Genomic DNA, 57584 nt, shown 5'->3' with positions numbered 1-57584 from the left:
TCGCGACGAGGCGTCGCTCCTACATAGCATTGCTGGCATGCAATTACCTAAAGGAGTTAGTAAAAAAGTGCCATCATCTACTCATGCCTTAACGCCTCAATCGGGTCCATTTGCGCAGCGCGCCTTGCTGGAAAGTAGCCAAACAGCACGCCAATACCAGCAGAAAATAAAAACGACATCATATTGGTGGTGACATCAAAAATAAACGGTATATTCATCACCATAGAAAGCACATAAGAGGCCATAGCAGCAATGATGATTCCTATGATGCCACCTAATGCTGACAGCACTACCGCCTCAATCAAAAACTGTAACAAAACCTCTCGCTCTAACGCGCCAATCGCAAGGCGCAGACCAATCTCTCTGGTACGTTCTGTAACGCTGACTAGCATGATATTCATAATGCCAATGCCGCCTACCAGTAAGCTAACCGCGGCCACTGCGCCGAGTAGCGTGGTCATTACTTTGGTCGTGCTCGCAAGTGTTTCGGCGAGTTGTTGCGTATCGAAAATATTAAAATTATCGTCATCGCTCTCGGCGAGTTTGCGGCGTTCACGCAGTAAATCTCGCAGACTGGCTTTTAATGGACCACTATCTCGGCCGTCTTCCATTGAAACCATCAGCGTACTTACTTTCAAACTACCCGTCACACGGCGTTGAAGCGTATGCAGTGGCAGAAGCACTAGATCATCTTGATCGCCCATTCCGCCTTGACCTTTAGCCGCCAGAATACCCACGACTGTGCATGAAAACTGCTTAATGCGTAATTGCTCACCAAGGCCTGTCAGCCCGATTGAGCCGGCATATAACTCTCGGCGTACCGTTTCACCAATCACGCAAACGGCTGCTCCAGCAGTTTGTTCATCAGGGTCAAAAACACGGCCGCTTGCTAACTTCCAATTGCCTGTAATAAACCATGCATTCGTGCTGCCGTAAACCGTGCTAGGCCAATTTCGGCCATTAGCGATCACATTGACGCTACTGCGACCTTGCGGAGCTACCGCAGCAACGCCACCAATTTCCGACTGTATGACAACAGCATCTGCCTCGGTGAACTGTGGCACGCCACCTCCGCCTCCACCACCGCCTGGTCCTCGTTGACCAGGGTTTACCATTAACAAATTAGTACCAAGGCTTGATATTTGCGTCTTAATGGCTTGGGTAGCGCCATTACCTAATGTCACCATGGTAATCACGGCGGCAACCCCAATCACAATGCCAAGTATGGTCAAAAACGACCTTAATAAATTGCGCCTGACTGAGCGCAAAGCTAACATGAATACACTTAATAACATTAAATAACCTCAGTCGAATTGACATCTAACATAGTTGAATCAGCCAATTTTGGCATTGTAGGATGCGCATTCACCTCATCTTTTGCAATTTTTCCATCGACAAAAGTCACTATTCGATGTGCATATGCCGCCATGTCTAACTCATGTGTCACCATTAACACGGTAATGCCTTGGTCTCTATTGAGTGCTACTAAAAGCGCCATAATTTCATGGCTACGTTGCGTGTCTAAATTCCCTGTGGGTTCATCGGCTAGTAATACCGCTGGTTCAGTCACAATGGCGCGTGCAATGGCAACCCGTTGCTGCTGACCGCCCGAAAGTTCTGCAGGTGTGTGATGCTCCCAACCAGTCAACCCCACTGCGGCCAATGCCTTGCTAGCGGCTATCTGCCGCTTTTTAGCATCATCACCACGATAAAGTAATGGCAGTTCTACATTCTCTTGAGCGGTGGTTCGCGCTAGTAAATTAAAACCTTGAAAAACAAAACCAAGAAAGCGTCTGCGGAGCCGCGCGTGCTGGTCGCGAGTTAAATCTTCTACATGCGCACCTTTAAATAAATACTGGCCATATTTTGGGCTATCTAAGCAGCCAAGAATATTCATGGCGGTAGATTTACCCGAACCACTTGGCCCCATAATGGCGACAAACTCACCTGCATAGATACTTAAATCAATGCCTTTTAAGGCAAGAAATTCCGTTGAGCCTGAGCCATAAGTTTTCTTAACATCTATGAGCTGTATCAGTGGCTGCTCTGCTAGAGGTTGCTTGGTTAAGGGCTCACTCACTGTGCAACCACCTTCTGATCAGTGATCACTTGCATGCCAACCTTTAAATCACCACCGACTATCTCTGTCATATGACCATCGCTAATGCCAGGTTTCACAGCAACGGCTATTGCCGCGCCGCCATCTTTAGGCAACACCCATACTTGCTTGGCTAAGGCTATATTAGCTCTTTCAGCCCCAGATTTACGGTTACTCTTATTGCGTGGCATACTTGGCATTAAGCTAGTAGCGAGTCCTTTTTTATTCGCTGATGCGGATTTGTCAGAATCATCAGAGGCTGGGGTAAAGCGCAACGCGGTGTTAGGTACTAGCAAGGCATCACTCACCTGTTTAGCTTTAATCGTGGCTGTCGCTGTCATACCAGGGCGTAGGCTAAGGTCAGTATTATCAACATCTAGATAAGTCAGGTAAGTCACTACGTTATCCGTAATGGTAGAACCAAAACCTACTCGCGTAATACGTGCTGGAAACTTACGAGTTGGATAAGCACTCACAGTAAAAGTAGCATCCTGGTCTAACTTAACCGAGCCAACATCCGCTTCATCCACATACACCCAAAGGCGTAATTTAGTCAAGTCTTCCGCCATCGTAAACAATGTGACTGCTTGCAAAGAAGCCGCCACAGCATTACCTGGATCAACTGCACGCGTTAAGATGATGCCATCTGAAGGCGCAACTATTGAGGCTTTAGTTAAGTTAATTTGGTCTGTTGATAATGCAGCACGTGCATCATTGACGCCCGCCTTCGCACTCATGTCATCCGCTACGGCTCTGTCATAGGTAGCACGACCCGTATCAAGCTCAGATTTAGACGGCACTTTACCACCTGATAAACGAGACACCTCTTCCAACCTTTGCAAGGAGGATGCGGATTCTTTTATTGTTGCTTCGGTCTGCGCAACTTTGGCAATCGCTGCTGCCAAAGACGCTTTTGAACGCAACACCTGATCACTTAATTTTGAAGTATCAAGCTCTACCAATACCTGACCTTTCTTAATCACATCATTCACATCAACGTTCACCTTGCGCACAGTACCTGAAAGTTCACTACCAATATTGATAGAACGTGTCGGCTGGATGGTGCCATTAGCAGTGACGCTTAAGGTTAAGTTGCCACGCGTGACTTCTTGCGTTGTATATTTGGGTAAGGCTTCCTTCGCACGCTCAGCCTGCCAATAAAAATAGCCTACAATAATGATTATAAGCAGCGCCAATCCACCCCACAAACTTGAACGGCGATACCAAGCCACTTTTGCTGGCTCATCTAACAAAGTCGCAATATCAACGATTGAGTTATCTTTAGAATTAGTAGATTCAGTGGAAGCATTATTTGTGGTCATAGGAGGTAAATTCATTTCGTTTTTTCAGTAAGTGATGTTGTTATTTCAGCCTCGCTTGCTTGCCAACCACCGCCTAAAGCCTTATAGAGGCGCACATGGTCTGAGCTTACATCGGCATTTGCACTCGCGACACTGTCTTGCGTACTTAATAAAGAGCGTTGCGTTTCAAGCACGGTCTGAAAATCAGCCAGCCCACTATCGTAACGTTGACGCGCCAAAAGTGCAGCATTGCCAGCAGATTCCGAAGCTAGTTTCAGGCGAGATACACGCTGAATATCGCCACGTAAGGCAACCAAGGCATCCTCCACTTCTTGCAGCGCAGTTAGCACGGTCGCTTTGTAACTTAAACGTGTTTGTTCCAATACGGCTTCTTGAGCGCGTACTTTAGCGCGCCTAGAACCTCCATCAAATAATGGCATCGCGACATTCGCCAGCAATGAACTGACTACAGAAGAACCGCTAGTCAAAGAACCTAAAGTGAGCGCACTTAAGCCTAAAGAACCACTCAACGAGAAGTTTGGTAAACGTGCCGCATCCGCTTGTGCCAGCTTTGCCAAATCAGCAGCCACTCTATACTCAGCAGCGCGCACATCGGCACGCTGACGTAAAGTTTCAGCGGGAAAATTTAAAGCCAAGTCATTCGCGGCCTGCGGTACTGGGCTGACTACAGATAATTGTTGTAATAAATTAGCAGGCGGCTGACCAGTGAGCACGGCAAGCGCATGGCTAAACTGCGCAACAGAGGTTTGCAATACGGGGATATTGGCGCGTGTTTGCTCTGCCGAAACCCTCGCCTGTTCTGCATCTAAAGAGGACACTAAGCCTGCTTGATTGCGCCACTCGGTAATTTGTAGCGTTTCTAACTGACTGCTTAAGTTACTATTTGCAATCGCTAATCGTGCCTGAGCATTGCGTAAGGAAATATAATTAAGCGCCACTTCAGCCGCGATTGACACCTGAATGTCTCCTAAACTCGCCTCACTCGCCTGAGCAGTTGCCTCACTAGCAGAAAGCCCGCTTCGATTTGCACCGAAAATATCCAACTCCCAACTGGCATCCAAGCCAGCAGAAAAATTATTCACTGCACTATTATTTCCAGATTTACTTCTTCCAGCAGATGCTGAGGTATCAAGCGTTGGCAACAAAGTAGCTGCTGCCACATCGCGCAAGGCACGTGCCTCTTGCAGTGCTGACTTTGCACTATTGACACTGGTATTGCTCTGCAAAGACTGCTGCACAAGGTTCACCAAAAGCGGATCATTAAACCGCTGCCACCAATGATTGAGCGAGGTTGAATTTGAAGCCGCCACTGCGTCATCCGCTGACCACTTCGCAGGCACTTCAGTTTTTGCGGACTCAGGATGGCTGGGGTGAAGCAGCGCACAGCCGTTGAGTGTCAGCAGCAGGCTGGCCAAACAGATTAAGCCGAACCTGTACTTACTTTGGTGATCGCCTAAGCGATTTATTTGGTAAGAATTTTTGTGATGATCTAATAAAACATTCATAGGGTTAAAACATTCATGGTTTTTCTTTAAGTTTTGTTAAAAATGTTGAATCTATTATGACCACATGCAGAAAAAATAGAATAGGCTAAATAGTAAATCCGTGTAAATCTGGGTAAAAGCATATTAACTAAGACAGATAGGCTAAATCACAGTAAGTTCGCAACTAAGTTCGCAATTAGGCTCACACCTTGATTATTCTTATGGATTACTCTAGCTTAACTTCTTACAATGATTAACTGTTTTACGTACCTATTTAAATTCAAAATATCATGACTATAAAAATTAGAATCGCTCACTTAGAAGACCTTGAACAGCTTGTTGAACTATTTAACGCGTACCGTGAATTTTATGAAGAGGCATCGGACATTGGCCTTGCAAGGCGCTTTCTACAAGACAGACTTAGCAAAAAAGATTCTGTTATTTTTGTTGCAGAAGATGCTGTAGCTGGAACCGCTGATAATAAAAACCATTCACAAAAGCTGATTGGCTTTTGTCAGCTATACCCAACATTTTGCTCGGTCATCGCTTCGCCTATCTGCGTACTTTATGATTTATTTGTAGATGCAGATATCAGAAAATCTGGCGCTGGAAAAGCGCTGATGCTTGCCGCACATGACTATGCTGCCAACAATGACTATGCTCGACTAGACTTAACCACCGCAAAAACCAACTTGAAAGCTCAGTCATTATATGAATCTTTAGGCTGGGTGCGCGATGATGTTTTTTATACTTACAACAAAACAATTACACCAGCTAAATAACACTTTCTACACTTTGAGTAAGCGCATTGCGTTATAGCAGCTTAATACCGCTTAGATTCTCTGCGCAGGTCTGCTTAATAATATTCACCAAGTCTAAGGTGTAAGGGCGTAACATCGTTTCTGCGGTACAAGTTGCATGCAACTCAGACCATAAACCATTTTTACCTATTGATTTAGCAAGCACATATTCGTGATCAACATAGCTTTTGATACCCCAACTTGGTAAGGCGGCTAGCCCTCTGCGGCTTGCTACAAGTTGCATAATAGCAACGGTTAATTCTGCGGTTCGTCTAGTAAATACAATATTAGCGGGCTTAAGCACATGGCGAATAATATCAATGCGCTCTTCAGGTACGGGGTAAGTAATCAAGGTTTCATTGCTAAAATCTTCTGCGGCTAATCGCGACTTATTACCTTTGCTACTATCCAGTGGCAACACCGCCATTATTTCAAACTTGAATAATGGTGCTTGGCGCAAGTCTCGCATTTTTTCTGGCAGCCCGCCTATTACGATGTCAGCTTTACCTTCACGCAATAACTGCCACGGGTCGCTATGAAATCCTGCGACTAAATCCAGCTCAACCTCTGGCCATGCACGCCTAAACGCGTCCATCACTGGCGTGAGCCAATCAAAGCAAGTGTGGCATTCCAACACTATGCGCAATTCGCCAGACTGGTCACTTTTTAACCGAATTAAATCACGCTCTGATTTTTCAATCAGCGGTAATAACTCGTTAGCTAAATCTAACAGGCGCTGACCTGCAGGCGTAAAGCGTAAACCTTGCGGACTACGCTGAAATAAGGTGATTTCATAATGCGTTTCTAATCCACGAATCTGATGCGAGAGCGCAGATTGCGTTAAAAATACACGCTCGGCCGCTAGCCCTAATTTGCCTGTTTCTGCGATAGCTTTAAGTGATTTTAGATGGCGAATTTCTATCATAATAAATTTTAGGTATGAATTTAATTCAAATTTATCACAAAAACTTTCGCTTTATTAAAATATTTGCAAGTTAGAAAATGCATGCCTTACATTGAATAAGGCTTAGCACATGACAAAAAATAATATTAAGGCGCATATCTTGGGCTACCCACGCGTAGGTGCAAAGCGTGAACTTAAATTTGCACTGGAATCATTTTGGCGTAAAGAAGTGCCGTCAAATACCCTACAAGAGACCGCTAAAACTTTACGTGCCGAGCATTGGCAGAAGCAACAAGACGCTGGCTTGACTTTTATCACCAGTAACGATTTTTCACTATATGACCACGTGTTGGATCATTCTGTGTTGTTTGGCGCACAACCTAAACGCTTCAATAAAAAACCTTTTGGTGAAGTGAACGCTTCTCCAGAAAACGCCTATTTTGCACTCGCTCGCGGTAACTTAGAGCAACCTGCAATGGAAATGACTAAGTGGTTTGATACGAACTATCACTATATTGTGCCAGAACTGGCCAATGACACGCAGTTTTCTATCAACGTACATGATTTCTTAAGCCAGTTAGATGAAGCACAAAAAATCAGCAAAAACGTGAAGCCCGTATTACTCGGGCCAGTGAGTTTCTTATATTTAAGTAAAGCCCGTGGCATTAATAAACTAGATTTATTAGATGGGCTAGCACAACAATATGTGTATTTATTACAAGAGTTACAGCTGCGTAAAATTGAATGGTTACAAATTGACGAGCCTATTTTCGCTTTAGATTTAGATGATGCTTGGCTGAAAGCCTTTGACCGTGCCTACGCTTGGTTTAGAACGTCTCGCCCGAAACTATTGCTCACCACTTACTTTGCCAATGTATCGCGCTATCAGGCATTTATTACTAGCTTACCTGTGGATGGTATCCATATTGACTTGGTGCGCGCACCAGAGCAATTAGGGCCTTGGGTTAATGCGATACCAAGTCACTGGGTATTATCTGCTGGCGTGATTGATGGCCGTAATATATGGCGTAACGATTTAGACAAAACACTCGCATTTTTAGACCCATGGGTGAATAGACTGGGCGACCGCTTATGGATTGCACCAAGCTGCTCATTACTGCATACCCCAGTGACACTCGCACATGAGACTAAGTTAGACGCTGAGATTAAATCATGGTTAGCTTTTGCCGATGAAAAAATTGTTGAGCTCAGCATTATTGCCAAAGCATTGAATAATGGTGTGGATTCAGTCGCAGAAGAATTAGCTATTTCACGTGCAGCAATTGCATCACGCAATCAGTCAAGCCGAGTACACGATGCCAATGTAAAAACACGGATTGCCGCACTTAATACACTCAATGAAAATCGTGAAAGTACTTTTGAGTTGCGTGCTAGAGCCCAAAAAGCGCGCTTGAATTTACCGCTTTTACCTACAACAACGATAGGCTCGTTTCCACAAACGCCTGATATTCGTGCAGCACGCGCGGCTTTTAAAAAGGGCGATATTAGTCAAGCTAACTATGATGCTGAGATGGAGTCGCATATTGCTTACGCCATTGCTCAGCAAGAAGCCATTGGCTTAGATGTGCTGGTGCATGGTGAGGCAGAACGAAATGACATGGTGGAATTTTTTGGCGAGCAACTAGCTGGTTATGCGTTTACACAAAATGGTTGGGTACAAAGTTACGGTTCACGCTGCGTAAAACCACCCGTCATTTATGGCGATGTGTATAGACCAAATCCTATGACAGTAAACTTGGCAATCTTTGCGCAATCACTATCAAGTCGCCCAGTTAAAGGCATGCTCACAGGCCCTATCACCATATTGCAATGGTCTTTTGTTCGCGATGATCAACCCAGAGAAACCACCGCGATGCAAATAGCACTTGCAATACGCGATGAAGTTGAAGACTTGCAAAAAGCTGGCATTGCGATTATTCAAATTGATGAACCTGCGTTGCGTGAAGGTTTGCCATTACAAAAAGCGGCATGGGCGCAATATTTAGCATGGGCGGTAAAAGCATTTAAGTTGTCCGCCAGTATTGCACGTGACGATACGCAAATTCATACGCATATGTGTTATGCAGAATTCAATGATATTTTGCCTGCAATCGCAGCGATGGATGCTGATGTGATTACCATTGAAACTTCGCGCTCAGCCATGGAATTATTAGATGCATTTGGTGAGTTTGCATACCCTAACGACATTGGTCCAGGTGTTTATGATATTCACTCACCTCGCGTGCCAACCGTTGAGGCGATGGAAAAACTCATGAAACGTGCATTTGAGGTGGTGCCCGTAGAACGCTTATGGATTAACCCTGATTGCGGCTTAAAAACCCGTGGCTGGCCAGAAACTAAAGCGGCACTAGAAAACATGGTAGCCGTGGCGAAAGGCTTACGTAAGCAATTGGCGTAACTTATTAATCTACATTTACTTCCCTACTTTAGTATTTAACCTAGACCGTCATTCCCGCGTAGGCGGGAATCTAGGCAAGCCATAATCTCAGGTGAGTTTGTTTATTTCGTTAATGCAACATACTTTTTAAATGGCTAGATAAAGATGAATATACACATTATTAGCACTAAAAATATCAAGCTAGACAGGCACACTACCTGGATTCCCGCCTAAGTGGGAATGACGTAAATAATGGAATAAAAATCCCATATAAAACAATCGCATAAAACAAAATTAAAAAATAATATCAATATATAGTGTTTTTATATTGAAAAAATCATCTATATTGCGCTATAGTGTTGTCACACGGTTCTTACGTTTTAGTCAAAACGTAAGATAAAAGGGAATACGGTGCGGTGTTTGAGTCTACTTTCAAATACTTATGCCATAGCTGCCCCCGCAACTGTAATCAGCGAGTTATTTGTTACGCTTGTTTAAAAAGCACTTGCCACTGAATTGGATATTGTCAATTTGGGAAGGCCAACAAAGAACGATGACCTGAGAGCCAGGAGACCTGCCGTGTGCGTTTTTGTGCCTTTTACGATGTTAATTTTAATCATCGCAAAAGCGCGTAAAAATATTTTTATAACGTTTGAGGCGGGGTGTCCTCGGCAGATGACTAGTGCATTCACTATTGATGCATTCACTATTCGCCATGCTGTTTTTAATATTTGTGCAGACTATATGTCAGCAAGTCGCGCCAATTTTAAAGCTACCTGCCCTTTTTGAAAAAGGGAATAACCAAATGGATGATGTCAGACCTTCTGTTAATACAGACTTATCTTTACCTACATTACAAGTCATTCGTCGCAATGGCGCTGCAGTTCAATTTACACTCGATAAAATCTCTATCGCTATCACTAAAGCATTTTTGGCGGTTGAAGGCAACCAAAGTGGCGCCTCGCAACGCGTGCGTGACCAAGTCGCTACATTAAGCCAATTAGTCAATAGCGCACTAATGCGTCGCTTACCTGCTGGCGGCTCAATTCACATTGAAGATATTCAAGACCAAGTAGAGTTGGCACTTATGCGCAACGGCAACCACGATGTAGCACGTGCTTATGTGCTTTACCGTGAAAAACGCAACGCTGAACGTGCGGCTGAAAAAGCGAGCCACCCATCTGCCGAACCTGTTCATATGCTGAGTGTGAATATTGATGGCAAATTAATTCCCCTCGACATTAATCAACTCAATGAAATGGTGAGTGAGGCTTGCTTAAATTTAAATGATGTTGAGCCTTCACTAGTGGTTGAGCAAGCGGTACGTGATTTATACAATGGCATACCCTTTACAGAAGTCTATAAGGCGTTAATTTTATCGACCCGGAGCCTGATTGAAACTGAGCCAGCTTACAATTATGTGACTGCACGTTTACAACTAGATTTAGTACGTGCAGAGGTCTTAGGCGAGCGTATTAGCCATGCTGAGATGGACACGCAATACGTAGAGTATTTTCCGCGCTACATCAAAATGGGCATAGCTGCAGAATTGCTAGACCAACGTTTAGCGCAGTTTGACTTAACTAAACTAGCGGCAGCTTTGGTAAAAGAGCGTGATTTTCAATTTGGTTATTTAGGCATACAAACCCTATATGACCGCTACTTTTTACATATTGAAGAGCGCCGCATCGAATTGCCACAGATTTTCTTCATGCGCGTAGCGATGGGTTTAGCGATTAATGAAATTGACCGAGAAAGCCGTGCAATCGAGTTCTATAATGTATTGAGCACATTCGACTTTATGAGCTCAACACCCACTTTATTTAACGCTGGCACCCTTCACTCTCAGCTTTCTTCTTGCTACTTAACGACTGTGAGCGATGATTTAGACGGCATTTACCAAGGTATTAAAGAAAATGCCATGTTGCAGAAGTACGCAGGCGGTTTAGGTAATGACTGGACACCAGTGCGTTCACTCGGTGCGCGCATCAAAGGCACAAACGGCAAGAGCCAAGGCGTTATCCCATTCTTAAAAGTAGTGAACGATACGGCTGTTGCAGTTAATCAAGGTGGCAAACGCAAGGGTGCTGTATGCGGCTATTTAGAAACTTGGCACTTAGACATTGAAGAGTTTTTAGATTTACGCAAAAACACGGGTGATGACCGTCGCCGCACACACGATATGAATACTGCGCATTGGATTCCAGACCTATTTATGCGCCGCGTGACTGAGGCTGGCGATTGGACACTATTTTCACCCTCTGATGTACCTGATTTACATGATAAATACGGCAAAGCCTTTGAAACGGCTTACGTAGAATATGAACGCCGTGCCGAAAATGGCGAAATCAAACTCTTTAAGAAAATTCCTGCGCTGCAAATGTGGCGCAAGATGCTTTCTATGTTGTTTGAAACAGGCCATCCCTGGATTACATTCAAAGATCCATGCAATATTCGCTCTCCACAGCAACATGTGGGCGTGGTGCATAGCTCAAACCTGTGTACAGAAATCACGCTAAATACATCAGAAACGGAAATTGCCGTATGTAACTTGGGTTCTGTGAACTTATTACAACATTTAACTGAAGTTGACGGCAACTTAGTGCTAGATAACGACAAGTTGCAAGCCACCATTAAAATCGGCATGCGTATGTTAGACAACGTAGTGGACATTAACTTTTACCCAGTGGGTAAAGCACGCAACGCTAATACTCGCCACAGGCCAGTAGGCATGGGCATCATGGGCTTTCAAAACTGCTTGCACGCAATGCGCATTCCTTACGCCAGTATGGAAGCAGTGGAGTTTGCAGACCGCGCGATGGAAATGGTGTGCTACAACGCTTATTACGCTTCAACAGTGTTAGCAGAAGAGCGTGGCGCCTACTCAAGCTTCAAAGGCAGCTTGTGGGACCAAGGTATTTTGCCGCTAGACACATTAGACTTATTACTTAATGAACGTGGCGGCAATGTAGAGGTAGATAGAAGCAAAACGCTAGACTGGGATGCTTTACGCAACCGCATTCAAAAGGTTGGTATGCGCAACTCTAACTGTGTGGCTATTGCACCAACGGCAACTATTTCTAACATTGTTGGCGTTTCTGCGAGCATTGAGCCTGAGTACCAAAACCTATACGTTAAATCTAACTTATCTGGCGAGTTTACTATTGTGAATGAGCAACTAGTGATTGACCTAAAAGCGCGCGGACTTTGGGATGCGGTCATGGTGTCTGATTTAAAATACTTTGATGGCTCTTTACAAAAAATCGACCGCGTACCTGCTGATTTAAAACAGCTCTACGCAACGGCGTTTGATGTTGACCCAACGTGGTTAATTGAAGCCGCAGCGCGTCGCCAAAAATGGATAGACCAAGCGCAATCACTCAACCTGTATTTTGCCGTTCCATCTGGCAAAAAACTGAATGATACCTATCTGCTAGCTTGGCAACGTGGCCTAAAAACCACTTACTACTTGCGTTCACTGGGTGCAACAGCCGCAGAGAAATCAACAGGTTCAGGTGGGGAGTTGAATGCAGTTTCGTCCAGCTTAGAAGAAGCGCCGAAAATGTGCAGTATCGACAATCCAGAATGCGAATCTTGCCAATAACTTGTTTTTTGTAGGAGGGGCTTGCAGCCCCGAATAGCAATACTGAGCGAGGAGTAAATTGCTTTCGCGACTAAAAGTCGCTCCTACAAAACAACCAACCAAAATTAAGGAAAAATCATGCTTTCATTTGAAGATGATGCGGTACTAGAAGAAACAATAATAACAACGCCAGCATTAAAAGTAGCGGGAAATAATGCAGTAACTTCACCATTAGCCGCACCTGTCGCAGCCAATCAAGCGTCACACTCAGGCCGCGTAAACGCCTCTGACAAGCGCATGATTAACGGCCAAACCGACGTTAACCAGCTCGTACCGTTTAAATACCATTGGGCTTGGGACAAGTATTTAGCGGGCTGTGCTAACCATTGGATGCCGCAAGAGGTTTCTATGAGTCGGGATATTGCTCAATGGAAAGATAGCACCGCACTAACTGATGACGAACGCTTAATCGTGAAGCGTAATTTAGGCTTCTTCACTACTGCTGACTCGCTCGCTGCGAACAATATTGTACTCGGCACTTACCGCCACATTACCGCACCAGAATGTCGCCAATATTTACTACGTCAAGGCTTTGAAGAGGCCATTCACACGCACGCTTATCAGTACATCGTAGAAAGTTTGGGTTTAGACGAATCTGAGGTTTTTAATGCCTACCAAGAAGTGGCAAGCATTAAAGATAAGGATGACTTTTTAATTCCATTCATCAACATTTTAACTGACCCATCATTTAAAACTGGTACGCCTGAGGCTGACCAAAAATTGCTTCGCTCATTGATTGTATTTGCTTGCATTATGGAAGGTTTATTTTTCTATGTAGGCTTTGTACAGATTCTTGCACTTGGTCGTCAAAATAAAATGCAAGGCGCGGCAGAGCAATATCAATACATTTTGCGTGATGAATCGATGCACTGTAATTTTGGCATTGATGTAATTAATACGATAAAACTTGAAAACCCGCATTTATGGACAGCTGAGTTCCGCGAGGAAATCAAAAGCTTGATGCAGCAAGGCGTAGAGTTAGAGTATCGCTATGCAGAGGCGACTATGCCACGCGGCGTACTAGGGTTAAACGCTACGATGTTTAAAGAGTATTTACGTTTTATTGCCAACCGTCGTTGTACGCAGATTGGCTTAGATGTGTTGTATCCTGGAGCGACAAATCCATTCCCATGGATGAGTGAAATGATGGATTTAAAGAAAGAGAAAAACTTTTTTGAAACCCGCATAACTGAGTACCAAACTGGCGGCGCTTTGAGTTGGGATTAACGTACAAGTAATTAGGGATGATTTTAGTTCAAGGTCATCTCTAATCAATCAACTATCTGGCCATCAACCCAACTTGTCTCGCAACTGATACCACAACATACCCAGCACTAATGCAGGTGTACGCAATAATTTTCCTCCAGGAAAATCGTGATGTTTGATGCTTGCTAACAAATCTAAACGTTCCGCCTGACCTGCTATAGCCTCGGCAACTAGCTTTCCTGCCAAGCCAGTCAACGCCACACCATGCCCTGAAAAACCTTGTAAATAATATACATTAGGCGAAATTTTTCCGAAATCTGGCGCACGATTCATCGTAATATCGACGAAGCCACCCCAAGTAAAATCCACTTTGGTGTCTTTAAGTTGTGGAAAAGTTTCAGCCATGCGTGCTTGCATATTCTGTGTCAAATTAGGTGGTGTTAAAGCGCTATAACTTACACGTCCGCCATAAATCATCCGTGGCCCACTGGCTTGAGTTTTTGCAGAAAACCTAAAGTAATCGAGCACAAAATTAGTGTCACAAACGGCCGAATTAGTGGGGATTAATTGGCTAGCTAAACTAGGTGCAATCGGCTCGGTAGCAACAATATATGTACCAACAGGCATAATGCGCTTAGCTAAACTTGGCGCAAGTTTTGGTGAAATTTCAGGTAAATACATATTGCCAGCCAGTACTACAAATTTCGCTTTCACACTGCCTGTTGCCGTATGCAAAGAAGTTAAGTCATGATTACTGGCATTAGCTTGCTGCATTGCCGTTACCGCTGAATTCTGGAAAACACGTACGCCAATGCGGCTGGCGCCTTTAGCCAAACCTAGGCAATAATTAAGTGGATGCAAATGTCCCGAGCGCTTATCAAAATAACCGTTGAAATAGCGCGGGCTATCTATCCATTTTCGCAGATCTTTAGGCTCTATCCATTCTGCATCAGCGTCATATTGGTAGCGCTTTGCCATATCCTCATACCAACTTCTCAGAGATGCACCTTTTTTCGCATTGACCGAAACACCTAGAAAACCATCGCTTAAGTCACAATCAATATCAAAGCGTTTAACGCGCTCCCGCACCAAATCTAGAGCCTCCAGCGACATGCCCCACACTTTTTTTGCCGCGTCAAAACCCAATGCTTTTTCAATCACCTCTTGCTCACAGGCTAAACCTGCAATGATTTGCCCACCATTGCGACCACTTGCGCCCCAACCTATGTGTTTAGCTTCTAACACGACTACGGAGTAACCTCGATCTGCTAACTCTATCGCGGCAGATAATCCAGCAAAGCCACCTCCAACCACGCAAACATCAGCTTCGATATTCGACTCAAGTTTAGAATAAATAGGCTGTTCGTTCGCACTCGCCGCGTAATATGAGTTTTGTGTAAGCTTTAATTCTGTAGCGGCAGACATACTTTTTACCTTCCGATTAGATTTTTTTAGCCACAATGCGGCCACACAACCATGTCCATATCAATGTGGCTGCAGCATTTGAAGTTAACTCCGCATGATCATAAGGCGGAGATACCTCACATAAATCCATGCCAACCCAATTCAAATCATGCCAAGCCTCTAGCAGTGTCATGGCTTGCGCAGTCGTTAACCCGCCGACCTCTGGCGTACCTGTACCTGGGGCAAAGGCTGGATCTAATGCATCAATATCGAAGCTTAAATATAAGGGAGGATTACCCGCCTTTGCCAAGCGCTCGCGTACTTCGTCAATCACACTTTGTAGCGCGGCACCATCTTTGCCACGTAGCTCACGCGCAGTAAAAATCCGCCCGCCTTGGTCATTCACAAACTCGCGTGCAGCACGCTCACCAGAAGAACGTATGCCTATTTGTATAAAACATTTGGGGTCGACCAAACCTTCTGTAATCGCTTCATATACCCAAGTGCCATGACCAGAAGGCTCACCAAAATGGCTTTCCCAAGTGTCACAATGCGCATCAAAATGAATGCAAGCAAGCGGCTGCTTGTAATGTGCAAAGTAAGCATGTAATAAAGGCAGGGTAATGGAGTGGTCGCCACCCAGCCAGACCATTTCGTATTGACCAATTAATGCACTGGCTTGAGGCATGAGCGCAGTACGCATGCTTTCTAGGCTAGTATTGGGCAACAGTAAATTCCCTAAATCTACGGTATTGTCGACAGGTGTGACATCAAATAAGGGATGCTCATCACCGCATAGCATATGGCTGGCTTGGCGTATGGCATTGGGCCCGAAGCGAGCGCCAGGGCGGTTAGTCACGCAGCCATCCCAAGTAATACCGGCAACGGCGAAAGTACCAGCAGTCATTGTTTGCTCAGACTTATTTCCCGAATCTGATATAGACTGGTTTGTGATCGGCAGGCCTAGAAAACCTCCTACTGAACTAAATGCAAAACCGTGATCCATAAGCCTCTCCCTTCAATTCAATTAATTTACCATTAGCATACATTTATACAAAATATTTGTACGCATTATTTATGCAGACTATTCATTAAATGTTAAACTAAATCTTTGGTTTAACAAATAGAGCCAATTTAGCATTTTTGTTAGAACCACTTAGTTTATTTTAAAGCTCAAAATTTTAAATTTAAAGTTGCTCATCATGTTAAATACCAACTTAATCACTAATGCTAGCGGGCTGCTCGCAAGTGAACGCACCAAATACGTGAAGTTGCATCCCAAGTCTGCCGAATTATCAACCAAGGCTAACCAACACTTTCTGTACGGCGTACCGATGCATTGGATGAACGATTGGGGTACGCCTGTTCCCCTATTTATCAGTCATGCCGAAGGTGCACACTTCACCTGTGCTGACGGTATTGACTACACAGACTTCTGCTTGGGTGACACAGGCGCCATGTTTGGGCATAGCCCTGCGGCAGTCGCTAAAGCTATCGCCGCACAAGCCAGTCGCGGCTATACAGCAATGTTGCCATCAACAATCGCGCCTGATGTTGGCGAAGCACTAAGCGATTTCTTTGGCTTGGATTATTGGCAGCTGGCCACCACCGCGACCGATGCAAATCGCTTTGTGTTGCGCTGGGCACGTGCCGTCACAGGTAGGAACAAGCTACTAGTATTTGATGGTTGTTATCATGGAACAATTGACGACACTGAAATAGATATTATTGACGGAAAAACGGTCAACCGAGCCAGCTTGTTAGGCCAAGTGTATGACTTAGGCCTACATACAACAGCGGTACCCTTTAATGATTTAGCCGCCGTTGAACGAGAATTAGCCAAAGGTGATGTCGCAGTGCTACTCACAGAACCCGCGCTCACCAACTGCGGTATGGTGTTACCACAAAATGGTTTTATTGAAAACTTGCGCACGCTCACCACAAAATACGGCACTTTATTAACGCTAGATGAAACCCATACAATATCAACCGCACGTGGCGGCTGGGCTAAAGCCAACTGCGTCACGCCTGATTTCTTAGTGGTTGGCAAACCCATCGCAGGTGGCTTACCAGCAGCAGCCTATGGCTTTAGCGAGACCATGGCAGACCGAATGAAAGCCGCCAAAGATAACGCACCTGCTGGGCATTCTGGCATAGGCACGACCTTGTCTGGCAATATGATGACGCTAGCAGCCATCAACGCAACGTTGCGTGAAACCGCTACCGAAGCGGCATACCAACACATGCTTGCACTGGCCGCTATGCTAGAAACTCAATTAAGCACCGCTATCGCGGTACATAATTTACCTTGGAATATTAGCCGCATGGGTGCTCGGCTTGAATTGCAGTTTTGCGAAAAGCCACCCCAAAATGCCACAGAAGCACGCGCCGCACAAAATGACACGATAGAGTCTGCCATACATTTATATTTACTCAATCGTGGCGTTTTACTCACACCATTTCACAACATGATGTTGATTTGCCCCGCTACAACTGAGGCTGATATTACAAAGTTAGTACGATTATTTAATGATTTTTTAAAGGAATTATGTAGTGAATAAAACAATAAATGATGTAATTGATTTCGCCACCAACAAAGTAGAGGTTGAACTGGCTACAGTACCGCAAGAACGCGTTATAGCAGGTGTTGCTAGCGATGCCAATACCAAAATCACCATGGAAACATACAACCACTACACGGATCCAAGCGAACATTTTTTTGCAGGTATTTGGCATTCAAGTGTAGGCGCTAAAACTGTGAATTATACCGAGGAAGAGGTTTGCGTTATTTTAGAAGGTCGCGTGCGTTTAACCGATATGAATGGAAGCGCTAAAGAGTTTGGTGCTGGAAGTATCTTCGCCCTACCTGCTGGATTTAAGGGCACTTGGGAAACGTTAGAGGCAATCAAAAAAGTATATGTGATTTGGCAAAATTAAACTCTCTGTCTAAGTGAAATTAAACCTATACCTAAAAGCATTAAGGCATAGGTTTTTGGTTCAGGAATAGATGACACTAATAAAAGTGGAGAGGCTGACAACATCATATCGCCTTGTGTCGCCACTAAATTATTCCCTCCTACAGTGCCTAAAACTAAGGCACCACCAACAATCTGGGGGTTATGAGCTATTGGATAAACTACCCCATTTGCATTTGTCAAAAACAGTTTCCCAAAATTAGCACCTACTCCTAGGGCAACACTATTAGTCTCGTTAGAACCTACACTTATTAGTCCCGCTGAACCCGTAGCTCCTAAATTAAAACTTACAATTTCATCTTGCGAAAGCTTAAAGTCAGACAACTGTAAAATTGGCTTTGGTATATTTTGGTTTACTAAAACCGTGGTATTAATTACAACGCCATTTCCAACAATCAATACTCCAGACGAATTAGAAAAATTAACACTCGGTGCAGCAAGATAAAGATTATCTAGAAACAAATCTCCATCTGCTGAAATATTAATTACTGAATCTGACGTAATAGAACCGCCATTTAATATAAGGTTACCAGCACAGGAAAATGACGCACCGTTTAGCAATGATGAGGTTAAAGTGCCTGAGCAATTGGTGTTTACGATACTTGCTAATGAAATTGAAGTTGCATTTGCTGCAAAAGGCAGAAGAGCCAAAAAGCAAAAAACGCACAAAAGTCGAGACATAAAATCCCCCAATAGTTAATTGCTCTATTTTAGGTCAGTGCCTGTAGGGGTTTATTACATTTTGATGAATCAGTAACCAGTTAATCCACCCATAAAAAAGGCGGAATAACTGCATAACAAACTAGGCTTTATATTACGAGATCTAAGAATTTTGACCTATTAACCGCTCAATGCGGCTATCCGGCACAAACCAGATACAAGCCACTGCTGCATAAATTAAACCTGAAAGCGTTGGTGAAAAGAACGCCGTGGCAATACCTGCAATATAAAGTAAGGAAGATAACTTACCTTTAACATCACGCCCCACCACTTTTGCTAGTAAAGAGTTTTCACCTTGACTAGCAATAATAGTACGTTGCAATATTGAATAAGCAATGGCAGCCATCAACAACACTAGCCCATAGAGCGCGGAAGGCATTGCGGCGAAGTGATTCTCACCCATCCAGCCAGAAACAAACGGAAATAATGACAACCAAAATAACAAGTGTAAATTAGCCCACAATATACTGCCTTTCACATGCTGAACCGTCTGCAACATGTGATGATGATTGTTCCAATAAATGCCCACGTATATAAAGCTTAATACATAGCTTAGAAATACGGGTAGTAAGGGTTCTAGGGAGGCAAAATCACTACCATGCGGCACTTTCAACTCAAGCACCATAATGGTAATGATAATAGCAATCACGCCATCACTAAAAGCTTCTAAGCGGTTCTTTTCCATTAAGCTTTACTCAAGCTAAAGAGACGATCGCTTCAATTTCCACTAAGACATCACGTGGCAATTTAGCAACTTGTACGGTTGAACGTGCTGGCGTGTGTGTACCAAAAGTTTCGGCGTACACTTTATTCATGGCGACGAAGTCATCCAGATTCTTTAAAAATACAGTTGTTTTAGCCACTTTATCCAAGCTTGAACCAGCGGCTTCAATCACTGCTTTTAAATTCACTAAGACTTGCGTAGTTTGCACTGTAATATTGCCTTCAACTAGAGTGCCATCCGCACGTAATGGAATTTGACCTGAAGTAAATAATAAATCCCCCACTACCATCGCTTGAGAATATGGGCCGATTGCGGCAGGTGCATTTGGTGTTTGAATAATGTGCATATGAAGTCCTTTTTTGGAAAAGTGAATGTAGCAAGATTATAATGTAGAGCAATATTAAAGTATAAGAAGATATACGGTGCTAAATATGGCGGCTTATATATTGGCAGCATCAAAGTATTGAAAATGTGCGCGTTTTACATTGCAAAATAGCTCATAAGCAATAGTGCCAGCACTTTTAGCCACAACATTGGCAGATACTTGATTACCCCATAACTCTACTAGACTACCAATAGTGGCATTGGGAATGTCAGTTAAATCGACAAATAGCATATCCATGGAAACGCGACCGATTAAGCGTGTCATTTCACCATCCACGGCCATAGGTGTTCCAGTCACTGCTGAGCGTGGATAACCATCTGCATAGCCGCAAGCCACTATGCCCACTATTGTGTCGCGTTCTGCGGTGAATATGCTACCGTAACCTATTGACTCACCTTGTTTGATGCTCCTAATCGAAATTATTTTTGAAGTAAGTTGCATCACAGGTTTTAATTTGGTTTCAGCATTCATTAAAGGATCTGCGCCGTATAGCATGATGCCTGGCCTAGTCCACTGGTTTTTTGTATCACCTAAGCATTTTGCTTGCTTCCAACCTAAAATTGCTGCTGAATTCGCCAAGCTAGTTTCTGTGCTTAACCCTTGAGTGACCTTTTGAAAAATCTCAATTTGTTGCAAAGTATGGTTCGAACTCACATTATCTGCATTGGCGAAATGCGTCATCATCACTATTTTTGCCACGTTTTTGTGATTATTAAGGCGCTCAAAAGCTTGACTATATTCAATTGGCGACAAACCGACTCGATGCATACCACTATCCATTTTTAGCCATACATGCAAAGGTTTAGCAAGCTTGGCAGCTAACAAAATCTCTACTTGCCATTGGGCATGCACCACAATCCACAAATTATTGGCAACTATTTCAGGCAATTCTAATGCCTCAAAAAAGCCTTCCAGCAGCAAAATTGGCTCAGGAATCCCTGCTTCACGAAGTTGCAGCGCCTCTTCTAAACAGGCGACAGCAAAACCATCAGCCTCACCTTCTATGGCCTTAGCACAATGTACAGCGCCATGCCCATAAGCATTAGCTTTAATCACGGCCAGTGCCTTACCGCCATGAAGATGCTTGGCAACACGGTAATTATGCCTTAATGCATCTAAACGAATATGGGCGATTGCTGGGCGTGACATGACTATTTAATTTACTTTAAGTTAGTTTAATTTGAGATTATTTAAATCTAGCGATTATTCAACGCAGGGCTTGTTTGAGCGCATTTATTGTAGCGACTTCCAGCATATCGACCAAGCGACAAATCATCTGTTTGAATAGCTGGCTGATGATTTGCAAGTAAATCTGCTAATACTTGCCCAGAACCACATGCCATGGTCCAACCCAGTGTGCCGTGGCCAGTGTTGAGCCAAACATTATTGTATACAGCAGAAGCTTTGCCTATGATAGGTGTGCCGTCTGGTGTCATCGGGCGTAGACCAGTCCAGAACAGTGCTTGCGACGTATCGCCAGCGTCAGGGAATAATCCATTTAACACCATCTCTAAGGTTTCACGCCTGCGGGGATTTAAGCTTAAATCAAAGCCAGCTAATTCTGCCATACCTCCCACGCGAATACGATTATCGAAGCGGGTAATGGCCACTTTGTAAGTTTCATCCATGACGGTAGATATAGGCGCAGCATCACTGTTAATAATTGGCACAGTAAGCGAATAACCTTTAACTGGATAGACTGGAATATCTAAGCCCAAGCCTTGCATCAATTGACGTGAATAACTACCAAGTGCGACCACATATTGATCAGCTTCCAATACCTCACTACCGTTTTGCGTGCTGATTTCTACACCAGTCAGTTTTCCATGACTCGTTAGCAATCGATTAATAGTGACGTCTTGCCTAAATTTTACCCCTAGTTTTTGGGCTTCTTTCGCCAAGTTAGTGGTAAATATCTGGCAATCTCCAGTTTCATCATGCGTCAGACGCAAGCCACCTAATAGATTATCTTTTACCGATGCCAAACCTGGCTCCACTTTAACGCAAGCTGCTGGATCCAAATGCTCAAATGGCACACCCATTCGACTTAATACGGCAATATCTTTTGCCTCAGCATCTAGTTGTTTTTGCGTGCGAAATACCTGCAAAGTACCCTGCGTACGGGCTTCGTAGGCGATGCCTGCATCAGCACGAAGCTCACCCAAGCAATCACGGCTATATTCAGCCAAACGTACCATGCGCTCTTTGTTCAGGTCGTAACTTTTAGCATTGCAGTTTTGTAATAGCTTCAGCGTCCATTCAAGCTGCCACAATGACCAATCAGGCTTTAATGCAAGCGGCGAATGGCGCTGAAATATCCACTTTAGCGCTTTCATCGGTACCCCTGGTGCAGCCCAAGGCGCAGAGTAACCTGGGGATATTTGCCCAGCATTGGCATAGCTAGTTTCTAGACCTACGGCTGGCTGCCGATCTATTACCGTGACATCAAATCCTTTTTTTGCCAAATAATAGGCACTTGTAACGCCCACTACGCCAGAACCCAATACCAACACCCGCATGACGACTCTCCACTATAGTATTAACGCTTACAGTATTAACACGGCATTAAGAATATATTCTCATAAAACATTAACTAACATTCAGTTAATAAAAGCCTGTAAGTGCCAGTTTATTGACTAATACCAATAGCTTTTATCTAATTAACGACAATTAAAAAGTTAATTTCACTTAAATTATTCATTAAGTGAATATCAATCTCCAAATTTATGACTTATTATAGTTTTTACATTATTTAATGGGAAATAAATCATGCGAATTCGTACCCATGCTGTTCGAGAGCTTGATCGGATAGACTTAAAAATTCTATCCGTGCTGCAAGAAAATGCCCGTATCCCAATTACAGAGCTTGCAGAACGCGTGGGGCTTTCGGTGACGCCATGTGGTGAACGTGTCAAAACTTTAGAAAAAGAAGGAGTTATTCTAGGCTATCACGCCCGCTTAGATCCGCACTCGCTCGGCTTAGGCTTGTTAGTATTTGTTGAGTTAAAACTTTCAACCAAATCTGGTGCAATTTTCGGCAAATTCAAACAAGAAATTCTCAAGTTGCCCAGCGTGCTGGAATGCCACTTAGTATCAGGTGACTTTGATTATTTAATTAAAGCGCGTATCGCACAAATGGCAGATTACCGAACCTTACTGGGCGACATATTACTCACACTTCCAGGCGCACAAGAGTCTAGAAGTTATATCGTGATGGAAGAGGTTAAAGAAGGTTTTGCGTTACCGTTAGTGGAAACCAAAGACTGAGTTATCACTAAAAAAGTGGCTCCAAGCAAATAATCTAAATGGCTCTTGCTGCATGCCCAATATAAGAAAACAATGCTATTGTATTGTTAGAAATATGCATTCATTCCAATAAAAATAATACGTTTTAATTCTCTCGAAATTTTGACATTATTAGGAGCTTAGAAATGACATCTACATTTATTAATAAAACCTTAATCGTCGCCTTATCTACCATGTTAATGACTGAAACATATAGCGTTCAGGCAGATACAGCAAAAGTTGGGCAAGGTGAAGGTCAATTAGATGTCATTGCTTGGCCTGGATACCTCGAGCGCGGAGAATCTGATAAAAATTATGACTGGGTAACAAGTTTTGAGAAAGAAACTGGTTGCAAGGTTAATGTGAAAACCGCGGGTACTTCAGACGAAATGGTTTCACTCATGAATAAAGGTGGCTATGACTTAGTCACCGCTTCTGGCGATGCTAGTTTAAGGTTAGTTGCGGGTAAAAAAGTACAGCCTATCAACACCGCCTTAGTACCTTCTTGGGCTACAGTTGATAGCCGCTTACAAAATGCCCCATGGCATACAGTTGGCGGCAAACATTACGGCGTACCTTACCAATGGGGCCCGAATGTATTGATGTACAACACGGCAACTTTCAAAACAGCACCCACCTCATGGGCGACAGTATTCGAGCCGCAAAACCTACCCGATGGCAAGCCCAATAAAGGTCGCATCCAGGCCTATGATGGCCCAATTTACATTGCTGATGCAGCGCTATATTTGATGAAAAAAGACCCATCGCTTGGCATTAAAGATCCATATGAATTGAACGAAAAACAATATGCGGCTGTATTAAAGTTGCTGCGCCAGCAAAAAATTCTTACACATCGCTATTGGCATGATGTAACAGTACAAATGACCGACTTCAAAAAAGAAGGGGTAGTTGCCTCTGGCGCATGGCCATATCAGGTGAATGCATTAAAAACAGAGAAGCAACCAATTGCCTCGGTGATTCCAACCGAAGGTGCTACGGGCTGGGCAGATACCACGATGTTAGCGAGTAAAGCAAAACACCCAAACTGTGCTTACAAATGGCTAGAACACTCACTAGCACCAGAAACGCAAGTTGGTGTGGCGGAGTGGTTCGGCTCTAATCCTGTGGTGCCAACTGCATGTAAAACTAAAGCACCCGGTGGCAGCGACTTCTGCGCAGATAACGGCTTTAGTCGTTATGCGGAAATTAAATTCTGGAGAACACCACAAGCCAAATGTTCACTTAAAGAAGGCTGTGTACCATACAGCCGCTGGACATCAGACTATATTGCCATCATGGGTGGCAGATAGTTGTAGCTGATGGTTGCTATTTCAAATGCGTTTGCTGCCGTAGAATTTTCTACTGTCAGTAGGCACTATGGCGATGTTCGTGCGGTTGATAATGTTTCAATTTCCATCGCAGAGGGTGAGTTCTTTTCAATGCTGGGGCCAAGTGGTTCTGGTAAAACCACTTGTTTGCGACTCATTGCTGGCTTCGAGCAGCCAAGCATAGGTAGCATTAAAATTTTCGGAAAAGAGGCGGCAGGAACACCGCCATATGAACGTGAAGTAAACACCGTTTTTCAGGATTACGCATTGTTCCCTCACATGAACGTGCTAGATAACGTGGCTTATGGTCTCCGTGTGAAAGGCATCGCCAAGCCAGAGTGCTATAAACTCGCGGAGCAAGCATTAGAGCAAGTCGCCTTGGCAGAATATGGTCAACGTAGACCAAGTGAGCTATCAGGTGGTCAGCGCCAACGCGTTGCATTAGCGCGAGCACTCGTGAATAAACCAAGGGTCTTATTACTGGATGAACCGCTGGGTGCGTTGGATTTAAAGCTACGCGAGCAAATGCAGCTTGAACTCAAAACACTACATAAGAAGCTGGGCATTACGTTCATCTATGTCACACACGACCAAAGCGAGGCATTATCAATGTCTGACCGCGTGGCGGTGTTTAATCGAGGAAAAATCGAGCAAGTTGATACACCTCGTAATCTTTACATGCAGCCTAAAACCAGCTTTGTTGCAGATTTTGTTGGCACTTCGAATGTAATTAAGAGTGTGCTAGCCCAGCAACTTACAGGTCAAAACCAACCGTTTTCGATACGTCCTGAACATATCAACCTAGATACTCATCAGCTCAATCATATGCAAAATGACACCATTAAAGTAGCGGGCGAAGTGGTTGATATTCAGTACCATGGCGCTACGAGTAAGATTGAGGTGCGGGTTGGCAACCAAATGTTGTTCATAGTGCTTTCCAACACAGAACTATCTGAGCCTGAACTGCCTAAAATCAGCCAGAAGTTAAACCTATACTGGTCGAAAAGTCGTATGGTCATGCTGGAAAATCAAGCAATTTAGTGTCGCACCACCATCATGCAATCAACAACCATAACCGCCGATACTTCAAAACCATTTGGACGAAAACTTAGCAATACGCTTTACCGCAAGAGCAATCTCTTTCTATTTTTGTTACTCACCCCGCCGCTACTTTGGTTTGGTGTGGTTTACTTGGGTTCATTATTCGCTTTACTGTGGCAGAGTTTTTATACGTTTGATAGCTTCAGCATGGCGGTTTCAAATGATTTAACACTCGAAAACTACCACAGTCTTTTTGATGCAACTAATCTGGACATCATTCTGCGCACACTCAGCATGGCAATTGCGGTAACGCTGGCTTGTGCTTGCATGGCTTTCCCCATCGCGTATTACATGACACGCTATGGTAGCCGAGCTGAAAAAGGACTTTTCTATATTGCAGTCATGTTGCCGATGTGGGCAAGCTACATCGTGAAAACCTATGCTTGGACAGTGATCTTATCTCAACAAGGTATTTTGTATTGGTGCATCAATCACTTAGGCTTATCCAATGCCCTTAACCACGTGTTACAAATACCAGCTATCGGTGGCAATACGCTAGCAACCTCCAACCTAGGGCGCTTTATAGTGTTCACCTATATTTGGCTGCCATTTATGATTTTGCCTATACAAGCCGCACTTGAGCGTGTACCTACCAACTTACTGCAAGCCTCTGCCGACCTAGGCGCAAAGCCAGCACAAACCTTTCGCCGTGTACTGCTTCCATTAGTCTTCCCTGGCATAGTAGCAGGCTCAATTTTCACTTTCTCGCTAACATTGGGTGATTACATCATTCCGCAACTTATTGGCCCTAGCGGACTGTATATAGGCACGATGGTGTACACGATGCAAGGTTCGGTAGGCAATATGCCGCTAGCGGCGGCATTTACAGTCGTACCCATTACGCTAATCTTCATTTACTTATCACTTGCCAAACGCGCTGGAGCATTTGATGCACTCTAAAAACAATCAAAATCAATCAAGCGCACCAATTTGGCTAAAAACCTTGGCTTATGGTGGTTTGGTATTTTTACACTTTCCGATTGTTGTCATCGTGATTAACGCCTTTGTAGCGGGTGACGGTGGCAGCACTCACTTTACCTTGCGTTGGTTTCATGCAGCATTTGCACGTGAAGATGTCATGTCAGCAATTGTTTTATCGCTCAAAGTGGCAACAGTCGCAACATTACTGGCAATCATCATGGGTACCATGACCGCTGCAGCGCTCTATAGACGTAATTTCTTTGGCAAAGAAGCGATTACAACAATGCTGATTTTACCTATAGCGCTCCCCGGCATTATCACAGGAATCGCATTACTCTCGGCGATGAACATTCTCGATATTACACTGGGTTTTTTAACCATTGTAGTCAGTCATGCTACGTTTTGCGTGGTGATGATTTACAACAATGTCGTCGCACGCTTCAGGCGCATGCCACATAACTTAATTGAAGCTTCTATGGACTTGGGGGCAGATGGATTGACCACCTTTCGATTTATCGTATTGCCACAGCTCGCTACCGCACTATTAGCTGGCGCTTTGCTTGCGTTTGCACTTTCATTTGATGAGCTCATTGTGACCATATTCACTGCTGGACATGAAGTCACATTACCAATTTGGCTGCTTAACCAACTATCAAGACCGCGTGATGCAGCTATCACCAACGTTGTAGCAATGATGGTCATGCTCATTACTGCCATACCCATTATTGCAGCCTATTATTTAACACGTGGCACAGAAAGCATTGCGGGCAGTAGCCGTTAAAATTAATAATATATAATTTTCAAAGAGGATAAAAGAAATGCAAAATTTTCAGACTCAACTACTCATCAACGGTAAGTTTGTTAAAGGTGAAGGTGCATTAATCAGCGTGCTGAACCCAGCAACTGAAGTAGAAATAACGCAAGTTGCTGAGGCTTCTTTGACGCAAATTCAAGAAGCTGTTGCTGCAGCGGCAAAGGCTTTTTCTAGCTGGAAAAAAACCACACCGCGCGATCGCGCAACCATGTTGCTTAAACTCGCCGATGCCATTGAATCTGATGCAGAAAGTTTTGCTGAGCTGGAATCTATCAATTGCGGAAAGCCTTATTTAGCAGCTTTGAATGATGAGATTCCTGCCGTTGCTGACGTATTTCGCTTTTTTGCAGGCGCCATACGCAATATGACAGGCTCATTAGCTGGTGAGTATTTAGCAGGTCATACCAGCATGATACGCCGCGACCCGCTTGGCGTTGTGGCTTCAATCGCACCGTGGAACTACCCACTCATGATGGCGGCGTGGAAGCTTGGCCCTGCATTAGCCGCTGGCAATACGGTAGTTCTTAAGCCATCAGAAATGACACCTCTCACCACCTTAAAACTTGCGACTTTAATTGCAGATATTTTTCCAGCAGGCGTAGTCAATATTTTAAATGGGCGTGGTGAATCTGTTGGCGCACCTATGATTTCGCAGCCGCAAGTGCAAATGATTTCAATTACTGGTGATATTTCAACGGGTCAAAAAATCATGGAAGTGGCTGCAAAAAGTGTGAAACGTACCCACCTAGAATTGGGTGGGAAAGCACCTGTAATTGTGTTTGATGATGCGGATATCGCCTCAGTGGTAGAAGGTGTGCGCACTTTCGGCTTTTACAACGCAGGGCAAGATTGCACCGCCGCTTGCCGCATTTATGCAGGTAAGAAAATCTACGATAAGTTAGTGGCTGATTTATCCTCCGCTGCATCCAGCATTAAAGTAGGCGAACAAAAAGACGATGGTGTAGAAATGGGGCCATTAGTTTCTGCACGTCAACGTGAGCGTGTAGCAGGTTTTGTAGACCGTGCAGCCGCGCAAAAGCACATTGAAATTACTACAGGCGGTAAGCCTCGTGATGGTCGTGGCTTTTTTTATCAACCAACTATTATTGCAGGCGCTTTACAAACCGATGAAATCGTCCAAAAAGAAGTATTTGGCCCTGTGGTTTCAATTACCCGTTTTGATGATGAGGAACAAGTTGTGGGTTGGGCAAACGACTCAGAATATGGTCTTGCTAGCTCAGTTTGGACATCAGATGTATCAAGAGCTATGCGCGTTTCAGCTGAGTTACAGTACGGTTGCACTTGGGTTAACACGCACTTTATGCTAGTTTCTGAAATGCCACACGGTGGTATGAAAAAATCAGGCTATGGTAAAGATATGTCAATGTACGCCATTGAAGATTACAGCAGCGTGCGGCATATCATGATTAAGCTATAAAAAAGTCAATCTACAAGCAATGCTTATAAAGCGCTAAGTATTAGTTTTGATAAGCATTGCTTGCAGCTTGGCATATCGCAACAAACTCACCCGTATTGAGTGATGCGCCACCCACCAAGCCACCATCTATATCAGGCATAGAGAACAACTTGGCGGCATTATCTGCTTTCACGCTTCCACCATAGAGGATGCGAATATTCTCAGCTATGCCCGTATCTAACAGCTCGATATGCCCGCGCAAAAAACTCAGAATATTTTGCGCGTGTTCTGGAGAAGCGGCTTTACCTGTGCCGATTGCCCATACAGGCTCGTAGGCGAGCACACCATCCGCTAAGCCTTTCACACCAATCGCTGCAATCACCGCATTGAGCTGCCGAATAGTTACCACGTCGGTAATACCCTCCTCATACTCCTCTAAGGTTTCACCCATGCAAAAAATTGGTTTTAGACCCGCTTTAATGGCTACATCAAAGCGCTCACCAATTGAGTGGTCTGTATCATGCCCGCGCTGACGACGTTCTGAATGACCGATAATCACGTACTCACAGCCAAACTCTTTTATCATGCCAGGCGAAACCGAGCCGGTATAAGCACCAGACTCATAGCGGCTCATATTCTGCCCGCCCCAACTGATGGGGCTGTTCTTTAACAAAGCCTCAGCTTGAAATAAATAGGGATGTGGCATGCACACTGAGTAATCTGCATGTGGATAATCACGAGTGCCAGCTAATAAGCCCTCTAAAAAGGATTTGTTACTGGATAAAGAGCCGTTCATTTTTCGGTTTGCAACCACTAGCTTACGTCTCATTTAAAATCCTGAGTTTACAATCCCTAGTTTAAAATTCATGGCCGATTTACAAGCCACATTAAAGCTTTATTGTCTTATTAAAAAACGTCTCAACTTGGCTGTGAGAAACTGGCTTACTCACGAGGAAACCTTGTATTTCATCACAACCCAATTCTCTCAAGAACGCCAGTTGCGCTTTGGTTTCTATGCCTTCACTCACCACCCGAATTTTTAATGCATGCGCCAAATTAATAATCGCAGTCACAATTTCCGCATCGTCATTATTTGTTAATACGTCGTTAATAAAACTCTTGTCGATTTTAACCGCATCGATTGGCAAGCGCCTGAGCTGACCTAGATTTGAATGCCCCGTACCAAAGTCATCAATATACAGATGCAGATTAAGTGCGCGCATTTCTGCCAGAATCTCCATGGTCATTTCAGGATCATCCATTGTTGCACTTTCGGTAATCTCCACGTTAAGCATAGCAGGATTCATACGCGTAGTTTTGATGATTTCTAAAATATCGGAAATTAAGGACAAATCACTAAATTGCCGTGGTGAGATATTCACCGCGACAGGTGGCGGATTAAGCCCTGCCTCATACCATCTCACCCATTGCTCACAAGCCTCGCGGATGACAAAGCGTCCAATTGGCACAATGAGGCCTGTTTCTTCAGCAATTGGGATAAACTTATCTGGGCTAGTTAATACGCCTGCATTGGTTAGCCAGCGCACTAATGCCTCTAAACCCACCACTTGGTTGGTGCGTAAATCCACTTTAGGTTGATACATCAATAGCAACTCGCCCTTCTCTAAGGCTTGTCTTAAACCATTTTCTATTGCTAGCTGCTCATGCGCGTAGACATTCATTTCTTCACTAAAGTACTCAAAACCACTGCGTTTGCTTTTTGCTTGATACATTGCCAAATCAGCATGTCGAAGCAAAGCGTGTGCATCAGTAGCATCGTTAGGGTAAACACTAATGCCGATACTCGCTCCAACACTGTAACGTCTACCCTGCAGTTCAAATGATTCTGAAATAATGCCAATAATTTTTCTGGCTAAATTGCTCGCTGCATTATTTATCGGAGGATGCGTATATACGACGGCAAACTCATCTCCGCCTAAACGCGCGACAAAGTCATCAGCACGCAAAATTTCGTTCAAACGCGTAGCAATCAGTCTAAGTACTGCATCGCCTAGCTCATGCCCCTCTGAATCATTAATTTTCTTAAAGCGATCTAAATCAATAAAAAGTAAGTAGACCTGCTGTTTTTGGCGAGAGGCTTGCGCAAGACTGTGTGTTAAAAAGTGTTGAAAGTAAGTACGATTGGGCAACGATGTAAGCGGGTCATGATTCGCTAACTTATTGAGTTCAGCTTCCGCGTTATGGCGTTCTGTGAATGCGGAAGCTACAAACAAACCGCCCAACGCCATAGGAATAAGCCCAATTTTAAGTGTAAATACTGCATTCGAATACAACTCAGAATTGATGTGATCAACGTTGAAAATAAGTGTAGCAAAAGCAATAAGTGCTGCCATAAAAATAGCCGCATGCGTAACAATGGTTTTAAATCTAAGCGCCGCTAATAACACAAAGGCCAACAACACAAAAATGATAATCTCTGATGATGCCAACATATGACCGTATGCCAAGATTAGCCAAGAAACAATAACCATCGCGACAAATGCCGTAGCCATCTCAAGCTTTTCATGTATTTCGAAGTAAATTTTTTGAAATGCGAATATTGAAAGCAATAAAGGTACAGTGAGATAAGAAAGCAACAACTCACTAAACCACCACGCCATCATCGTTTGCGCTATCGAGTCCCAAAACGTAAAGCCTAGCCACTGCATACTCAATATTGAAATAACGGTATGTACTGCACTTGCAATGGGCGCAGCCACAAAAGCAAATGCCGCCACAGTGGACACTTGGTTAATAGTCACCACTGAAGGGCGCAAGAGTCTTAATAGATAGTTGAATATAAATGCCGAAATACCGCTACCAATAGCCAAAATTGCAGCTAGCTGCCATGGCATCTTCAGTAAGTGAAACAGTAATGAACCTACAACGCAACCTAATATACCAGTCCAGCCATACCTGACGACTATTGCACCAGCTAGCGCAATAGCAGGCAACTCAAAAAATGAGATTGCATCAATATAGGGGATAATAAATGTGCCTAAATAGGCCGTGATAAAATAGATAAGCCCAATGACTCCAGCTTTAGCTAGAAAGGACTTTGTTTTCTCAACAGTAGGAATGCTTACTCTAAATTCCATTTACTTATACTCATTCTTCCAAACGCAATCAGCATTAAACTCATGTTAGCGTATTGTGCTTATCAAGCAAAAACTTAACTACATTTTTCAGGTAAATTAATATTAAGTCTTTTAATATTAAAACGTTGGTGGACTACATGAGCTCACTAAAGTGCATGGCTGAGAACCTGCGTTTCTAAAGCGATGCGGCAAATTACTATTAAAATAATACGCATCGCCGACGCCTAACACCCGTGTGGATTCGCCGACGGTGACTTCCAATCGACCTGATAATATCACGCCGCCCTCTTCACCTTCATGTTGCAGCATATTTAAACCAGTATCTGCACCCACTTCATACGTTTCATAAAGTATTTGTAAAACGTGACCCGCTTTTGCCGAACCGATTTGCCGATAAGAAATGCCTTCACCGCCGCTAATTTCCGTCAGTGATTCAGCACGGTAAAATACTTCACTTTGCATATTCGGCAACTCATCTGAGAAAAACTCAGCCAAAGTCATTGGAATACCAGCAAGTATGCGCTTAAGCGCACTGACTGAAGGGCTAGTATTTCCAGATTCAATCAATGAAATGGTCGCGTTAGCTACCCCAGCCTTTTTCGCCAAAGCTCGCTGCGAGAGTTGATGTCGTAAGCGAACAATTCTTAACCTTGCGCCTAAATCTACTTCCATATTTATATCTGCTCGATTTTAGTGTGTTTAAAGTGTTAAATATACAATATCACTTACATAATTAAAACCAATAAAATCAATCATTTAATTTTATTAAAAACCAGCATTGACATAGTTTACTAAACATCTGAATATACTTATGATATTTGAGTTTTTTAGAAAGGCCATCATGTCGCAAAGCAACCCCATTAAACTGCCTAATATGTCTCACTATTGGATGCCATTCACTGCGAATCGGCAATTTAAAGCCATGCCACGACTATTTAAAGCGGCTAAAGGCAACTACTTTACTTCAATTGACGACAGACAGATTCTGGATGGCACGGCAGGTTTGTGGTGTGTCCCAGCTGGGCATGGACGTAGTGAGATTGCTTCGGCAGTGGGCAACCAATTATTAACACTAGATTTTGCACCTCCATTTCAAGCCAGCCACCCATTAGCTTTTGAAGCGGCGGAACGTGTTGCGGCCTATATGCCCGCTGGCTTAGACCGCATTTTCTTTACTAACTCAGGCTCAGAATCTGTCGACACAGCACTTAAAATAGTGCTCGCCTACCACAGGGTATGTGGCAACCCTTTGCGCAATAAGCTGATTGGCCGTGAACGTGGTTATCACGGCGTGAATTTTGGAGGTATTGCCGTGGGTGGAATTGCTGGCAATCGTAAAGCGTTTGGAAATAGCTTAGCAGGGGTTGACCATATCCGTCATCCATTAGATATTGCAAAAAATGCATTTACCAAAGGCGTACCTGCCGATGGCGGCGTTGCCTTAGCCAATGAGTTTGAGCAACGCATACTCACGCTACATGACCCATCGACCATTGCCGCGCTGATTGTAGAACCTATGCAAGGCTCTGCTGGTGTAGTGGTGCCGCCAGCAGGCTACTTAAAACGTCTACGTGAAATATGCACACAATATGGGATTTTGCTCATTTTTGATGAAGTGATTACTGGCTTTGGGCGACTTGGTACGAAGTTTGGCGCTGATTACTTTGATGTGATTCCAGACATCATTACCTGTGCTAAAGGCCTCACTAACGGCGTTGTACCAATGGGTGCGGTGGCCGTTAAGCGCGAAATTTACGATGCCTTTATGGAAAAATCGCCAGCAGGCGCCATTGAATTGCCACATGGTTACACCTACAGCGCCATTCCAATTGCTTGCGCCGCAGCCATCGCTACGCTAGATATTTTTGCAGCAGAAAAATTAGAAGATAGAGCTGCCAGTTTAAGCACCTACTTCGAACAAGCTGCACACAGCCTAAAAGGCTTGCCGATGGTGAAAGACATCCGCAACATTGGTTTAGTAGCTGGCATTGAGTTTGAGTCAATCGCAGGTAAACCAAGCGCAATGGCATTCGCTACTTATTTAAAATGCTTTGAAATGGGCATACATGTGCGCTTTACTGGTGAAATCATCGCCATATCACCGCCCTTAACCATAGAGAAACATGAAATCGACCGTATTTTCAACACGATTGCAGATGCCATTAAAAGCGTGAATGCTGCTGGGGAAGCTGGTTTAATTGTGAACAACCACCTTAAAAATGAGCAGGCATGGGCGATGCATCAATCCTTCTAAAATATAGGTCAAGTGAAGACCAATAGATAAGCATAATAAATGTATACAACTTATAAAACGGAATAGTAAAAATGAATATAAAAACCATCGGACACTACATCAACGGTCAGCACATCGCTGGTGCTAGCGGCAGATTAAGTGACGTTTACAACCCAGCAACAGGTGAAGTGCAGGCAAAGTTAAGTAACGCGAGCGTAGCCGAAACCGAAGCAGCGATTACTGCTGCTCAAGCTGCATTCCCCGCTTGGTCTGCCATGCCAGCACTTAGGCGTGCACGTATTATGTTTAAATTCAAAGCCTTGCTTGATGAACATGCCAATGAGTTAGCTAAAGCCATTTCACTGGAACACGGCAAAACTATCAGCGATGCACGCGGAGAAGTCACGCGCGGGATCGAAGTAGTGGAGTTCTCTTGCGGTATGCCACACTTACTAAAAGGTGATTTTAACGAGCAAGTCGGCACGGGAATCGACACCTACAGCATGCATCAGCCACTTGGCGTAGTAGCTGGCATTACCCCATTTAACTTTCCAATTATGGTACCGCTATGGATGATTCCGATGGCTTTAGCCACTGGTAATACATTTGTACTAAAACCCTCAGAAAAAACACCCAGCGCCAGTTTAATGATTGCCGATTTACTCGCCGAGGCTGGTTTGCCAGCGGGTGTATTCAATTTAGTCAACGGCGATAAAGAAGCGGTTGATGTATTACTCTCAGATAAACGCATTCAAGCCATTAGCTTTGTCGGTTCAACACCTATCGCTGAATATATTTATAGCACTGGTACTAAGAATGGCAAACGGGTACAGGCATTGGGCGGTGCAAAAAATCACTTAGTCGTCATGCCAGATGCAGATTTAGACCAAGTGGCAGATGCACTGATTGGCGCGGGCTACGGCTCTGCTGGCGAGCGCTGTATGGCGATTTCAGTGGCTGTCACAGTGGGCGATATTGCGGATCAATTAGTTGAAAAACTAAAAGAGAAAGTAAAAACCATCGTCATAGACCAAGGTTTAAATGAAAAGGCCGATATGGGACCATTAGTAACTCCACAGCACTTTGCCAAGGTTAAAGAGTATGTTGATTTAGGCGTTAAAGAAGGCGCAAACCTAGTGATTGATGGTCGTGACTATATTCACAAAGGTCACGAAGAGGGTTTCTTTTTAGCGCCCTGTTTATTCGATCACGTCAACAAAGATATGCGCATTTATAAAGAGGAAATTTTTGGCCCTGTGCTATGTATAGTGCGTGCAGAAACGTTTGAAGAAGCTCTGCAACTAGTGAACGACCACGAATTCGGTAATGGCACAGCCATTTTCACACGGGATGGTGAAGCTGCGCGCGAGTTCACTAACCGCGTACAAGCTGGTATGGTCGGCGTGAATGTAGCGATACCTGTACCGATTGCTTTCCATAGCTTTGGTGGCTGGAAACACTCATTATTTGGAGATCACCATATTTATGGCACTGAAGGCATGCGTTTTTATACACGGTTAAAAACCACGACATCTCGCTGGCCTTCTGCTGCTAAAAGTACAGGTTCTGAATTTGTGATGCCGACGATGAAGTAAAATAGCTCAATCAATTAATAAGATAAAAACATGTCATCTTTAAAGCACGTTGCTGAATTAATTAAGAAAAATAAAATCACCGAAGTGGAATGTGTATTCCCTACGATTAACGGCACATTGCGCGGTAAGGTGATGCGCGGGCAAGACTTTGCAGATGGCAAAGAACTGCGCATTGCCAGAGCGGTGATTTTACAAACGATTAATGGCGAATATTGCGATGACCATATCATTGGCGCGACAGACAACGACACCATACTCAAGCCAGATTACAGTACATTTAAAATACTGCCATGGCAGCCACAGCGCGCATGGGTGCTGCACGACTGCATGAATTTTGATGGAAGCCCATCTGAGCATGCACCGCGCAATGTGCTTAAAAAAGTATTAGCACAATACCAAGCACTAGGGTTACAGCCTGTAGTCGCGCCAGAGATTGAGTTCTATTTGTTTAAACGTGATGGGCAAGAAGCAGCTGGCTTCAACCCGCCCACCATGCGTGGTGGCAACATAGAGCAAGAACGCCAGATGGCTTATAGCCTAAACTCCACCGCCGAAATGCGCGATTTTTGGCAAACCTTGCAAGCCAGTTTTGATGCGCTAGAAATCCGTACCGATACTTGGTTGCACGAAATGGCACCCAATCAATTTGAAATCAATCTGCTACATGGCGATGCGCTTAAACTCGCTGATGATGTGTTGCTGTTTAAACATACTTTACGTGAAATTGCTGCCCAACATGGCTTGAATGCGGTATTTATGGCGAAACCGTTAGCTGATTATGATGGTAGCTCTATGCACTTACACCAAAGTATTGTTGATGCCAAAGGCAACAATATTTTTAGTGATGCCACTAATGACAACATAGGAAACGCCACAGCAGATTTCTATGCCTATATTGCAGGTTTACAAAAATACATGGCAGATTTAATGCCGTTGATGGCGCCCTATTTCAACTCGTGGCGCCGCTATGCGCTTGGCACACAAGCCCCTGTTAACTTGCAATGGGGTCATGATAATCGCACAATAGGCTTACGCGTACCTCACTCGGATGCTGCAGCACGGCGCGTTGAAAATCGCTTTGCTGGCAGTGATGCCAACCCATATTTGGCAATGGCCACCTCACTTGCTTGCGGCTTACGAGGCATGCAAGAAAAGCTTAAACCAAGCGCACCAGTGGATGACAGAGACGGTTATGAATTCCCACGAGAAATTGCCATAGGCTTAGAAAGCGCTATCACGCAGCTTAAACAAAGCCAGTCTGCACGCGAAATTTTTGGCAACGAATTTATAGATGCCTTCTGCAATGTAAAAGAGATTGAGCTGGCACATTTTATGTATGAAGTGAGTAGCTGGGATAGACGTTATTTGGCTTTGCAAGTTTAAGTTTGATAAGTTAGTTTTTTAAGTCACACATGACTAATGTTCAAATAGCCTCAACGCAAATACACGCTAAACGTCGCAACTTAAGCATAGTCGCGCTCAATGCCGTTTCTACGCTTTCGCAGATTGGTCAGTATGGGCTAGGCACAACCTTGTTACCCATCGCATTAGTGGCTAAAGGCGCAACGCCAGAGCAAATCGGTATTACCAGCTCCGCACTGTGGCTGGGTATGCTCGCTGGTCTTTTGGTCACGGGTCAAATCATTCGAGCTTTGGGCTATCGCAATACCGTGATAGTAGGCTTAGCCATTAGCGCCTTAAGTTTTGCTGTAATGCCTAGCCTGAATTGGCAATGGTGGTTTGTGCCTGCGGCTGCTATTGGTTTTGGCTTAGGTTTGCGTTGGATAGCCAACGAAACTTGGTTATATCGACTCGCACCCACACATGCGCGCGGTAGGATTATCGGCATTCACGAAACCTTGATTAGCATTGCTGCAGTCTTGGCACCGCTCATTATTGTGAGTGTGGGCGCAATCAAACCAACTGCGTTTTGGATAGCTGGAACCATCATCATGCTGGCGGCCATACCGCTATTCGTCGCAGTCACTTTACCAGCTACAAATAGTTCGCAAGAAATTAAGCTAAAAGACACTAATTTAGGTAAATCTATCAAACAAACCATCGCATTCTTGATGGGATTTGGTGCACTAATTGCAGGCTTAGGCGGCTGGATGGAAGGCAGCATTTTGGCATTTCTGCCTATGTATAGTGCTGACATTGGCTTAGCCAGCAGCGATGTCGCCTGGTTACTCACCATATTGGGCATTGGTGCAATGACTTGTCAGTTTGCGATAGGTTGGTTAGCGGACAACAAAGGCTTGCTATGGACAGCCAAACTATGCACTTTTGCTGCACTCTTGGCGGTTCTTATGGCTACCCTTTTCGAAAAAAACTTCTTAAATTTAGCCGTGGCTATGTTTATATTAGGCGGCGTAGGCGGCGGTTTGCTGACACTAGGCATATTTTGGGCGACGCTGGCTGATGCAACGGCTATAGAGGCAGACCATTCCGAAGCCAACTTAAGTAATCGCGTAAGGCAAGTGTCTATTGTTTACACGATTTTATCCGCAGCTGGGCCTTTTATATCGGGTTTTGTCGTGAGTCATACAGGTAGTGGCAGCTTGTTTTGGCAGCAACTAGTGGTGATATTGGTGATTGCAATCGTGCTATTTTGGCATTCACGTAAAAATACCACCTATTAATACTATGTTATTGAGTATTCAGTAAAAATACACACCCCATTCTCTCAAAGAGAATTCACACGTCTAAGTAATGAACGTCTTAGTCAGCACCACCTTTACATAAACTTACGAAAATTTACAATTAATTCAATAAGTTAGCGCATTTAATTGCATCTAATCACACATATTGATTACACCAAACAGTGATTTAATTATCGCTTGGAATACTAAGAAAATGAAACCGTTTTGTTATTCATCATTTCTCGAATATATCCATAAATTTACCACTATTTTATTAAGTTAGATTCACGTCCCACACCACTTATATATCAAAGCATATGTATCAAAGGATGACTGATTCACGCTTCATTAATAGAGAAATATTTTGTAAATTAAAATCACTTTAAGAGGTAATCATTATGACGAGTATTAGTAGCGTGTCATCAACCAATAGTATTTATCAAACGTCGCAAACAGGCGCAGGGCATAGTACACACCGCATGAAGCCTGACAACGACCAACGTCAGGGTAAAGATGATGGAGGGCTAATGGGTGCAATTGACACTGCGCTTAAATCTGCGGGAATATCAGGAGGTCTTTCTTCCATTTTTGGCGACCCCAGCGCGTCAAGTACAAGCTCAAGTAGCGATACGACCAGTTCAGACTCAACGGCTTCAAGTACAGATGCAACCTCTGCTTTAAGTACTTTTATGCAGAGTCTAATGGCGGCACTGCAATCTCAAAGCGGCTCAAACACGACCAGTGACTCCTCATCATCAGAAGAAGGTTTCATGCCTCCGCCACCACCGCCAATGGGCATGGGTGGCGGTGATATGGAGAGCAAAATGCAAAGTTTAATTTCACAACTCAGCAATGCTAGTACTCGTGATTCGTCGTCATCGGACTCTAGTGATTCAAGTAGTAGCTCAAACTCCTCATTACAATCCAGCTTTAATGACTTATTGAGCGCTTTAGGAAAGTCATCTTCGGGTGGGAGTGGCTTGGAGACGTTCTTACAGTCGCTCTCTAGCAGCTTAGAAGGACATGGCTCATCTGGCAAGGTGGTTAGTACTAAAGTCTAAATCAACCACCATAAAAGCAAACCTCACTAGCTAAGGTTTGCTTTCACTGGCATGTTAATTTCAGTGCAAACTAGACATCAAACTACATGCCAGAATAAACGGGGCCACTTCCACCTTCTGGTGGCACCCACACAATATTCTGTGTTGGATCTTTAATATCGCAGGTTTTGCAATGGATGCAATTTTGCGCATTAATCTGCAAATGTTTTGCTTCATTCTTAATCACTATTTCATATACGCCAGCGGGGCAATAGCGTTGCTCGGGTGCATCATATTGGGCAAGATTAATGCTTATCGGCACGGTATTGTTTAGTAAGTGTAGATGGCATGGTTGATTAGCATCATGCGCAATATTGCTTAGACTAATTGAGTTCAACTTATCAAAGCTATAAATCCCATCAGGTTTAGGGTAGTTAATTTTAGGCATATCAGCCGCTAGTTTAGTGCAATTGTGGTCAGCTTTATGATGCTTAAGCGTCCATGGTAAATATAGTTTAAATGCCGCTAACCACATTTCTAAGCCACCAAGTAACATCCCTACCCAACTACCAAACTTTGATAATAATGGCTTCACATTGCGCACAGCATTCAGGTCTTGCCAAACCCAAGAAGCCTGCAATGCTTTAGTATAGTTGTGTAATAAAGGCGGCACCGACTGCTGATCAACATGATGACTCAATGCCTCAAATACTGCTTCTGCCGCCAGCATGCCTGATTTCATCGCATTATGGCTACCTTTAATCCGCGGCACGTTCACCATGCCTGCACTACAACCAATCAGCGCACCGCCAGGAAATATCAACTCAGGCCAAGATTGCAATCCGCCCTCGCTAATGGCTCTTGCGCCATAGCTTAATCGCTTACCACCCTTAAGTATGGCTTGCATTTTAGGATGCGTCTTAAAGCGCTGGAATTCATCGTAAGGTGACAAATGTGGGTTGGCATAGTCCAAATGCACAACAAAGCCAATTGAAACTAGCTGTTCACCATAATGATAAATGAAGGAGCCGCCACCAGTGTCGTGATTCAATGGCCAACCCAGACTATGCTGAACCAGACCTGTACGGTGTTGCTCAGCAGGAATACGCCAAACCTCTTTAAAGCCTAAACCATACTTTTGTGGAGATGCGTTTTTGCGTAAATCAAAATGACTTTCCAATTCACGCGTGAGTGAGCCGCGTGTGCCTTCTGCTACTAATGTATAAGATGCTCTGATTTCAATACCCGCTGTAAACTGTGCGCTTGGCTGGCCAGAAGCATCTCGCCCCATATCACCAGTAATGATGCCAACGACTTTATCCTGATCGTCATACAGCATTTCTTGAGCAGAAAAACCTGCGTAAATCTCAACACCTAAGCTTTCCGCTTGCTCGCCCAGCCATCGACAGACATCGCCCAAACTGGCAATGTAATTACCTTGATTACTCATCAAAGGCGGCATTAGCCAATGCGGAATTGACCAAGATTTGGTTTCGCCCAATATCAAAAACTCATCATTTTGAACAAGCGTATTCAGAGGAGCACCCTTCTCTTCCCAATCTGGAATCAATTCGTTTAAGGCAATAGGGTCTATCACTGCACCCGAGAGTATATGTGCGCCAACTTCTGCGCCTTTTTCGAGCACACATACACTTAGCTCTTTGCCTGCTGCATTGGCAAGCTGCTTAAATCTAATTGCCGCCGCTAGCCCAGCTGGGCCTGCACCGACAATCAAAACATCATAATTCATCACATCACGTTGCATCATTATCCTTCTATCATCTTTTAGCTTATTTCTGGCTAGGCAATTTCTGGCAGGTTGACCAGATCACTTCGTTCAATACCTACGGTCAAGCTCTTACACAAATCTAAAAACTCACGAATGCCTGTTGTTTGATATTTCTGCTTATGCCACAGAAAATAAAAGAAACGACTCAAATTCAAATTGGGCGTGGAAATAGGCACCAAGCTACCGCGGCGAAAAGCATCTTTAAGCGCTAAGCGTGAAATACAACCAATGCCAAGCCCGGATTCCACCGCACGCTTAATCGCCTCCGTATGCTCTAACTCCAATCTGATTTTAAGTTTGGAATGATGGCTATGCAATGCTCGATCAAACGTTTCACGCGTACCAGAGCCCTTCTCACGCAAAATCCAATCCTCTTGGAGCAACTGCTCTAATGAAACCTTACGCTGCTTTGCTAAGGGATGATTTGGTGCGCTAAACACAACAAGTTCATCCGCTATCCATGGTTGAACCTCAATATCAGGATGGTTACAGTCGCCCTCAATTAAGCCCAAATCTAATTCATGGTTAGCAATTTGTTGCACTATCGTACTGGTATTGTGCACCTTTAACTGTATGCGACTCTCAGGGTGCTCCTGCAAAAACCTAGCTACCAGAATCGTGGCTAAATAATTGCCGACTGTGAGTGTTGCCCCAATTCGCATGTGTCCAAAACCAACATGCCCTTGCAATAAGTTCTCTATTTCTTTGGCTCTATCTAGCAACTCGACGGCTCGTGGCAACAATTGCCGACCTGTTTCGTTGATGCGTAGAGATTTACCAACACGGTCAAAAAGTTGCAAATCGAACTGCCGCTCAAGTTCGCTGAGTGAAGTACTCGTTGCAGATTGAGAAAGCGATAATGCCTCGGCTGCGCGCGACACGCTCTCAGTGCGACTGATGGCAACGAAAATCTCAAGTTGTCTTAGGCTGTATTTCATTTGATGTATATCAATAAAATAGATATGTATTATCTTTATAATTCATTTAGCAAATATTATACGCTACTGTAAAATGCACAGCAATTGCAAAGGAAACAGACATGAACATATTAGTCGCAGTCAAACGAGTAGTGGATTACAACATTAAAGTCCGCATCAAACCAGATGGTTCTGATGTCGATATCGATGGCGTTAAAATGGGCATCAACCCCTTTGACGAGAATGCGCTTGAAGAAGCCTTACGCTTAAAAGAGGAAGGCATCGCGACCGAAGTGATTGCTGTTTCTGTTGGCACATCGGCAAGTCAAGATGTACTTCGTCACTCATTAGCAATGGGCGCAGACCGGGCTATTTTGATAGAGTCAAATGCTGACTTACAACCATTAGCGGTTGCTAAACTATTAAAATCTATTGTTACTCGTGAGCAGCCAAGCCTCATTATCCTCGGCAAACAAGCCATTGACGATGACGCAGGTCAAACTGGGCAAATGCTGGCTGCACTTTTGGATTACCCTCAAGGCACATTCGCATCCGCGCTAGAAATTGAAGGTAATGAGATCTTAGTCACTCGCGAGGTTGACGGTGGCACAGAAACATTAACATTGGCTTTACCTGCGGTCATCACAGCGGATTTACGCTTAAACGAGCCGCGCTTTGTGAAATTACCCAACTTAATGATGGCCAGAAAAAAACCGATTGAAACGATTAACGCAGCTGAGTTTGGTGTGAATTTAGATGCTCGCCTTAAATTAATACAAGTTGCCGAACCTGCTGTAAGAAAAGCGGGTATTAAAGTCGGAAGTGTTGAAGAGCTTATTAATAAGTTACGCACACACAACGGCATTTTAGAAGGAGTTTAATATGAAAATTTTAATTCTAGCCGAACACGATGGCCTTCAATTAAGCCCATCAGTACGTCAAGCTGTGACCGCAGCACAATTTTGGAATTCACCAGTGCATGTTTTAGTGGCTGGTCATAACGCTGATGCAGTTATTCAACAAGCTGCGTCTATTCATGGCGTTGAGCGTGTGATTCATGCAAATGCCGCTCACCTAGCACACCCTTTAGCAGAAGATATAGCCAACTTGATTGTATCAATTAGCGAAGGATATGAAGTTATTCTTGCGGCGCACTCATCCTTTAGTAAAAACGCATTGCCACGCGTGGCGGCATTGCTGGACGTTGCCATGATTTCTGATGTATTGGAAATCAAAGCTGAAAATACTTATGTTCGCTCGATATATGCAGGTAATGTATTAACCACTATACAAAGCACAGATGCTGTTCAATTGCTGACAGTGCATGGTAGCAACTTTGCTGCGGCAAGTTTGGGCGCAAATAATGAGATATCCAGTACTGTAATCGCAAGTACTGAAATTGTAGGTTCAGAAATCGTAAGTACAGAAACACCAGCAGCTTTTAAAAAAGCCAGCTGGAAGTCTGAAGTTCGTAGTCAATCAGACCGCCCAGCCTTAGGTTCAGCCAAAATTGTCATCTCTGGTGGCAGATCACTTGGCAGTGCAGAAAGTTTTGAGGAAGTGTTATCACCATTAGCGTCTAAATTAGGCGCCGCATTAGGGGCAACCCGCGCAGCTGTAGATGCAGGCTTTGCACCTAACGACATTCAAGTCGGTCAGACTGGTGTAGTCGTGGCACCTGAACTGTATATCGCAGTCGGTGTGTCTGGTGCAATTCAACATACCTATGGCATGAAAGATAGCAAAATTGTAGTGGCGATCAATCAAGATCCTGATGCGCCTATCTTTCAGGTGGCGGACTATGGCCTCGTCGCGGACTTATTTGACGTCATACCTGCACTCACTGCTGCAATTCGATAACTAAATTTAAGAAAACATTATGAGCAAATATTCAAACGAACGTGTACTCAGTGTCCACCACTGGAATGACAGTTTATTCAGTTTTAAGACTACCCGTGACCCCGGTTTACGTTTTGAAAATGGTCAATTTGTGATGATAGGACTAGAGGTGGATGGTCGCCCGCTTACCCGTGCCTATAGTGTTGCCAGCCCTAACTATGAAGAGCACTTAGAGTTTTTTAGTATTAAAGTACCTAATGGTCCACTGACATCACGCCTACAACATTTAAAAGTGGGCGATGAGTTATTAGTCAGCCGCAAGCCAACTGGTACGCTAGTCATTCACGATTTAAAGCCAGCCAAGAATCTTTATTTACTCTCTACAGGCACAGGGTTAGCGCCATTTATGAGCTTGATTCAAGACATTGAAGTGTACGATCGTTTTGAAAAAGTGATATTAATACATGGTGTACGTTATCTTAGCGAGCTTGCTTATGCAGACTTCATTGAAAAAGAGTTACCAAACAATGAGTTTTTCGGTGAGGAAATACGCAATAAATTAATTTACTACCCAACCGTCACAAGAGAGCCTTTCCGTAACCAAGGTCGTCTCACCGATTTAATTAATTCAGGCAAGTTATTTGAAGATATTGGCTTACCGCCAATCAACCCAACTGATGACCGCGCAATGATCTGTGGTAGCCCACAAATGTTGGCTGATACAGAAATGCTGCTTGATAACTTAGGTTTCAAAGTATCGCCACGTATCGGTGACCCAGGTGACTATGTGATTGAACGCGCCTTTGTTGAAAAGTAATCTATCCTAAATTCTCATCACTGCAACACCTTCAACAAACACGGTAAAAGTAAAGTTAAGTAAATGTCATAGCGCGCTATTGTTTATAACGCACAGTAATCGCTATGATGTTGAATCTTTTATTATTTTACATGTGTAATGATGCATAAATTACTGCTTATTGACGACGACATAGCACTTACCGTTATGCTTAAACAATACCTAGTCACAGAAGGTTTTGAGGTGACCGTGGCTAATGATGGCCAAACTGGCGCTCAATATGCACTTGCAGGTCAATTCGATTTAACCGTGCTAGATGTCATGATGCCTAAGCTGAATGGTATTGAAACATTGCGTCTAATTCGCCAAACAAGTCATATCCCAGTGATTATGCTTACCGCTAAAGGTGACGAGTCAGAGCGTGTGATGGGCTTGGAATCAGGTGCAGATGACTACGTAGCTAAACCTTGTACGCCGCGTGAATTATTGGCACGTATTCGCGCCTTATTACGCAGGTCAAAAATCACCAAAGATGGCTCTCAACAGGCCTTACAAATCATCATTGGCGGCTTAACAATTACGCCAGCGCAGCGCCGTGTTGAGGTGGAAGGTAAGGCCATTAACCTGACAAGCACCGAGTTTAACTTATTAGAAATACTCGCCAAAAATGCTGGCCATGTGGTCTGCAAAGAGGATCTCGCACTGCAAGCAATGGGCCGCACATTGGTAAGATTTGACCGCAGTGTCGATGTACATATGAGTAGTATCAGACAAAAAATTGGATCCACTTCTAATGGTAGCGATTACATTCAAACCGTATATCGTATGGGCTACCAATTGATTAGGGAATAGTGCTGGTTAATCGAATGGGCAGACTATTCTGGAAATTCTTCATATTCTTTTTTTTGGCTCAGCTCACCACTGTGATAGGGCTAAGTTGTGCCCTTTGGCTGCATAACAGACATGAAATATTGCAGGAGGCTGGGGTCGAAATGTCGCCGCCAGCAAGATCATTACTAGCTGCAGCATCCTCTACTTTACAATTTGGTGGCGTAGAAGGACTTAAGCATCTTTTACAAGAATGGCAACACCAACGTGTACCGCAAGTACTAGCCATACGTGAAAGTGGACAAGAGCTGATGCAACGTCCTTACACAAAAGCTAGTTTTGAGATGGCCAATAAGTTAGCACATGATGAAAAATTCCAGTCTTTCGCTAAAAATATCATACTAAGCGACGGACAATCCTTCTTGCTGTTTGTTCAAGATAACGGTCTCAGAGATGAGTTTGACCATAGCCACGGTCAACCGCCAGACCATATGCAACAGAATCATATGTCATCACCAAGACCTCCACCAGGGTTTCCATTAGTGCCATTATTCGGCGGTTCACTTGTTAGCCTGATTTTCGCAGCGCTACTCGCTGCATACTTTTCAAAACCTATCACCAGCCTGCGTGCAGCGTTTAAACAAGCCTCTAACGGTAAGTTAGACGTAAGAGTGGCGCATGCCATGGGTAAGCGACGTGATGAACTCTCAGATTTAGGTCATGATTTTGATGCTATGGCCTCGAGATTAGAAAGCTTATTGCAAGCTCAAACAAGGCTGCTTCATCATGTTTCACATGAAATGCGCTCACCACTTGCCAGAATGCAAATGGCTTTAGGTTTAATGAAACAAGATCCAAGCTCTGACTTTTTAGACCGTATCGAGCTAGAGGCTAATCGTATTGATGGTTTAGTTGGCGAGTTGTTGGAACTATCCAAGCTAGAATCTGGCGTTATACAAATTAAAAAAGAACCGCTGGAGTTGAGCACCCTGCTGAATAGCATTATTGTCGATGCCCAATTTGAAGCCAAATCCAAACAAATTAATTTGCATCTAGCGATAGACAAAGATTATGTTTTAGACGGTCAGCCAGACTTACTTTATAGGGCGATTGAGAACGTAGTGCGTAACGCCATAAAATATGGCCCAGAAGCCAGTGAAATTAATATTTCCACAACACATTCCGACATAGACAAAAATCTATACATCACTGTTACTGATCAAGGTCTAGGTGTAAAAGAGACTGAGCTAGAAGATATTTTCAAGCCATTTATTAGAGGAATTTCTGGCAGTCAAACTATAGGTAACGGCCTTGGTTTAGCAATCACCAAGCAAATAATTGAAGCGCATGGTGGCAGCGTTTCTGCGAAAAACCTCAATTCTAAAGGCTTTAGCGTAGAAATCGTGCTGCCTTACTAGTTTTTAAATACCCAAGTTTATTTGGACAAGAATACTTAGTCAACAATACTTGGCCATAAAAAAGAGACTTTCAAAAAGCCTCTTTTAGTCAGCTTAAATTAAGTTAAAGTTACACAGTTACATCAACCACACTACCCACTTTCTGCTGTGCTGCACTGTTTTGTGTTTGCTGATTAGCACTAGCCTCAGACTTCTTGTCAGTTGCCGCATGCTTGATCTCATAGATTAACTCCTCTGCGGCAGACACTGTTCCATCTTTGTTAGTATCTTTTACATCGTAGCTTTTTGTATCGCCTCCTTGAGCGCCACCGGGCTTTCCTGCACCTCCTGCAGGTGGCTTTCCTGATGGAGGACCACTTTTAGCCGTTTCTTTAATATCGGCCTCAATATCACTTTGTGATATTTTTCCCGTTTTATTTTTATCGATGCTATCAAACTTTTTAGCCGCATCTTCCGAAGAAATACCCATGGCCGTTAATGCTTTTGTAAATTCGGCTTTATCTAGTGAACCATCTTCGTTAGTATCAGATGTCTTCATCATCTGCGTAGACATCTGTGATGCCATTTTCGACACATCAAAACCACCCGCACTTCCAACGCTGCTTACTGACATTTAAAATCTCCTTATTCACGATTGAATGTTCAAATTAGATTAACTAACCTATGAACATATATCGTCGTGGATTATCAATTGTTAATGCCACAATGCGTAAAGTTATGTAAAAGTATGTAAGGGAATAGGCTAAAGTTTGCTAGGGTAAATCTGTTAAGAATACCAACTGCGTTGCTGCTCAACATTCAAAAATGTCCAAGCAACAATACGGCTCTGTTTTTGACCTTGCGCCATGTCTATGGTTTTAACTCCTAATGCATTTACATTTTTAAGCGCACGGTAAACACTAGGTAAGTTGGTTGCTTTTGAAATAAGCGTACTAAACCACAAGCACTGAGTTGCATACAGCTTACTTTCGTTAATCATGGCAGTGACAAAGGCTTCTTCGCCACCTTCACAATATAACTCTGTGGTTTGACCGCCAAAATTTAACACGGTAGATTCAGCATTTTTTGTAGTTTTACCTAAACCACGCCATTTGCGCTGTGTACCAGCTTGCGCATCAGCTAAAGAAGCATGAAACGGTGGATTGCACATCGTAAAATCAAAGGTTTCACCCTGCTTAATAATGCCTTTAAAAATAGCGTTAGTTGAGGTTTGCAAGCGTAGCTCAATCATATTCGATAACATATTAGAATCCACAATATGCTGCGCATTTTTTAAAGCACTCACATCAATCTCTGCCCCTACAAAATGCCAGCCATATTCGTGATTGCCAATTAGCGGATAAATTGTATTTGCCCCTACACCTATATCTAAAGCCCTGACAGATGAACCTTGTGGCATCACCCCAGCATTCGCCGAGCTTAATAAATCTGCCATGTAATGCAAATAATCAGCCCTTCCCGGAATGGGCGGGCAAAGGTATTGCTTTGGAATATCCCATGTTGAAACAGCATAAAATTGCTTGAGCAATGCCTGATTGAGTGCCTTAACTGCTGGTGCATTAGAAAAATCAATAGTAGCATCGCCATATTCATTTAATTTTACAAACGGCGCTAATTCAGTATTGGCTTGAATGAGTTGATCGAAATCGTATCGGCCTCTGTGCTTATTTCGAGGGTGTAAGCCTGTTTTTATGGTGTCAGATTTAGCCATCGTGCTAATCGTTTTATGCTAATGATTGGGCATGTAGCATAACACCTATTTAAATCACATATTCTTTGAAAAGCATGAATAAAGCACATAAACGTGCTTTATTCATCAAAGTGATTTGCACTGATCGCAGGTAACATTTGCGAAGGAGTAAGTCATTAAGTATTAGCTAAAGCACATTGTCTAAAAGTTGAATTTGAGAGTCGAGAACATGGAAGATCAAGCATTTATCGGGCGCCAGCCCATTATGGATGAAAAGCAACAAATCATTGGTTATGAGCTTTTCTTTAGGCATAGTGCAGAAGCAGAAAGCGCCGTATTTGAGGACGAGTTCAAAGCCTACTCAAGCGTATTAATGAACACCATAGGCGGCATTGATATGCAATGGCTTTTAGGTGAAAAACTTGCTTTCATTAACGTGAATGAAGAGATGCTAAAAAGCGAATTCTTAGAACTCATGCCGCCCAAGCGCACTGTACTTGAAATTTTACGAACAGTTACACCAAATGAAGAAACTGTTGAACGTTGCCAATATTTACGTGAGCAAGGTTTTAAAATTGCACTAGATAATCCGCATTTAAGCGTAGAAACATCTCCATTAATAACTTGCGCAGACTATATTAAAATAGATATTCAATCGCTTAATTCTGCAGAACTGCAAAAAGCATACAATCAACTCCACGTGTCATCAGTAAAAATGGTCGCAGAAAAAGTGGAAACCGACGCGCAATTTGAAGACTGTAAAAGAATCGGTTTTCGCCTATTTCAGGGGTTTCACTTTGCACGCCCTGAAACATTTACAGCAAAAGTCATCAACGCATCATTTGATAGCGTGTTAAATATTCTCAATACAGTGAGCCAAGATGGTGAAATCCGTGAAATTGAAGCGGGCTTTAAAAAAGATACCGCATTATCTTTCAAACTACTGCGCTATATTAACTCTGTTGGATTTGGGCTTTCATGCGAAATACAGTCCATCAATCACGCTTTAACCATTTTAGGTAGAAAGCAACTATACCGCTGGTTAACGTTATTAATGGTGACCGCTGGTGAAAACTCCACGCCACCAGCATTAATGAAAACATCCATCACGCGTGGCCGACTCACAGAACTATTAGGTGAAAGCTACTTTGAGAAACATGACCGCGATAATTTATTCATCGTTGGCGTGTTCTCATTACTAGACGCTATTCTAAAAATGCCGATGGAAACTGTACTTGAGAAAATTCAACTGCCAGAAACAGTTGCTGAAGCACTACTCACACGTTCAGGTATTTATGGACCTTTCTTGCAGTTAACCGAAGCATGCGAAGACTCAGACAATAAGCGCATTTTAGAAATAGCCGAATTATTACAATTCGATGCCTCAAAAGTGAATGAATGCCATATTGCAGCACTGGCTTGGGTTGAAACACTAGGTATTTAGTAAACTTCGTAGTCAAAAAGCCCTAATCAATATTTTATTGATTAGGGCTTTTTACTTACTAAATTTAAGGTGTAGATACGCTACATTTTGCTTGCTAAGGCCATGGCTTGGCGCTCTAAATTAAAGGTATATCGATTAATTAAACCTTCGTTACCGCGTGATGGCGATATAAATTTTAGTCCGATTCGATATTTAGCTGCGCCATCTTTCATAGTGACTGGGCTGATATTACGCACTTGCAGTGTCAGGCTAGTTTCGCCTACTTCAGGAAAGTTAATTTTACATCGATCGAAACTAGCGCCTATGACGAATAGTTCATCTAATGGATTGGGCGCTATCACGCCAACGCCACCTAAACTGACATCAACTAATATCAGCTCTAGCATCCTATCTGCATCAGGATTTTCTGCATCTGTAACGGGAATGATGCAAGGTACAGGGTTAACAATAGGCGTAGTGAGCCTGAAGAATTCTCTGCGTTGCAAACGCATTAATTTTTGTGGCAAAGCAATTTTAATAGCCTTGCCGTCTTTGAGTGTGGCTAATGTAAGCTGCGCACTGGTCCATTTAAGTCTAACGCCATCATCTTTAGTGAAAACCACATGATGGCTAGCCAATAATCTATCGTTAAATGCATCGTCAATACCAATATCAAGATACACCCAATGATTGTGAACATCGACAGAGATCACATTAGTCAGACAGGTGTCGTGACCAAAAGATACTTTAAGCATTTCGTGCTGCTTAGCTAGTTCGTTTAATACCTGAATGATTTGCTTTTGATTTTGAACAATAAACTGTTCTTCATCATTTACATGTGTAGCGTCTTCCATGATCTTCCCATTAACTTTCAACTATCATTATTATTAACTACTAGTATTCTAATCACTATATATACACTGCATTTGATGCTATTTATTCACGATTCCCTTTCCCAAATCTGACGCATTGGTAGGCACCGCCACTTGCACCATATTACTGACACCTTGTTCAATAAAATTTTCAATCGGTTTTAACATGCCAGGTAATGAAAGGGCTATCACAACCAGCCCGATGCTTAATGTAACTGGGAAGCCAATACCAAACAAATTGAGTTGTGGTGCTGTCTTTGTGAGTATGCCCAATGCCATATTCGTAATCAATAGAGCTGCCACTGCGGGCAATGCTAATATTAAGCCTACACTAAATATAGTTTCGCCCCACATGGCGATTTTTAAAGGCTCAATACCACTACCACCGACTGTAATCGGCATGGTCACAAAACTATTGGCTACAGCGGTGATGATTAATAAGTGGCCATCTAAACTTAGGAAAATAAGCATAGCTAATAATACCAAGAACTGATTAACAGCAGTGCTTTGACCTTGAGATTGCGGATCATAGAAGCTAGCAAAACCTAGCCCCATCGACATGCCAATCAACTGCCCTGCAAGCTCAACCGCAGAGAAAACCAAGCGCATACTAAAACCAATGGCCAAACCTATCACCAATTGTTGCACTAGAATCAGCAATCCTTGAAATGAAAATATTTCGAATTGCGGCATCGCTGGTAATGTTGGCACTATGATTAAAGTCAGCATGATGCCCAAGCCTAGTTTGACTTGATTGGGGATTGCCGTATGGTTAAATATAGGCGCGGCGGCTATTACACCTAATATTCTAGTGAGCGGCCAAAGCAGGCTGACTATCCAAGTTTGTAGAAGATCACTGCTAACTGAAATCATGATGTAACCTTGCGACTTTACGTGGCTTAATCTAGTAAATCTTGACTTAGTGAACTCTGGCCTAGTTAGCCATAGCAGGAATACTGCTAAAGACTAAGTGCATGTAATCTACCATAGTCGTTAACATCCATTGCCCTGCAAACATCAAAGTGCCGAATACGCCGACCAGCTTGGGAATAAACGATAAAGTAGCCTCGTTAATTTGGGTTGCCGCTTGAAAAATACTCACTAAAAGACCAATTGCCAGCACTACCAGTAAAATAGGCGCGGCAACAAGCAATGTGATTTCCATTGCATCTCGACCTAATGTCATCACGCTTTCTGGGGTCATTTTAGTTCCTTTAGAAAAAATCGTCTTAGAAAATTTGTGTAATGTTAATAAAAACTTTGTACCAGCGAACCAAGTAGCAACTGCCAGCCATCGACTAATACAAATAACATCAGTTTGAAAGGCAAGGACACGATAGATGGCGAGACCATCATCATCCCCATTGCCATCAACACACTAGCAACCACCATATCAATAATCAAAAACGGAATGAATATAGCAAAACCAATTTGAAATGCGGTTTTTAACTCACTCGTCATAAACGCGGGAACTAACACTAACAAAGGCACTTGATCAGGCGTGTCAATCTTTTCCATTTTTGCCATATTCACAAATAAGGCTAAATCACCTTCACGCGTTTGCTTCATCATAAAGGTCTTGAGAGGAGCTGCGCCTTTCTCCATAGCCTCTTGCATGGTGATTTTATTTTCTGAAAGCGGTTGATAGGCATCTACATAAATTTTATCGATCACTGGACTCATTACGAAGAAAGTCAAAAACAAGGCCAAACCAACCATCACCTGATTTGGCGGTGCAGATTGCGTACCCAAAGCTTGACGTAACAATGACAGCACGATAATGATGCGCGTAAAGCCTGTCATCATGAGCAAGGCAGCAGGTAAAAAGGTAAGTGAGGTCAGCAAAATTAGCGTTTGCAAGCTCAACGTATAGTTTTGACCGCCACCTGCTGCAGGCAAGGAGTTCACCAGTGGCATGCCATTTTCAGCCAATGCCGTGCCAGGTAATATCAACATGCTGGCTAAAATCACTGCAGAACATGCAATGGTTGTATTGAATATAGATTTTAGTGTAGGTGTAGTCATAGCTAACTTAAATTGAATTGTCTGTTTAATTATCTGACTCTTTTTTTTCTAAAATCTTACCTGTTGATTTTAGTAACCATGCGGCAAAGGTATTGCTAAAGCCATCATTGCCTGAATCCGTCATACTTCTACCCATCGGTACGCCTTCAGCAAGATTGTTAGCGCCACTCTCTAAGTTCGCAAGACTGCTAACTTGCCCAGCAGCAACACCTACCACAATCCAGCGACCACCAACTTCCAACACCACAACACGTTCGCGTGAACCTACACTTACACCACCTACAATACGAATCACTGATTGCTTATTGCCCACACCAGGCACCATGCGTTTTAACACCCAAGTAATGAGCGCCATTACAGCTAAGACCACAGCAAGGCCAATCACCATTTTAAGCACACCACCTGTTGGCGATACCGCAACAACTTCTGCGGAAAAAGCCAAGTTCGATGCAAGACTGAGCATGGCTAAAACACTCAAAGTCAAAAAGTTGTGATGATTTTTCATTACTAGCATTTCTATTAGCGATTAATTTTACGAATACGTTCAGCGGGCGTGATAATGTCAGTTAACCGAATACCAAACTTATCGTTCACCACCACCACTTCACCTTGCGCAATTAAGCAACCATTGACTAATACGTCCATAGGCTCACCCGCCATGCCATCAAGCTCAACCACTGAGCCTTGCGCTAATTGCAGCAAGTTTTTAATCGCAATCTTGGTACGCCCAAGTTCAACGGTAAGTTGTACAGGAATATCCAAAATGAAATCAATATCATTTTGTGTATCTTGCAGTTTGTTTTTAGCTGTAAATTCGGTAAACACCTGTGTCTGCTCAACATTTTTGGCTTGTAAAACTGAAGTATCTGTAGCCTCTTGCTCAGCCATTGCTGCGCCCCAGTCATCAGTTGCTTCAGCTGTGCTTTGTTCTGCCATTGCTGCACCCCAATCATCTTCTGCAACAGCAGTATCTTCTGCAGCATCAATCGCCATAAGGTTCTCCTTTAATATATTCAGTTGAGTTGGATCTTAATAGCTTTTCTACACGTAGCGCGTACTGGCCATTAAACATCCCATATTTACAAAGCATGACAGGCACACCATCTACCTGCGCTTCAATAGATTCTTCTATATTGAGTGGCACAACATCGCCTACTTTCATATTCAGCACATCACCAATCATCATATTGGTTTTGGCAAGGTCAGCCACAATCTCTACCTCTGCGGCTTGTACTTGCTGAGTCATTAACTTGACCCAACGTTTATCAGTGCCTAACACTTCTCCCTGCAATGGAGAGCTGAGCATGTCCCGAATTGGCTCTAACATGGAATAAGGGAAGCAAAAGTGTATCTCGCCACTCGCTGGACCAAGCTCAACATTAAAGGTCACAGCAATCACCACTTCATTTGGAGTGGCAATATTAGCAAACTGCGTATTCATTTCAGAACGCATATATTCAAACTGAACCGGATAAACAGGCTCCCACGACTTCGAATAAGTTTCAAATACGATATTGAGAATGCGCTGAATAATGCGTTGCTCAGTCTGAGTAAAGTCACGGCCTTCAACACGCGTATGAAAACGACCATCGCCGCCAAACATATTATCCACCACCAAAAATACCAATGTTGGATCGAACACCATCAGTGCGGTGCCGCGTAACGGCTTCATTTGTATAAGATTTAAATTGGTGGGTACTACTAAATTACGGACAAAATCACTGTATTTAGTGATGCGCACCGGCCCTACTGAGACTTCAACTGTGCGACGTAAGAAGTTAAACAACTCAATACGCACCAAACGTGCAAATCGCTCATTGATAATCTCAAGCGTAGGCATACGTCCACGTACAATGCGCTCTTGGGTAGCAAGGTTGTAATCCCGCACATCACCCGCATTTGCAGCAGGTTGATCGTCGTCTTGATCGCCATCAACGCCTTTTAATAAGGCATCAACTTCATCTTGAGATAAAAACTTATCAGCCATGGCTTAGTGTCGAACGCCTTATTGAATCACGAATGAAGTAAAAAATACGCCTGTTACTTCTTGCGGCTTAGCGCCTTTAGAAAATGGCTTCTTAACTTCTGCGACAATCTCATCGCTAAGTTTTTGTTTACCTTCAGAAGTTGAAATATCAGAGGCTGTTTTGCTGGTTAACAGCATCAACAAACGACTTCTGACAGCTGGCATTTGAGACTTCAACAGCTCCTCTTGTTCAGGACTAGCCACTTGTAACGAAATCTCCGTTTGCAAGAATTTTTCATCTGGATCAGGTTGAAGATTGACCGTAAAAGCCTCAAGCGTCACAAATACTGGCGCATGCGCTGGCTCTTCGTGTTTTGCTTCTTCTTTTTTATGGTCTGCTTTTTGATGCGTTAAAAACCAACCAGCACCTCCACCTCCAGCCAACAGCACGACTGCTGCAATTATAATGATCAGTTTTTTCTTGGATTTTGGTGCTACTTCAGCGCCATCGGGCTTTGGATCTGCTGCCATTTTATTGCCTTTCCATAATTAACTAAACCTGTACTACCTATGCGGCAGTCATTGGCGTTATTGATGATTACATTATGGAAAAAAACGGCTTAATAACATGCTTAGATAAGAGAGGGAAAAAGCCGTTAAATTGGAGATTGTGATTGAAAATATTGTCTTTCGACAAGTAATGTCATGCCAACTTGCAGGCTGATACGAGAAGAGTAGCCTACCAAACCACAGCTAACCCATCGCTTACACAAAGGTATCGACTAAACCGTTAGACGTACGTATCACGGTCTTAGCGCTACTTACATGCCCAATTGGCGATGCAGAAGCATTGTTATTCAGAGAGGCACTGGCTTTTGATTGTTGCGCAGCCTGTTGAAACTGCTGTTGCATTTGCCCACCAGAGCTCACGTTAGCTTGACCAAGTTGAATACCTGACTCATTCATCTTGTTGCGTAAGTTATCCATACCATCTTGCAGCGCCTGTCTTACTTCAGCATTGTCAGAAATAAAGGTTGTATCAGCTTGATCATTGTGTACATGAATCACCACTTGCAACGGCCCCATATCTGGAGGATTAAGCGTTAACGTAGCGGATTGCTCTTGAGCGCCTAACATCCATACGACCTTTTGACTAATAGCTTGATCCCAACCTGTTTTTCCTGGATAGGCATTGATGGTATTGCTGCTGCCTAGTTGTTGCATGGCTTCAGCCGCATTAGCTTGCATGCTTGATTGACCAGCTAGTTGACTCGTTGATTGGTAATTAGCCGGCATCGCTACCTCTCTAATCGCAGACTCTTTTTCAGACTTTAGCATCAACTTAGCCATATCATCTCCACTGCTTGGTTTAGACGCATTTGGCAACATCGCATCTATCCAATCATGGCGAGACTCCTTATCATCAACTGCGGTCAAATCTTTTGCATCAGACGCATTTTTACCTTGAGACAATGCATTGCTTAATACGTCATCTTTTAATACAGAGCCTCTATCAGCGCCAAGCGTGAGTTGTTTCTCAGCACTCATCGCCCCTTCTCCAGTCTCAGCAGCCTTACCAAGTGGAGCTTGTTTTATTTCGGACATCATGGACGAGAGCATCTGCGCATTAGAAATATCTGTGATTGAGGCTTTATCAGTCAAACTAACATCCGACACAGCCTTATCGTCAGCCCCAGCCTTGGCCTCACCGGTCTCTTTAAACAATACAGGCTTGGCATCAAGCGCCACTATGTCTTTCTCGGCAAGCTGCATGGGGTCGATATTTTGGGCATCTTTCACCACTTTTGTACGATTGGTCGCCATCATCGCTAGTTGTAACTGACTAACTTTCTGAGCGTTTTTTTGGTTTGTTGTCGCTTCAGTATTTTCAGGCTTAGTTGTTGTTGATCCGTTTCCAACAGTTTTTTGAGGTTGTTTAGCTTGGTTTTGTCTATTCTCAACTTCTCTGGCTGAAGCTTGCTTGGCTTGCACTTGCTTGTTTAGCATCATTTGAAATGAAGCATTATTTTCCGCTTGGGCTACGCCATCAGATGCCATAGTACTTTTGCTGACTGTACTTTTGTTAATAGCATCTGCTGGTTTTTTTAATGATGTTTCTGTCATTTGTAATGATAAATTTTTCATGTTGTTCAACCTCAAAAATTAAAGCTCGCTCAAGTTGTAATTCATTTTTAAATTGATGCTATTAGTGCTTAACCCAAGAATGTTTAGCTTAAGTATGCTTAGTTCTAGTAATACGCATCGCAAACTCATCCATCAGTTTCTGATCTTTTTTCTGCTCTACTTTAAGCACGCGCTTTTCAGATCTATCGGAGAGCACTTCATAAGAAAGTTTTTTACGCTGACTTTCTTGCCACAATAGCTTTTGCACCTTAACCTGCTGATTCGCCATTTCAACAACTTCTTGCTGTACGGCAATTGCCTGATCGAGCTTACCAAAAAAATTCTGGAAATTTTGATAAG

At 43.5% G+C, this 57584-nt stretch carries 52 protein-coding genes and 1 riboswitch (1 of these 53 only partly in view); of the genes, 23 read left to right on the top strand and 29 right to left on the bottom strand.

Translation table 11 applies throughout. The features are described from left to right. Positions 1 to 77: 77 nt before the first annotated feature. Genes PSU78_RS09485 through PSU78_RS09470 form a run of 4 tightly spaced genes read right to left on the bottom strand, consistent with a single transcriptional unit; the run spans position 78 to position 4925 of the window. Complete coding sequence (locus PSU78_RS09485) at positions 78 to 1295, bottom strand: ABC transporter permease (protein WP_300387380.1); 1218 nt, start codon at positions 1293 to 1295, stop codon at positions 78 to 80. Next, a complete protein-coding gene (locus PSU78_RS09480; protein WP_300387378.1) occupies positions 1295 to 2080 on the bottom strand; it encodes an ABC transporter ATP-binding protein in 786 nt (261 codons plus the stop codon). Before PSU78_RS09480 ends, PSU78_RS09485 begins: the two co-directional genes overlap by 1 nt. Continuing rightward, the gene (locus tag PSU78_RS09475) at positions 2077 to 3420 is read right to left on the bottom strand and encodes an efflux RND transporter periplasmic adaptor subunit (protein WP_300387376.1); all 1344 of its coding nucleotides are present in this window, start codon (positions 3418 to 3420) and stop codon (positions 2077 to 2079) included. Before PSU78_RS09475 ends, PSU78_RS09480 begins: the two co-directional genes overlap by 4 nt. 11 nt (positions 3421 to 3431) lie before the next feature. Next, positions 3432 to 4925: an efflux transporter outer membrane subunit gene (locus PSU78_RS09470; protein ID WP_300387375.1), complete on the bottom strand. Its 1494-nt coding sequence runs from the start codon at positions 4923 to 4925 to the stop codon at positions 3432 to 3434. Positions 4926 to 5194: 269 nt separating this feature from the next. Between PSU78_RS09470 and PSU78_RS09465 the strand changes: the two genes are divergently transcribed. Beyond that, the gene (locus tag PSU78_RS09465) at positions 5195 to 5686 is read left to right on the top strand and encodes a GNAT family N-acetyltransferase (RefSeq protein WP_300387373.1); all 492 of its coding nucleotides are present in this window, start codon (positions 5195 to 5197) and stop codon (positions 5684 to 5686) included. A gap of 31 nt (positions 5687 to 5717) precedes the next feature. Here the strand turns inward: PSU78_RS09465 and PSU78_RS09460 are convergent, their stop codons facing one another. After that, positions 5718 to 6629, bottom strand: a complete 912-nt coding sequence (locus PSU78_RS09460; protein WP_300387371.1) for a LysR family transcriptional regulator — start codon at positions 6627 to 6629, stop codon at positions 5718 to 5720. Positions 6630 to 6738: 109 nt separating this feature from the next. Here PSU78_RS09460 and metE point away from each other — a divergent pair, with 109 nt between their 5' ends. The 3 genes from metE to PSU78_RS09445 all read left to right on the top strand — a co-directional run bounded on the left by metE (position 6739) and on the right by PSU78_RS09445 (position 13876). Further along, positions 6739 to 9027: a 5-methyltetrahydropteroyltriglutamate--homocysteine S-methyltransferase gene (metE, locus tag PSU78_RS09455; protein ID WP_300387369.1), complete on the top strand. Its 2289-nt coding sequence runs from the start codon at positions 6739 to 6741 to the stop codon at positions 9025 to 9027. 329 nt (positions 9028 to 9356) lie between these two features. Further along, positions 9357 to 9603: riboswitch (cobalamin riboswitch) on the top strand. Between the two features lie 208 nt (positions 9604 to 9811). Beyond that, positions 9812 to 12610 carry a ribonucleoside-diphosphate reductase subunit alpha gene (locus PSU78_RS09450; protein ID WP_300387367.1) on the top strand — a complete coding sequence of 933 codons (2799 nt, stop codon included), beginning with the start codon at positions 9812 to 9814 and terminating at the stop codon, positions 12608 to 12610. Positions 12611 to 12727: 117 nt separating this feature from the next. Then, the gene (locus PSU78_RS09445) at positions 12728 to 13876 is read left to right on the top strand and encodes a ribonucleotide-diphosphate reductase subunit beta (RefSeq protein WP_300387365.1); all 1149 of its coding nucleotides are present in this window, start codon (positions 12728 to 12730) and stop codon (positions 13874 to 13876) included. Between the two features lie 63 nt (positions 13877 to 13939). On the opposite strand, the gene PSU78_RS09440 is transcribed toward PSU78_RS09445, so the two are convergent. Both PSU78_RS09440 and speB read right to left on the bottom strand, forming a co-directional pair. Then, positions 13940 to 15280: an FAD-binding oxidoreductase gene (locus PSU78_RS09440; RefSeq protein WP_300387363.1), complete on the bottom strand. Its 1341-nt coding sequence runs from the start codon at positions 15278 to 15280 to the stop codon at positions 13940 to 13942. Between the two features lie 16 nt (positions 15281 to 15296). Continuing rightward, positions 15297 to 16265 carry an agmatinase gene (gene speB / locus PSU78_RS09435; protein WP_300387361.1) on the bottom strand — a complete coding sequence of 323 codons (969 nt, stop codon included), beginning with the start codon at positions 16263 to 16265 and terminating at the stop codon, positions 15297 to 15299. Between the two features lie 196 nt (positions 16266 to 16461). On the opposite strand from speB, the gene PSU78_RS09430 reads away from it, so the two are divergent. Both PSU78_RS09430 and PSU78_RS09425 read left to right on the top strand, forming a co-directional pair. Continuing rightward, positions 16462 to 17820 carry an aspartate aminotransferase family protein gene (locus tag PSU78_RS09430; protein ID WP_300387359.1) on the top strand — a complete coding sequence of 453 codons (1359 nt, stop codon included), beginning with the start codon at positions 16462 to 16464 and terminating at the stop codon, positions 17818 to 17820. After that, complete coding sequence (locus PSU78_RS09425) at positions 17813 to 18196, top strand: cupin domain-containing protein (RefSeq protein ID WP_300387357.1); 384 nt, start codon at positions 17813 to 17815, stop codon at positions 18194 to 18196. Before PSU78_RS09430 ends, PSU78_RS09425 begins: the two co-directional genes overlap by 8 nt. On the opposite strand, the gene PSU78_RS09420 is transcribed toward PSU78_RS09425, so the two are convergent. From PSU78_RS09420 to PSU78_RS09400, 5 genes are all read right to left on the bottom strand, one after another. Then, on the bottom strand, positions 18193 to 18915 hold the full coding sequence (locus tag PSU78_RS09420) for a PEP-CTERM sorting domain-containing protein (RefSeq protein WP_300387356.1): 723 nt from the start codon (positions 18913 to 18915) through the stop codon (positions 18193 to 18195). The genes PSU78_RS09425 and PSU78_RS09420 overlap by 4 nt on opposite strands. 142 nt (positions 18916 to 19057) lie before the next feature. After that, a complete protein-coding gene (locus tag PSU78_RS09415) occupies positions 19058 to 19639 on the bottom strand; it encodes a TMEM175 family protein (RefSeq protein ID WP_300387354.1) in 582 nt (193 codons plus the stop codon). A gap of 10 nt (positions 19640 to 19649) precedes the next feature. Further along, on the bottom strand, positions 19650 to 20024 hold the full coding sequence (locus tag PSU78_RS09410) for a RidA family protein (protein ID WP_300387352.1): 375 nt from the start codon (positions 20022 to 20024) through the stop codon (positions 19650 to 19652). 93 nt (positions 20025 to 20117) lie between these two features. Further along, the gene (alr, locus tag PSU78_RS09405; RefSeq protein ID WP_300387350.1) at positions 20118 to 21212 is read right to left on the bottom strand and encodes an alanine racemase; all 1095 of its coding nucleotides are present in this window, start codon (positions 21210 to 21212) and stop codon (positions 20118 to 20120) included. 47 nt (positions 21213 to 21259) lie between these two features. After that, a complete protein-coding gene (locus tag PSU78_RS09400) occupies positions 21260 to 22582 on the bottom strand; it encodes a D-amino acid dehydrogenase (protein WP_300387348.1) in 1323 nt (440 codons plus the stop codon). A gap of 250 nt (positions 22583 to 22832) precedes the next feature. Between PSU78_RS09400 and PSU78_RS09395 the strand changes: the two genes are divergently transcribed. The 6 genes from PSU78_RS09395 to PSU78_RS09370 all read left to right on the top strand — a co-directional run bounded on the left by PSU78_RS09395 (position 22833) and on the right by PSU78_RS09370 (position 28950). Further along, positions 22833 to 23330, top strand: a complete 498-nt coding sequence (locus PSU78_RS09395; RefSeq protein WP_300387346.1) for a winged helix-turn-helix transcriptional regulator — start codon at positions 22833 to 22835, stop codon at positions 23328 to 23330. Positions 23331 to 23494: 164 nt separating this feature from the next. Continuing rightward, entirely contained in the window at positions 23495 to 24658 is a 1164-nt protein-coding gene (locus tag PSU78_RS09390) for an ABC transporter substrate-binding protein (RefSeq protein WP_300387345.1), read from the top strand. Between the two features lie 9 nt (positions 24659 to 24667). Beyond that, positions 24668 to 25717, top strand: a complete 1050-nt coding sequence (locus PSU78_RS09385; RefSeq protein WP_300387343.1) for an ABC transporter ATP-binding protein — start codon at positions 24668 to 24670, stop codon at positions 25715 to 25717. Positions 25718 to 25732: 15 nt separating this feature from the next. Then, on the top strand, positions 25733 to 26677 hold the full coding sequence (locus tag PSU78_RS09380) for an ABC transporter permease (RefSeq protein WP_300387341.1): 945 nt from the start codon (positions 25733 to 25735) through the stop codon (positions 26675 to 26677). Beyond that, positions 26667 to 27479: an ABC transporter permease gene (locus PSU78_RS09375; protein WP_300387339.1), complete on the top strand. Its 813-nt coding sequence runs from the start codon at positions 26667 to 26669 to the stop codon at positions 27477 to 27479. The genes PSU78_RS09380 and PSU78_RS09375 overlap by 11 nt, the downstream gene beginning before the upstream one ends. A 37-nt stretch (positions 27480 to 27516) precedes the next feature. Then, positions 27517 to 28950 carry a gamma-aminobutyraldehyde dehydrogenase gene (locus tag PSU78_RS09370; RefSeq protein WP_300387337.1) on the top strand — a complete coding sequence of 478 codons (1434 nt, stop codon included), beginning with the start codon at positions 27517 to 27519 and terminating at the stop codon, positions 28948 to 28950. A gap of 40 nt (positions 28951 to 28990) precedes the next feature. On the opposite strand, the gene tpiA is transcribed toward PSU78_RS09370, so the two are convergent. The 3 genes from tpiA to PSU78_RS09355 all read right to left on the bottom strand — a co-directional run bounded on the left by tpiA (position 28991) and on the right by PSU78_RS09355 (position 32699). Then, positions 28991 to 29758, bottom strand: a complete 768-nt coding sequence (tpiA, locus tag PSU78_RS09365) for a triose-phosphate isomerase (RefSeq protein ID WP_300387335.1) — start codon at positions 29756 to 29758, stop codon at positions 28991 to 28993. 58 nt (positions 29759 to 29816) lie between these two features. Next, a complete protein-coding gene (locus PSU78_RS09360; protein WP_300387333.1) occupies positions 29817 to 32027 on the bottom strand; it encodes an EAL domain-containing protein in 2211 nt (736 codons plus the stop codon). A gap of 117 nt (positions 32028 to 32144) precedes the next feature. Then, positions 32145 to 32699, bottom strand: a complete 555-nt coding sequence (locus PSU78_RS09355; RefSeq protein ID WP_300387331.1) for a cupin domain-containing protein — start codon at positions 32697 to 32699, stop codon at positions 32145 to 32147. Between the two features lie 169 nt (positions 32700 to 32868). Here PSU78_RS09355 and PSU78_RS09350 point away from each other — a divergent pair, with 169 nt between their 5' ends. The 5 genes from PSU78_RS09350 (at position 32869) to PSU78_RS09330 (ending at position 39558) form a co-directional block, all read left to right on the top strand. Next, positions 32869 to 34281 carry an aspartate aminotransferase family protein gene (locus PSU78_RS09350; protein ID WP_300387328.1) on the top strand — a complete coding sequence of 471 codons (1413 nt, stop codon included), beginning with the start codon at positions 32869 to 32871 and terminating at the stop codon, positions 34279 to 34281. Positions 34282 to 34352: 71 nt separating this feature from the next. Beyond that, positions 34353 to 35855: a CoA-acylating methylmalonate-semialdehyde dehydrogenase gene (locus PSU78_RS09345; protein WP_300387326.1), complete on the top strand. Its 1503-nt coding sequence runs from the start codon at positions 34353 to 34355 to the stop codon at positions 35853 to 35855. A gap of 30 nt (positions 35856 to 35885) precedes the next feature. After that, entirely contained in the window at positions 35886 to 37238 is a 1353-nt protein-coding gene (locus PSU78_RS09340) for a glutamine synthetase family protein (RefSeq protein WP_300387324.1), read from the top strand. Between the two features lie 29 nt (positions 37239 to 37267). Then, the gene (locus PSU78_RS09335; RefSeq protein ID WP_300387322.1) at positions 37268 to 38497 is read left to right on the top strand and encodes an MFS transporter; all 1230 of its coding nucleotides are present in this window, start codon (positions 37268 to 37270) and stop codon (positions 38495 to 38497) included. Between the two features lie 398 nt (positions 38498 to 38895). After that, positions 38896 to 39558 carry a hypothetical protein gene (locus PSU78_RS09330; protein WP_300387320.1) on the top strand — a complete coding sequence of 221 codons (663 nt, stop codon included), beginning with the start codon at positions 38896 to 38898 and terminating at the stop codon, positions 39556 to 39558. A gap of 82 nt (positions 39559 to 39640) precedes the next feature. Here the strand turns inward: PSU78_RS09330 and PSU78_RS09325 are convergent, their stop codons facing one another. Next, the gene (locus tag PSU78_RS09325; RefSeq protein WP_300387390.1) at positions 39641 to 41302 is read right to left on the bottom strand and encodes an electron transfer flavoprotein-ubiquinone oxidoreductase; all 1662 of its coding nucleotides are present in this window, start codon (positions 41300 to 41302) and stop codon (positions 39641 to 39643) included. Positions 41303 to 41337: 35 nt separating this feature from the next. After that, the gene (locus tag PSU78_RS09320) at positions 41338 to 42264 is read right to left on the bottom strand and encodes a LysR family transcriptional regulator (protein ID WP_300387319.1); all 927 of its coding nucleotides are present in this window, start codon (positions 42262 to 42264) and stop codon (positions 41338 to 41340) included. Between the two features lie 101 nt (positions 42265 to 42365). Here PSU78_RS09320 and PSU78_RS09315 point away from each other — a divergent pair, with 101 nt between their 5' ends. The 5 genes from PSU78_RS09315 to PSU78_RS09295 all read left to right on the top strand — a co-directional run bounded on the left by PSU78_RS09315 (position 42366) and on the right by PSU78_RS09295 (position 47124). Further along, a complete protein-coding gene (locus PSU78_RS09315) occupies positions 42366 to 43124 on the top strand; it encodes an electron transfer flavoprotein subunit beta/FixA family protein (protein WP_300387317.1) in 759 nt (252 codons plus the stop codon). 1 nt (position 43125) lies between these two features. Then, the gene (locus PSU78_RS09310) at positions 43126 to 44103 is read left to right on the top strand and encodes an FAD-binding protein (RefSeq protein WP_300387315.1); all 978 of its coding nucleotides are present in this window, start codon (positions 43126 to 43128) and stop codon (positions 44101 to 44103) included. Positions 44104 to 44122: 19 nt separating this feature from the next. After that, a complete protein-coding gene (locus PSU78_RS09305) occupies positions 44123 to 44899 on the top strand; it encodes a ferredoxin--NADP reductase (protein ID WP_300387313.1) in 777 nt (258 codons plus the stop codon). 141 nt (positions 44900 to 45040) lie between these two features. Next, a complete protein-coding gene (locus PSU78_RS09300; RefSeq protein ID WP_300387389.1) occupies positions 45041 to 45730 on the top strand; it encodes a response regulator transcription factor in 690 nt (229 codons plus the stop codon). A gap of 14 nt (positions 45731 to 45744) precedes the next feature. Beyond that, positions 45745 to 47124 carry an ATP-binding protein gene (locus tag PSU78_RS09295; protein ID WP_300387311.1) on the top strand — a complete coding sequence of 460 codons (1380 nt, stop codon included), beginning with the start codon at positions 45745 to 45747 and terminating at the stop codon, positions 47122 to 47124. Between the two features lie 109 nt (positions 47125 to 47233). Here the strand turns inward: PSU78_RS09295 and PSU78_RS09290 are convergent, their stop codons facing one another. Next, positions 47234 to 47737, bottom strand: coding sequence for a hypothetical protein (locus PSU78_RS09290; RefSeq protein ID WP_300387309.1), 504 nt, complete (start codon positions 47735 to 47737; stop codon positions 47234 to 47236). Positions 47738 to 47890: 153 nt separating this feature from the next. Beyond that, positions 47891 to 48835 (bottom strand): 23S rRNA (adenine(1618)-N(6))-methyltransferase RlmF, encoded by a 945-nt coding sequence (gene rlmF, locus PSU78_RS09285; RefSeq protein ID WP_300387307.1) that lies wholly within the window; start codon positions 48833 to 48835, stop codon positions 47891 to 47893. Positions 48836 to 49043: 208 nt separating this feature from the next. On the opposite strand from rlmF, the gene PSU78_RS09280 reads away from it, so the two are divergent. Then, positions 49044 to 50258: an EAL domain-containing protein gene (locus PSU78_RS09280; protein WP_300387305.1), complete on the top strand. Its 1215-nt coding sequence runs from the start codon at positions 49044 to 49046 to the stop codon at positions 50256 to 50258. An 80-nt stretch (positions 50259 to 50338) separates the two neighbouring features. On the opposite strand, the gene PSU78_RS09275 is transcribed toward PSU78_RS09280, so the two are convergent. The 10 genes from PSU78_RS09275 to fliJ form a co-directional block, all read right to left on the bottom strand. Beyond that, positions 50339 to 51091, bottom strand: a complete 753-nt coding sequence (locus PSU78_RS09275; RefSeq protein ID WP_300387303.1) for a flagellar brake protein — start codon at positions 51089 to 51091, stop codon at positions 50339 to 50341. A gap of 78 nt (positions 51092 to 51169) precedes the next feature. Beyond that, the gene (gene fliR, locus PSU78_RS09270) at positions 51170 to 51982 is read right to left on the bottom strand and encodes a flagellar biosynthetic protein FliR (protein WP_300387302.1); all 813 of its coding nucleotides are present in this window, start codon (positions 51980 to 51982) and stop codon (positions 51170 to 51172) included. 61 nt (positions 51983 to 52043) lie between these two features. Further along, positions 52044 to 52313, bottom strand: coding sequence for a flagellar biosynthesis protein FliQ (gene fliQ / locus PSU78_RS09265; RefSeq protein WP_300387300.1), 270 nt, complete (start codon positions 52311 to 52313; stop codon positions 52044 to 52046). 44 nt (positions 52314 to 52357) lie between these two features. Continuing rightward, positions 52358 to 53065: a flagellar type III secretion system pore protein FliP gene (gene fliP, locus PSU78_RS09260; RefSeq protein ID WP_300387387.1), complete on the bottom strand. Its 708-nt coding sequence runs from the start codon at positions 53063 to 53065 to the stop codon at positions 52358 to 52360. 94 nt (positions 53066 to 53159) lie between these two features. After that, a complete protein-coding gene (gene fliO / locus PSU78_RS09255) occupies positions 53160 to 53639 on the bottom strand; it encodes a flagellar biosynthetic protein FliO (RefSeq protein ID WP_300387298.1) in 480 nt (159 codons plus the stop codon). A 14-nt stretch (positions 53640 to 53653) separates the two neighbouring features. Beyond that, positions 53654 to 54127, bottom strand: a complete 474-nt coding sequence (gene fliN, locus PSU78_RS09250) for a flagellar motor switch protein FliN (RefSeq protein WP_300387297.1) — start codon at positions 54125 to 54127, stop codon at positions 53654 to 53656. Further along, positions 54117 to 55121: a flagellar motor switch protein FliM gene (fliM, locus tag PSU78_RS09245; protein WP_300387295.1), complete on the bottom strand. Its 1005-nt coding sequence runs from the start codon at positions 55119 to 55121 to the stop codon at positions 54117 to 54119. The genes fliN and fliM overlap by 11 nt, the downstream gene beginning before the upstream one ends. Before the next feature lie 18 nt (positions 55122 to 55139). Continuing rightward, on the bottom strand, positions 55140 to 55631 hold the full coding sequence (fliL, locus tag PSU78_RS09240) for a flagellar basal body-associated protein FliL (protein ID WP_300387293.1): 492 nt from the start codon (positions 55629 to 55631) through the stop codon (positions 55140 to 55142). A 234-nt stretch (positions 55632 to 55865) separates the two neighbouring features. Continuing rightward, positions 55866 to 57245 (bottom strand): flagellar hook-length control protein FliK, encoded by a 1380-nt coding sequence (locus PSU78_RS09235; protein WP_300387291.1) that lies wholly within the window; start codon positions 57243 to 57245, stop codon positions 55866 to 55868. 88 nt (positions 57246 to 57333) lie between these two features. Further along, positions 57334 to 57584, bottom strand: partial view of a flagellar export protein FliJ gene (gene fliJ / locus PSU78_RS09230; RefSeq protein WP_300387289.1) — the 3' portion only. 199 nt of this gene lie beyond the right edge of the window; only the last 251 of its 450 coding nucleotides appear in the window; its start codon lies off the right edge, out of view — the gene reads right to left on this strand; the stop codon is at positions 57334 to 57336.

Source organism: Methylotenera sp., from assembly GCF_029945705.1.
GTDB lineage: Bacteria > Pseudomonadota > Gammaproteobacteria > Burkholderiales > Methylophilaceae > Methylotenera.
Note: the sequence above shows the minus strand (reverse complement) of the source record. Positions and strands in the feature narration are given on the sequence as shown.

Excerpts from the sequence above, each read along its gene's own strand:
- PSU78_RS09485 (WP_300387380.1), bottom strand. The coding sequence starts at position 1,295 with ATGTTATTAAGTGTATTCATGTTAGCTTTGCGCTCAGTCAGGCGCAAT.
- PSU78_RS09475 (WP_300387376.1), bottom strand. The coding sequence starts at position 3,420 with ATGACCACAAATAATGCTTCCACTGAATCTACTAATTCTAAAGATAAC.
- PSU78_RS09470 (WP_300387375.1), bottom strand. The coding sequence starts at position 4,925 with ATGAATGTTTTATTAGATCATCACAAAAATTCTTACCAAATAAATCGC.
- PSU78_RS09465 (WP_300387373.1), top strand. The coding sequence starts at position 5,195 with ATGACTATAAAAATTAGAATCGCTCACTTAGAAGACCTTGAACAGCTT.
- PSU78_RS09460 (WP_300387371.1), bottom strand. The coding sequence starts at position 6,629 with ATGATAGAAATTCGCCATCTAAAATCACTTAAAGCTATCGCAGAAACA.
- metE (WP_300387369.1), top strand. The coding sequence starts at position 6,739 with ATGACAAAAAATAATATTAAGGCGCATATCTTGGGCTACCCACGCGTA.
- PSU78_RS09450 (WP_300387367.1), top strand. The coding sequence starts at position 9,812 with ATGGATGATGTCAGACCTTCTGTTAATACAGACTTATCTTTACCTACA.
- PSU78_RS09445 (WP_300387365.1), top strand. The coding sequence starts at position 12,728 with ATGCTTTCATTTGAAGATGATGCGGTACTAGAAGAAACAATAATAACA.
- PSU78_RS09440 (WP_300387363.1), bottom strand. The coding sequence starts at position 15,280 with ATGTCTGCCGCTACAGAATTAAAGCTTACACAAAACTCATATTACGCG.
- speB (WP_300387361.1), bottom strand. The coding sequence starts at position 16,265 with ATGGATCACGGTTTTGCATTTAGTTCAGTAGGAGGTTTTCTAGGCCTG.
- PSU78_RS09430 (WP_300387359.1), top strand. The coding sequence starts at position 16,462 with ATGTTAAATACCAACTTAATCACTAATGCTAGCGGGCTGCTCGCAAGT.
- PSU78_RS09420 (WP_300387356.1), bottom strand. The coding sequence starts at position 18,915 with ATGTCTCGACTTTTGTGCGTTTTTTGCTTTTTGGCTCTTCTGCCTTTT.
- PSU78_RS09415 (WP_300387354.1), bottom strand. The coding sequence starts at position 19,639 with ATGGAAAAGAACCGCTTAGAAGCTTTTAGTGATGGCGTGATTGCTATT.
- PSU78_RS09410 (WP_300387352.1), bottom strand. The coding sequence starts at position 20,024 with ATGCACATTATTCAAACACCAAATGCACCTGCCGCAATCGGCCCATAT.
- alr (WP_300387350.1), bottom strand. The coding sequence starts at position 21,212 with ATGTCACGCCCAGCAATCGCCCATATTCGTTTAGATGCATTAAGGCAT.
- PSU78_RS09400 (WP_300387348.1), bottom strand. The coding sequence starts at position 22,582 with ATGCGGGTGTTGGTATTGGGTTCTGGCGTAGTGGGCGTTACAAGTGCC.
- PSU78_RS09395 (WP_300387346.1), top strand. The coding sequence starts at position 22,833 with ATGCGAATTCGTACCCATGCTGTTCGAGAGCTTGATCGGATAGACTTA.
- PSU78_RS09390 (WP_300387345.1), top strand. The coding sequence starts at position 23,495 with ATGACATCTACATTTATTAATAAAACCTTAATCGTCGCCTTATCTACC.
- PSU78_RS09385 (WP_300387343.1), top strand. The coding sequence starts at position 24,668 with ATGGTTGCTATTTCAAATGCGTTTGCTGCCGTAGAATTTTCTACTGTC.
- PSU78_RS09380 (WP_300387341.1), top strand. The coding sequence starts at position 25,733 with ATGCAATCAACAACCATAACCGCCGATACTTCAAAACCATTTGGACGA.
- PSU78_RS09375 (WP_300387339.1), top strand. The coding sequence starts at position 26,667 with ATGCACTCTAAAAACAATCAAAATCAATCAAGCGCACCAATTTGGCTA.
- PSU78_RS09370 (WP_300387337.1), top strand. The coding sequence starts at position 27,517 with ATGCAAAATTTTCAGACTCAACTACTCATCAACGGTAAGTTTGTTAAA.
- tpiA (WP_300387335.1), bottom strand. The coding sequence starts at position 29,758 with ATGAGACGTAAGCTAGTGGTTGCAAACCGAAAAATGAACGGCTCTTTA.
- PSU78_RS09360 (WP_300387333.1), bottom strand. The coding sequence starts at position 32,027 with ATGGAATTTAGAGTAAGCATTCCTACTGTTGAGAAAACAAAGTCCTTT.
- PSU78_RS09355 (WP_300387331.1), bottom strand. The coding sequence starts at position 32,699 with ATGGAAGTAGATTTAGGCGCAAGGTTAAGAATTGTTCGCTTACGACAT.
- PSU78_RS09350 (WP_300387328.1), top strand. The coding sequence starts at position 32,869 with ATGTCGCAAAGCAACCCCATTAAACTGCCTAATATGTCTCACTATTGG.
- PSU78_RS09345 (WP_300387326.1), top strand. The coding sequence starts at position 34,353 with ATGAATATAAAAACCATCGGACACTACATCAACGGTCAGCACATCGCT.
- PSU78_RS09340 (WP_300387324.1), top strand. The coding sequence starts at position 35,886 with ATGTCATCTTTAAAGCACGTTGCTGAATTAATTAAGAAAAATAAAATC.
- PSU78_RS09335 (WP_300387322.1), top strand. The coding sequence starts at position 37,268 with ATGACTAATGTTCAAATAGCCTCAACGCAAATACACGCTAAACGTCGC.
- PSU78_RS09330 (WP_300387320.1), top strand. The coding sequence starts at position 38,896 with ATGACGAGTATTAGTAGCGTGTCATCAACCAATAGTATTTATCAAACG.
- PSU78_RS09325 (WP_300387390.1), bottom strand. The coding sequence starts at position 41,302 with ATGCAACGTGATGTGATGAATTATGATGTTTTGATTGTCGGTGCAGGC.
- PSU78_RS09320 (WP_300387319.1), bottom strand. The coding sequence starts at position 42,264 with ATGAAATACAGCCTAAGACAACTTGAGATTTTCGTTGCCATCAGTCGC.
- PSU78_RS09315 (WP_300387317.1), top strand. The coding sequence starts at position 42,366 with ATGAACATATTAGTCGCAGTCAAACGAGTAGTGGATTACAACATTAAA.
- PSU78_RS09310 (WP_300387315.1), top strand. The coding sequence starts at position 43,126 with ATGAAAATTTTAATTCTAGCCGAACACGATGGCCTTCAATTAAGCCCA.
- PSU78_RS09305 (WP_300387313.1), top strand. The coding sequence starts at position 44,123 with ATGAGCAAATATTCAAACGAACGTGTACTCAGTGTCCACCACTGGAAT.
- PSU78_RS09300 (WP_300387389.1), top strand. The coding sequence starts at position 45,041 with ATGCATAAATTACTGCTTATTGACGACGACATAGCACTTACCGTTATG.
- PSU78_RS09295 (WP_300387311.1), top strand. The coding sequence starts at position 45,745 with ATGGGCAGACTATTCTGGAAATTCTTCATATTCTTTTTTTTGGCTCAG.
- PSU78_RS09290 (WP_300387309.1), bottom strand. The coding sequence starts at position 47,737 with ATGTCAGTAAGCAGCGTTGGAAGTGCGGGTGGTTTTGATGTGTCGAAA.
- rlmF (WP_300387307.1), bottom strand. The coding sequence starts at position 48,835 with ATGGCTAAATCTGACACCATAAAAACAGGCTTACACCCTCGAAATAAG.
- PSU78_RS09280 (WP_300387305.1), top strand. The coding sequence starts at position 49,044 with ATGGAAGATCAAGCATTTATCGGGCGCCAGCCCATTATGGATGAAAAG.
- PSU78_RS09275 (WP_300387303.1), bottom strand. The coding sequence starts at position 51,091 with ATGGAAGACGCTACACATGTAAATGATGAAGAACAGTTTATTGTTCAA.
- fliR (WP_300387302.1), bottom strand. The coding sequence starts at position 51,982 with ATGATTTCAGTTAGCAGTGATCTTCTACAAACTTGGATAGTCAGCCTG.
- fliQ (WP_300387300.1), bottom strand. The coding sequence starts at position 52,313 with ATGACCCCAGAAAGCGTGATGACATTAGGTCGAGATGCAATGGAAATC.
- fliP (WP_300387387.1), bottom strand. The coding sequence starts at position 53,065 with ATGTTGATATTACCTGGCACGGCATTGGCTGAAAATGGCATGCCACTG.
- fliO (WP_300387298.1), bottom strand. The coding sequence starts at position 53,639 with ATGAAAAATCATCACAACTTTTTGACTTTGAGTGTTTTAGCCATGCTC.
- fliN (WP_300387297.1), bottom strand. The coding sequence starts at position 54,127 with ATGGCGATTGATGCTGCAGAAGATACTGCTGTTGCAGAAGATGATTGG.
- fliM (WP_300387295.1), bottom strand. The coding sequence starts at position 55,121 with ATGGCTGATAAGTTTTTATCTCAAGATGAAGTTGATGCCTTATTAAAA.
- fliL (WP_300387293.1), bottom strand. The coding sequence starts at position 55,631 with ATGGCAGCAGATCCAAAGCCCGATGGCGCTGAAGTAGCACCAAAATCC.
- PSU78_RS09235 (WP_300387291.1), bottom strand. The coding sequence starts at position 57,245 with ATGAAAAATTTATCATTACAAATGACAGAAACATCATTAAAAAAACCA.